General features: G+C 27.8%; 56 protein-coding genes and 3 tRNA genes (1 of these 59 running past the window's edge). 43 read left to right on the top strand and 16 right to left on the bottom strand.

Annotated elements, in window-relative coordinates:
• The 21 genes from VP91_RS06305 to lpxB all read left to right on the top strand — a co-directional run.
• Positions 1–494, top strand: the 3' portion of a protein-coding gene (locus VP91_RS06305; protein WP_169036601.1) for a biotin--[acetyl-CoA-carboxylase] ligase. The gene continues 64 nt to the left of window position 1, outside the view; 494 of the gene's 558 nt are visible here — the last part of the coding sequence; its start codon lies off the left edge, out of view; the stop codon is at positions 492–494.
• A 1-nt stretch (position 495) separates the two neighbouring features.
• Positions 496–1242: a type III pantothenate kinase gene (locus VP91_RS06300; protein WP_169036600.1), complete on the top strand. Its 747-nt coding sequence runs from the start codon at positions 496–498 to the stop codon at positions 1240–1242.
• A gap of 2 nt (positions 1243–1244) precedes the next feature.
• Positions 1245–2900: a ribonuclease J gene (locus VP91_RS06295; protein WP_169036599.1), complete on the top strand. Its 1656-nt coding sequence runs from the start codon at positions 1245–1247 to the stop codon at positions 2898–2900.
• A complete protein-coding gene (locus VP91_RS06290; protein ID WP_169036598.1) occupies positions 2901–3146 on the top strand; it encodes a DUF1467 family protein in 246 nt (81 codons plus the stop codon).
• A 1-nt stretch (position 3147) separates the two neighbouring features.
• Complete coding sequence (gene proS / locus VP91_RS06285; RefSeq protein WP_169036597.1) at positions 3148–4482, top strand: proline--tRNA ligase; 1335 nt, start codon at positions 3148–3150, stop codon at positions 4480–4482.
• Complete coding sequence (locus tag VP91_RS06280) at positions 4479–5711, top strand: FtsX-like permease family protein (protein WP_169036596.1); 1233 nt, start codon at positions 4479–4481, stop codon at positions 5709–5711. The genes proS and VP91_RS06280 overlap by 4 nt, the downstream gene beginning before the upstream one ends.
• Positions 5704–6390, top strand: a complete 687-nt coding sequence (locus tag VP91_RS06275) for an ABC transporter ATP-binding protein (protein WP_169036595.1) — start codon at positions 5704–5706, stop codon at positions 6388–6390. Before VP91_RS06280 ends, VP91_RS06275 begins: the two co-directional genes overlap by 8 nt.
• Positions 6374–9790 carry a DNA polymerase III subunit alpha gene (gene dnaE, locus VP91_RS06270; protein ID WP_169036594.1) on the top strand — a complete coding sequence of 1139 codons (3417 nt, stop codon included), beginning with the start codon at positions 6374–6376 and terminating at the stop codon, positions 9788–9790. Before VP91_RS06275 ends, dnaE begins: the two co-directional genes overlap by 17 nt.
• Positions 9791–9920: 130 nt before the next feature.
• Positions 9921–10739 (top strand): 30S ribosomal protein S2, encoded by an 819-nt coding sequence (gene rpsB / locus VP91_RS06265; RefSeq protein ID WP_169036593.1) that lies wholly within the window; start codon positions 9921–9923, stop codon positions 10737–10739.
• 1 nt (position 10740) lies between these two features.
• Positions 10741–11592 carry a translation elongation factor Ts gene (gene tsf, locus VP91_RS06260; protein WP_169036592.1) on the top strand — a complete coding sequence of 284 codons (852 nt, stop codon included), beginning with the start codon at positions 10741–10743 and terminating at the stop codon, positions 11590–11592.
• Positions 11593–12144: a ribosome recycling factor gene (frr, locus tag VP91_RS06255; RefSeq protein ID WP_169036591.1), complete on the top strand. Its 552-nt coding sequence runs from the start codon at positions 11593–11595 to the stop codon at positions 12142–12144. It begins immediately after the preceding gene.
• A complete protein-coding gene (gene uppS / locus VP91_RS06250) occupies positions 12141–12818 on the top strand; it encodes a polyprenyl diphosphate synthase (RefSeq protein WP_169036590.1) in 678 nt (225 codons plus the stop codon). Before frr ends, uppS begins: the two co-directional genes overlap by 4 nt.
• The gene (locus VP91_RS06245) at positions 12815–13480 is read left to right on the top strand and encodes a phosphatidate cytidylyltransferase (RefSeq protein WP_211181518.1); all 666 of its coding nucleotides are present in this window, start codon (positions 12815–12817) and stop codon (positions 13478–13480) included. Before uppS ends, VP91_RS06245 begins: the two co-directional genes overlap by 4 nt.
• Positions 13481–13484: 4 nt before the next feature.
• The gene (gene dxr, locus VP91_RS06240) at positions 13485–14651 is read left to right on the top strand and encodes a 1-deoxy-D-xylulose-5-phosphate reductoisomerase (protein WP_169036589.1); all 1167 of its coding nucleotides are present in this window, start codon (positions 13485–13487) and stop codon (positions 14649–14651) included.
• A gap of 8 nt (positions 14652–14659) precedes the next feature.
• On the top strand, positions 14660–16891 hold the full coding sequence (gene bamA, locus VP91_RS06235; protein WP_169036588.1) for an outer membrane protein assembly factor BamA: 2232 nt from the start codon (positions 14660–14662) through the stop codon (positions 16889–16891).
• Positions 16891–17418 (top strand): OmpH family outer membrane protein, encoded by a 528-nt coding sequence (locus VP91_RS06230; protein ID WP_169036587.1) that lies wholly within the window; start codon positions 16891–16893, stop codon positions 17416–17418. The genes bamA and VP91_RS06230 overlap by 1 nt, the downstream gene beginning before the upstream one ends.
• A 4-nt stretch (positions 17419–17422) precedes the next feature.
• Complete coding sequence (gene fabZ / locus VP91_RS06225) at positions 17423–17872, top strand: 3-hydroxyacyl-ACP dehydratase FabZ (protein WP_169036586.1); 450 nt, start codon at positions 17423–17425, stop codon at positions 17870–17872.
• Between the two features lie 55 nt (positions 17873–17927).
• Positions 17928–18908, top strand: coding sequence for a UDP-3-O-(3-hydroxymyristoyl)glucosamine N-acyltransferase (gene lpxD / locus VP91_RS06220; protein ID WP_169036585.1), 981 nt, complete (start codon positions 17928–17930; stop codon positions 18906–18908).
• The gene (gene lpxA / locus VP91_RS06215; RefSeq protein WP_169036584.1) at positions 18908–19693 is read left to right on the top strand and encodes an acyl-ACP--UDP-N-acetylglucosamine O-acyltransferase; all 786 of its coding nucleotides are present in this window, start codon (positions 18908–18910) and stop codon (positions 19691–19693) included. Before lpxD ends, lpxA begins: the two co-directional genes overlap by 1 nt.
• Positions 19693–20490: an LpxI family protein gene (locus VP91_RS06210; protein WP_169036583.1), complete on the top strand. Its 798-nt coding sequence runs from the start codon at positions 19693–19695 to the stop codon at positions 20488–20490. Before lpxA ends, VP91_RS06210 begins: the two co-directional genes overlap by 1 nt.
• Entirely contained in the window at positions 20487–21617 is a 1131-nt protein-coding gene (gene lpxB, locus VP91_RS06205) for a lipid-A-disaccharide synthase (RefSeq protein WP_169036582.1), read from the top strand. Before VP91_RS06210 ends, lpxB begins: the two co-directional genes overlap by 4 nt.
• Positions 21618–21620: 3 nt before the next feature.
• On the opposite strand, the gene gltX is transcribed toward lpxB, so the two are convergent.
• From gltX to VP91_RS06170, 7 genes are all read right to left on the bottom strand, one after another.
• Positions 21621–23015: a glutamate--tRNA ligase gene (gene gltX / locus VP91_RS06200; protein WP_169036581.1), complete on the bottom strand. Its 1395-nt coding sequence runs from the start codon at positions 23013–23015 to the stop codon at positions 21621–21623.
• 22 nt (positions 23016–23037) lie between these two features.
• The gene (gene lexA / locus VP91_RS06195; protein WP_169036580.1) at positions 23038–23715 is read right to left on the bottom strand and encodes a transcriptional repressor LexA; all 678 of its coding nucleotides are present in this window, start codon (positions 23713–23715) and stop codon (positions 23038–23040) included.
• Positions 23716–23803: 88 nt separating this feature from the next.
• Positions 23804–24595: an indole-3-glycerol phosphate synthase TrpC gene (locus VP91_RS06190; RefSeq protein WP_169036579.1), complete on the bottom strand. Its 792-nt coding sequence runs from the start codon at positions 24593–24595 to the stop codon at positions 23804–23806.
• Complete coding sequence (gene trpD, locus VP91_RS06185; protein WP_169036578.1) at positions 24588–25580, bottom strand: anthranilate phosphoribosyltransferase; 993 nt, start codon at positions 25578–25580, stop codon at positions 24588–24590. Before trpD ends, VP91_RS06190 begins: the two co-directional genes overlap by 8 nt.
• Entirely contained in the window at positions 25580–26152 is a 573-nt protein-coding gene (locus tag VP91_RS06180) for an anthranilate synthase component II (RefSeq protein WP_169036577.1), read from the bottom strand. The genes trpD and VP91_RS06180 overlap by 1 nt, the downstream gene beginning before the upstream one ends.
• Positions 26152–27606 carry an anthranilate synthase component I gene (trpE, locus tag VP91_RS06175; protein ID WP_169036576.1) on the bottom strand — a complete coding sequence of 485 codons (1455 nt, stop codon included), beginning with the start codon at positions 27604–27606 and terminating at the stop codon, positions 26152–26154. Before trpE ends, VP91_RS06180 begins: the two co-directional genes overlap by 1 nt.
• A complete protein-coding gene (locus tag VP91_RS06170; protein WP_169036575.1) occupies positions 27606–29027 on the bottom strand; it encodes a SurA N-terminal domain-containing protein in 1422 nt (473 codons plus the stop codon). Before VP91_RS06170 ends, trpE begins: the two co-directional genes overlap by 1 nt.
• 56 nt (positions 29028–29083) lie before the next feature.
• On the opposite strand from VP91_RS06170, the gene VP91_RS06165 reads away from it, so the two are divergent.
• The 9 genes from VP91_RS06165 to VP91_RS06125 are packed head-to-tail and all read left to right on the top strand — an operon-like array spanning position 29084 to position 35775.
• Positions 29084–29824, top strand: coding sequence for a triose-phosphate isomerase (locus VP91_RS06165; RefSeq protein ID WP_169036574.1), 741 nt, complete (start codon positions 29084–29086; stop codon positions 29822–29824).
• A gap of 5 nt (positions 29825–29829) precedes the next feature.
• Positions 29830–30126 (top strand): preprotein translocase subunit SecG, encoded by a 297-nt coding sequence (secG, locus tag VP91_RS06160; RefSeq protein ID WP_169036573.1) that lies wholly within the window; start codon positions 29830–29832, stop codon positions 30124–30126.
• 47 nt (positions 30127–30173) lie between these two features.
• Positions 30174–31790, top strand: coding sequence for a CTP synthase (locus VP91_RS06155; protein WP_169036572.1), 1617 nt, complete (start codon positions 30174–30176; stop codon positions 31788–31790).
• The gene (gene kdsA, locus VP91_RS06150) at positions 31787–32614 is read left to right on the top strand and encodes a 3-deoxy-8-phosphooctulonate synthase (RefSeq protein ID WP_169036571.1); all 828 of its coding nucleotides are present in this window, start codon (positions 31787–31789) and stop codon (positions 32612–32614) included. Before VP91_RS06155 ends, kdsA begins: the two co-directional genes overlap by 4 nt.
• Complete coding sequence (gene eno, locus VP91_RS06145) at positions 32611–33867, top strand: phosphopyruvate hydratase (RefSeq protein ID WP_169036570.1); 1257 nt, start codon at positions 32611–32613, stop codon at positions 33865–33867. The genes kdsA and eno overlap by 4 nt, the downstream gene beginning before the upstream one ends.
• Complete coding sequence (locus VP91_RS06140) at positions 33867–34169, top strand: FtsB family cell division protein (RefSeq protein ID WP_169036569.1); 303 nt, start codon at positions 33867–33869, stop codon at positions 34167–34169. The genes eno and VP91_RS06140 overlap by 1 nt, the downstream gene beginning before the upstream one ends.
• The gene (lipA, locus tag VP91_RS06135) at positions 34159–35103 is read left to right on the top strand and encodes a lipoyl synthase (RefSeq protein WP_169036568.1); all 945 of its coding nucleotides are present in this window, start codon (positions 34159–34161) and stop codon (positions 35101–35103) included. Before VP91_RS06140 ends, lipA begins: the two co-directional genes overlap by 11 nt.
• On the top strand, positions 35084–35533 hold the full coding sequence (locus VP91_RS06130; RefSeq protein ID WP_169036567.1) for a type II toxin-antitoxin system RatA family toxin: 450 nt from the start codon (positions 35084–35086) through the stop codon (positions 35531–35533). Before lipA ends, VP91_RS06130 begins: the two co-directional genes overlap by 20 nt.
• 35 nt (positions 35534–35568) lie before the next feature.
• The gene (locus VP91_RS06125) at positions 35569–35775 is read left to right on the top strand and encodes a DUF2061 domain-containing protein (RefSeq protein ID WP_169036566.1); all 207 of its coding nucleotides are present in this window, start codon (positions 35569–35571) and stop codon (positions 35773–35775) included.
• On the opposite strand, the gene VP91_RS06120 is transcribed toward VP91_RS06125, so the two are convergent.
• The 3 genes from VP91_RS06120 to ispF are packed head-to-tail and all read right to left on the bottom strand — an operon-like array spanning position 35772 to position 37853.
• Complete coding sequence (locus tag VP91_RS06120; protein WP_169036565.1) at positions 35772–36242, bottom strand: CinA family protein; 471 nt, start codon at positions 36240–36242, stop codon at positions 35772–35774. The genes VP91_RS06125 and VP91_RS06120 overlap by 4 nt on opposite strands.
• Positions 36242–36745, bottom strand: coding sequence for a phosphatidylglycerophosphatase A family protein (locus VP91_RS06115; RefSeq protein ID WP_169036564.1), 504 nt, complete (start codon positions 36743–36745; stop codon positions 36242–36244). The genes VP91_RS06120 and VP91_RS06115 overlap by 1 nt, the downstream gene beginning before the upstream one ends.
• On the bottom strand, positions 36738–37853 hold the full coding sequence (gene ispF, locus VP91_RS06110; RefSeq protein ID WP_169036563.1) for a 2-C-methyl-D-erythritol 2,4-cyclodiphosphate synthase: 1116 nt from the start codon (positions 37851–37853) through the stop codon (positions 36738–36740). Before ispF ends, VP91_RS06115 begins: the two co-directional genes overlap by 8 nt.
• Before the next feature lie 33 nt (positions 37854–37886).
• On the opposite strand from ispF, the gene VP91_RS06105 reads away from it, so the two are divergent.
• The 10 genes from VP91_RS06105 to VP91_RS06060 all read left to right on the top strand — a co-directional run bounded on the left by VP91_RS06105 (position 37887) and on the right by VP91_RS06060 (position 48919).
• Entirely contained in the window at positions 37887–39668 is a 1782-nt protein-coding gene (locus VP91_RS06105; protein WP_169036562.1) for a sensor histidine kinase, read from the top strand.
• On the top strand, positions 39668–41023 hold the full coding sequence (locus VP91_RS06100; RefSeq protein WP_169036561.1) for a sigma-54-dependent transcriptional regulator: 1356 nt from the start codon (positions 39668–39670) through the stop codon (positions 41021–41023). Before VP91_RS06105 ends, VP91_RS06100 begins: the two co-directional genes overlap by 1 nt.
• On the top strand, positions 41024–42415 hold the full coding sequence (gene trkA / locus VP91_RS06095; protein ID WP_169036560.1) for a Trk system potassium transporter TrkA: 1392 nt from the start codon (positions 41024–41026) through the stop codon (positions 42413–42415).
• A 169-nt stretch (positions 42416–42584) separates the two neighbouring features.
• Positions 42585–43829 carry a potassium transporter TrkG gene (locus VP91_RS06090; RefSeq protein ID WP_248289233.1) on the top strand — a complete coding sequence of 415 codons (1245 nt, stop codon included), beginning with the start codon at positions 42585–42587 and terminating at the stop codon, positions 43827–43829.
• Between the two features lie 34 nt (positions 43830–43863).
• A tRNA-Arg gene (locus VP91_RS06085) sits at positions 43864–43940 on the top strand.
• Between the two features lie 170 nt (positions 43941–44110).
• Positions 44111–45151, top strand: coding sequence for an amino acid ABC transporter substrate-binding protein (locus VP91_RS06080; protein WP_169036558.1), 1041 nt, complete (start codon positions 44111–44113; stop codon positions 45149–45151).
• Positions 45152–45220: 69 nt separating this feature from the next.
• Positions 45221–46366 (top strand): ABC transporter permease subunit, encoded by a 1146-nt coding sequence (locus VP91_RS06075; RefSeq protein ID WP_169036557.1) that lies wholly within the window; start codon positions 45221–45223, stop codon positions 46364–46366.
• Position 46367: 1 nt separating this feature from the next.
• Complete coding sequence (locus VP91_RS06070) at positions 46368–47639, top strand: amino acid ABC transporter permease (protein ID WP_169036556.1); 1272 nt, start codon at positions 46368–46370, stop codon at positions 47637–47639.
• The gene (locus tag VP91_RS06065) at positions 47640–48374 is read left to right on the top strand and encodes an amino acid ABC transporter ATP-binding protein (protein WP_169036555.1); all 735 of its coding nucleotides are present in this window, start codon (positions 47640–47642) and stop codon (positions 48372–48374) included.
• A gap of 173 nt (positions 48375–48547) precedes the next feature.
• On the top strand, positions 48548–48919 hold the full coding sequence (locus VP91_RS06060) for a helix-turn-helix domain-containing protein (protein ID WP_169036554.1): 372 nt from the start codon (positions 48548–48550) through the stop codon (positions 48917–48919).
• Between the two features lie 115 nt (positions 48920–49034).
• Here the strand turns inward: VP91_RS06060 and VP91_RS06055 are convergent.
• Positions 49035–49110 (bottom strand) — tRNA-Asn (locus VP91_RS06055).
• A gap of 50 nt (positions 49111–49160) precedes the next feature.
• A tRNA-Cys gene (locus VP91_RS06050) sits at positions 49161–49234 on the bottom strand.
• Positions 49235–49362: 128 nt separating this feature from the next.
• Here VP91_RS06050 and VP91_RS06045 point away from each other — a divergent pair.
• From VP91_RS06045 to VP91_RS06035, 3 genes are read left to right on the top strand one after another with little or no spacing between them, the layout of a single operon-like run.
• Entirely contained in the window at positions 49363–51990 is a 2628-nt protein-coding gene (locus VP91_RS06045; protein ID WP_169036553.1) for a valine--tRNA ligase, read from the top strand.
• Positions 51990–53708, top strand: a complete 1719-nt coding sequence (gene ilvD / locus VP91_RS06040; RefSeq protein ID WP_169036552.1) for a dihydroxy-acid dehydratase — start codon at positions 51990–51992, stop codon at positions 53706–53708. The genes VP91_RS06045 and ilvD overlap by 1 nt, the downstream gene beginning before the upstream one ends.
• Entirely contained in the window at positions 53708–54913 is a 1206-nt protein-coding gene (locus VP91_RS06035) for a sugar phosphate nucleotidyltransferase (protein WP_169036551.1), read from the top strand. The genes ilvD and VP91_RS06035 overlap by 1 nt, the downstream gene beginning before the upstream one ends.
• 23 nt (positions 54914–54936) lie before the next feature.
• Here VP91_RS06035 and VP91_RS06030 read toward each other — a convergent pair whose 3' ends face one another.
• The 4 genes from VP91_RS06030 to VP91_RS06935 all read right to left on the bottom strand — a co-directional run.
• Positions 54937–55896, bottom strand: a complete 960-nt coding sequence (locus VP91_RS06030) for a hypothetical protein (RefSeq protein WP_248289231.1) — start codon at positions 55894–55896, stop codon at positions 54937–54939.
• A 244-nt stretch (positions 55897–56140) separates the two neighbouring features.
• Positions 56141–56788, bottom strand: a complete 648-nt coding sequence (locus tag VP91_RS06025; protein WP_169036549.1) for an aquaporin — start codon at positions 56786–56788, stop codon at positions 56141–56143.
• A gap of 13 nt (positions 56789–56801) precedes the next feature.
• A complete protein-coding gene (locus tag VP91_RS06020) occupies positions 56802–57023 on the bottom strand; it encodes a DUF6552 family protein (RefSeq protein WP_168606304.1) in 222 nt (73 codons plus the stop codon).
• 83 nt (positions 57024–57106) lie between these two features.
• A partial coding sequence (locus tag VP91_RS06935) for a zinc ABC transporter substrate-binding protein (RefSeq protein ID WP_248289230.1) occupies positions 57107–57671 on the bottom strand: 565 nt, incomplete at its 5' end.

The raw sequence follows: 57671 nt of genomic DNA, 5'->3' as shown, positions 1-57671 counted from the left end.
TTAAAAAAACTAATGATAAGTTTGGCATAGTTATTGCTGAGAAACAAAAAAAAGGTAGAGGACAATATGGAAAGAAATGGACTTCTTTCAAAGGCAACTTATTTGCCAGTATTTTTTTTCCAATTGAGAAAGTTAAATTACCATTAAAAGATCTTACAAAAATAAATTGTTTTTTAATTAAGAAGTTATTATCAAATTTTTATAAAGGTAAAATTACTATCAAAAACCCAAATGATTTATTAATAAATAATATGAAAATTTCAGGAATATTGCAGGAAACTGTATTAAAATCAAAAATGACATTTATTATTGTTGGAATAGGCATTAATTTAGTTAAAAGTCCTATTATAAAAAATTATCCTACTACAAATCTTTTAGATTTAACTGGTATAAAAATTAGTGCTTATAATGTTACTTTAAAATTAGCGAAAATTTATGAAAAATTTATTCCAGAATTAACAAAATTTGATGTAAAAAATATATATAAAACTTAAAATGATTATTGTTGGTGATATTGGAAATACAGAAACTAAAATTTGTATAATAAATTCTAAGAACAAAATAATTAGAAGAATAATTATTGATACAAAAAAAATTAATTCTTCTTTACTTAAAAAATCAACATCTAGTTTAAATATTCAAAACTATTTGATTAAAAAATTTTTGATTTGTAGCGTTGTACCAAAGGCGTACGACAAAATTAAAATTTTTTTTAATAAAATTTATAAAATAAGATGTTATGAGCTAAAAAATCTTAACTTAAAAAAATTGATTAAAATTAAAGTTAATTACAAACAAATTGGTTCTGATAGATTGGCTAATGCAATTAGTGTTAGTAATTATAAGGATAATTTTATTATTTTAGATTTTGGAACTGCTACAACTTTCGATGTTTTAATAAAGAATACTTATCATGGTGGTGTCATTGCTCCCGGTGTCAAACTTTCACTTAATACTTTGATTGACAAAGCAACACAAATACCAAGTATAAATTTAAAAAAAACTAAAAAAGTGATCGGTTTAAACACCATTAGCGCTGTCAGGGCTGGTTTTTTTTGGGGGTATAAGGGATTAATTGACAATATTATTAAATTAATTAAGAAAGAAACTAAATTATCCTTTAAAATTATAATTACTGGAGGATTTTCTAATTTGTTTAAAAATTCAATAAAAACGAAAGTTTTATTAAATAAAGATATTACTATTAACGGCCTAATCAAAGCCACCACTTTAATTAAGTAAATATGAAAGATGAGCTATTATTTTGCCCTTTAGGGGGATCAGGTGAAATAGGTATGAATATGAACTTATTTGCCTATGGGAAACCAGGTGAGCATAAGTGGATTATGGTTGATATTGGTGTAACGTTTGCTGATGACACGTTGCCTGGCATAGATTTAATTTATCCAGATCCAGGCTTTATTGTTGATAAAAAAGAAGATCTTTTAGGAATTATTTTAACTCATGCTCATGAAGATCACATAGGAGCAATTGCACATTTATGGCCACAACTAAAATGTAAAATTTTTGCAACTCCATTTACTGCACTTTTAATAAAAGAAAAATTTAAAGAAAAAAATATTGATGTAACTAACTATTTAAAAATAGTCCAGCTGAATGGTACAATCAATTTAGATCCTTTTAAAATAGAATATATAACTTTAACCCACTCAATTCTCGAACCTAATGGTCTTAGAATTGAAACACCAGCAGGAATAATATTGCATACAGGAGACTGGAAAATTGACCCTGAACCGTTACTAGGTGAAAAAACAAACTCTGAAAGACTTAAAGAGATTGGTAAAGAAGGTGTATTGGCAATGATTTGTGACTCAACAAATGTATTCAGTATGGGTAAAGCTGGCTCTGAATTAGATGTTAGAAAAAGCTTACTAAATATAATGGGCAGTCTAAAAAAAAGAATAGTAATGGCTTCTTTTGCATCAAATGTAGCTCGAATGGAAACGGCTTTTTATTGTGCAGAAAAAACGGGGAGACAAATATCGCTAGTTGGAAGATCAATGCATAGAATTTTTAAAGCAGCAAGACAATGTGGTTATTTAAAAAATGTTATTGAACCAATAGACCCTCGTGAAGCAAAAAAAATTTCCAGAGAAAAAATAGTATATCTTTGCACTGGAAGCCAAGGTGAACCAATGGCTGCGCTAATGAGAATTTCTAGCTACACGCACCCAGATGTTTTTATTGAAAAAGATGATGCAGTTATTTTTTCATCCAAAATTATTCCAGGTAATGAAAAAAAATTATACAAATTACAGAATCAATTAGTTAAAGATGGAATTGAAGTTATTTCTGAGGAAAGTGAATTTGTTCATGTATCTGGTCACCCAAATCGAGATGACCTTAGAGAAATGTATGATTGGGTTAAACCTTCGTGTGTAGTTCCAGTGCATGGAGAACATAGACATATGATTGAACATATGAAGTTTGCTTATGAAATGAAAGTTCCACATCCTGTACAAGTAGAAAATGGAGATATTGTAAAATTATACCCTGGTAAACCACAAGTTTATGACAAAGCCCCAAGTGGCAGACTTTATTTAGATGGGAGTATGAGTGTAGAAGAAGATTCTCAATCTATTAAGGATAGAAAAAATATAGGTGCCAATGGCTATATGGAAGTAACCATATTGATATCAGCAAAAGGAAAGATACATAAAAGACCAGTTATAACATTTAGAGGTTTACCAGTTTATGATGTTGATGAATTTATATATGAATTAGAAGAAATAATAGAAAAAACAACTAGAACTTTTTCTATAAAAAGTAAAAAACAAGAATATAATTTAATTGATGCATTAAAAATCACATGTAGAAAATGCACTAGAGAATTTACTGGAAAAAAACCATTTATAAATATTAACTTAGTAACTATATAGATGAGTGCAACAGGCCTAGCTATAATCTACATAATAATTTGGTGGATAGTTTTTTTTACAATTCTTCCAATTGACGTAAATAGACAAAAATATATCAAAATAGATGGAGAAGACCCTGGCTCCCCTGAAAATCCAAAAATGTTAAAAAAATTTATCTATTGTACTGGTATTACAACTGTTATTTTCATGATAATTTATTTATTGATAAAATATGAATATTTGAATTTAAGATATATAATTACTTAAAATGTACATTTCAAAATCATTTATACCGATATTAAAAAACAATCCTTCAGAAGCAAAGATTAAATCACACCAATTAATGCTAAGGGTGGGTATGATCAAACAATCCTCGGCAGGTATTTATTCATGGCTACCCTTAGGCTTTAAGGTGATGAAAAAAATTGAACAAATTGTAAGAGAAGAGCAAAATAAGATTGGCGCTCAAGAAATACTGATGCCTACTATTCAACCCAGTGATATTTGGAAAGAAAGTGGTCGTTATGATGATTATGGGGATGAAATGCTACGCATTAAAGACAGACAGGGTAGAGAGATGCTTTATGGACCAACGAATGAAGAATTAGTTACTGATATTTTTAGATCAAGCGTTAAATCTTATAAATCATTACCTCAATTAATTTATCATATTCAATGGAAGTTTAGAGATGAGGTAAGACCTAGATTTGGAATTATGCGTGGGAGAGAATTTTATATGAAAGATGCCTATTCTTTTGATGTAAGTGATGATGATGCAATTTATTCATATAACAAATTCTTTCTTTCTTATCTAAGAACATTCAAAAGATTAAAACTTACTGCTATACCAATGGCTGCTGATACAGGACCTATTGGAGGAAATCTTTCTCATGAATTTATTATTTTAGCTGGCACTGGTGAAAGTAAAATTTTTGCAGATGAAAGAATATTTAAAGTTAATAGCGATGATACTAAAATTGAAAAAAACTCTTTAGAAGAATTAAGAAAAAAATTTGAAAAATTTTATGCAGTTACAGATGAAAAATTTAATAAAAAAGAATTTGAGGACAAAGTCACAGAAGAAAATAGGCTGAGCACAAAAGGCATTGAAGTTGGCCATATATTTTATTTTGGTGATAAATATTCTAAATCAATGGGTGCATCTGTAGATTTGCCCGGTGGTAAAAAAGATTTTGTTAAGATGGGCTCTTATGGAATTGGAGTATCAAGACTAGTTGGCGCAATAATAGAGGCTAAATATGATGATCAAAATGAAACTATGAATTGGCCAATATCTGTGGCACCTTATGATATTTCAATAATTCCCATGATCAGTAAAAATGATAAGTCAGCCTTAGAAAAAGCAAATAACATTAATAAAGAACTTATAAAAAATAATATTGAAGCAATTATAGATGATACTGATGAAAATTTTTCTTCTAAGATAAAAAAAATGAATTTGATAGGAGCACCATTTCAAATTATTATTGGTAAACAAACTGGAGATGGCTTAGTAGAATTTAAAAGACCTGGTGATGAATCTTTAGAAATAAAATTAGTTGATGTTATTAAAATAATTAAAGAAGAAAAAGCAAAATATTGATTTCTACATTAGAAAAAGAAATAACGTTTCGATATCTTAAAACTAGAAAAAAAGATGGTTTTTTAAATATAATATCTATCTTTTCATTTATAGGAATAAGTTTAGGTGTTGCTGTATTAATTATAGTTATGTCAGTCATGAATGGTTTTAGGACAGAGCTTATAAATAAAATTGTAGGATTTAATGCTCATGTAACAGTAAAACCGTATGATACTTCAATTAACAAAAAAGAATTGAATCAAAAAAGTTTAGAAAAAATATCAAAAGAATTAATATTTAGTAATTCTGGTGAAGCAATTATTATTAGCAAAGATTATACTAAGGGTTTAGTGTTGAGAGGATATAATAGTTTAGACTTTTCTAAACTAGATGTTGTTAAAAAGGGTAACTTTACTGGACAGTCAAATCAATTAGTTAAAAACTCTATATCAATTGGTAAAGAATTAAGTTTTAACCTGAGTCTTGGTGTAGGTGACACTGTATCAATTATGTCTCCAGTAGGTATTGAAACAATTATTGGTAGTTTACCTAAACAAGAATCATTTGTTATAAATTCAATTTTTGACAGTGGAATTGCTGATTTTGATTCAAACATAGCGTTTATTAATTTAGAAACTTTAGAAAGTTTTTTTTCATTAGACAAAGATAAAAGAAATTTAGAAATATATTTAAAAAATCCATCAAATATCAGTGATGGTAAAAAAAAAATTCAAAGTATATTTAATAATGAATTTGTATACACATGGGCTGATATGAATAGCTCTTTATTTTCAGCTTTAAAAGTTGAACGAAATGTAATGTTTATAATTTTATCTTTAATTATCATAGTAGCTGCTTTTAACATTATTTCTGGACTTACAATTTTAGTAAAAAATAAAACTAGAGATATAGCAATACTTAAATCGATTGGTGTCTTAAATAAATCAATCATTAAAATATTCTTTCTAGTTGGTCTTTTTATTGGAACTTCTGCAACTTTCTTTGGAATTTTTTTAGGTATTTTATTCTCCTTATATATTGAAAATTTAAGAGAATTTTTAAGTAATACATTTGATATTAGTTTATTTCCTGAAGAGATTTATTTTTTAAGCACAATGCCATCTGAGATTAATCCAATATCAATTCTAATTATTTCATTATGTTCAATTTTTATAACTATTATTGTTTCAATTTTTCCTGCAATTAAAGCATCAAAATTAGACCCAGTAAAAGGTTTGAAGTATGAATAATTTAATAACTTTAAAAAAAATTTCAAAATCTTTTTCTAATAATAAAAAGATTAATGTTTTAAGAAAAATTGATTACACATTTTCAAAAGGTAAAATTTATTCTCTCATGGGTCCTTCAGGATCAGGAAAATCAACACTTCTTAATATTTTGTCATTGATTGATAAACCTACAATTGGATCTTTATCAATTAATAATACTTCAATAGATTTTAATGATAACAATGGAAATGATAATCTTAGATCAAGTAAAATTGGTATTATTTATCAACAAAATAATTTACTTTCTGACTTTACAGCTTTAGAAAACGTTTATTTTGCAGGTTTAGCTTTAAGTGGAGAAAAAAATAACTCAATTAAAAAAGCTAAAAAGATTATTAAAAAGATGGGATTATCGTCACGAGAACAGCACTACCCATCAGAATTATCTGGTGGAGAAATACAGAGAATTTCAATAGCTAGAGCGCTCATAAACGAACCTGAAATTATATTGGCAGATGAGCCAACTGGTAGTCTTGATCGTAGAACCGCTAAAGAAGTGTTTAAAGTTTTGTATAATTTAAAAAATAATAATCGATTAATAATTTATGCAACTCATAATAGATTTTTTGCTAATATGGCAGATTGCAAATTAGAAATGATTGATGGTAATATAAAAACTATCAATGCTGGAATCAAATAATCAAAATTTTAATCATTTAAAAGTTCATACTCAATATTCAATTTGTGAAGGTGCAATTAAAATTGACAACTTAAAAGATTTTTGTAAAGAACACAAAGTGCCTTGCCTAGGTCTTTCTGATACGTCAAATTTATGTGGTGCATTAGAATTTGCTGAAAATATTTCTAAAGTAGGAACTCAACCAATTATTGGTACACAAATCTACTTCAAATTTGAAGACACTAGTGGATTACTCCCTTTAATCGCTCTAAATGAAAAAGGATATAAACGAATTATAGAACTTTCTTCCAGATCTTATCTTGAAAACGATGCACTTTCAGACCCTCATTTAGATATTAAAGAACTTTTAACTGACACTGAAGGAGTTTTATTACTCTCTGGAACAATTCAAGGTTTATTTGGAAAGCTATTTGAAAAGGGACGTTTAGAAGAAATAACCAAAATTTATAGAGACTTATCTTCAATATTTAATGATAATTTTTATATAGAAATTCAAAGACATGGAGATCAAAATGAAATTGCATTTGAAAAATTTAATCTAGAGCAATCTTCTAAAAATAAAATACCAATTATTGCAACTAATGAAGTTTATTATCTAACATCAGATATGCATGAAGCTCATGATGCACTAATTTGTATTGGTGCAAAAACTTATATTAATGAAAAAAATAGAGTTAAGTACAGTAATCAACATTATTTTAAGTCTAATGAAGAAATGTCAAAATTATTTTTAGATCTCCCAGAGGCTTTAGAGAATAATTTTAATTTACCATTTAAGTGTAATTTTAGACCTAAATTTTCTAAGCCTATATTACCAAATATTAGTTCAGAAAAAGGAGTCAGTGCTGATGATACACTTAAAAAAGATTCATTAGATGGATTAAAAGAAAAATTTAAAAAAGTTTTTAAAATCGATCAAAATAAACTTGAAGCTGATAATAAATTTTTAAAGTATAAAGATAGACTTGATCATGAGTTAAAAATCATAATTAAAATGAAATACCCAAGTTATTTCTTGATTGTCTCTGATTATATTAAATGGGCTAAGAACAATGATATTCCAGTAGGACCTGGTAGAGGATCTGGAGCTGGTTCTCTTGTTGCCTGGTGTTTGTCCATTACTGATGTTGATCCAATTAAATTTAATTTGATATTTGAAAGATTTTTAAATCCTGATCGTATATCCATGCCTGACTTTGATATAGACTTCTGTGAAGAAAAAAGAGATCTTGTTTTCAAATATCTAACAACAAAATATAAAGATAGTGTTGCTCACATAATAACTTTTGGAAAATTAAAAGCCAGAATGGTTATTAGAGACGTCGGTAGGGTTTTAGGTTTACCATATGGTTTTGTTGATAGTATCTCTAAAATGATACCGTTTGATCCTTCAAGACCACAAAGTTTAACAGAGTGTATTAATAGTGAACCAAGACTTAAAAAATTAATAAATGAAGATCCACGTGTGAAAAAATTAACCGATCTTTCTTTAAAACTAGAAGGCTTAAACAGAAATGTAGCAACACATGCGGCTGGTGTTGTAATTGCAGATAAAAAATTAACAGAAGTTGTGCCTTTATACAAAGATGCGGCAGCAGACTTATTATTGCCATCTACACAATTTGATATGTATTCAGCTGAAAATGCAGGACTGATTAAATTTGATTTTTTAGGGTTAAAAACTCTAACGGTAATTAATAGAACACAAAAACTTATTCAAAAAAAGATTAAAGAGTTTAAAATTGAAAATATTAATTTTGATGATCAGAAGGTTTTTGAGCTATTATCATCAGGTAACACTGTTGGGTTGTTTCAAGTTGAAAGTGCAGGAATGCGTGAAGCATTATTGCAAATGAAACCTAATAATATTGAGGACATTATAGCTTTAGTTGCACTTTATCGTCCTGGACCCATGAACAACATACCAGTTTATAATGACTGTAAACATGGAAGACAAATTCCTGACTATTTACATCCCCTACTAAAGGAAATTCTTAAACCAACCTATGGTGTTATAATTTACCAAGAGCAGGTCATGCAAATTGCTCAAAAACTTTCAGGGTTTACTGCAGGTGAAGCAGATATTCTTAGAAGAGCCATGGGTAAAAAAAAGAGAGCAGAACTAGAAAAACAAAAACAAGGTTTTATTGCTGGTGCACTTAAAAATGGAATTAGCAAAGATGTTGCAGCAAGTATTTTTTTAAAAATTGAACCATTTGCTGAATATGGTTTTAACAAAAGTCACGCAGCAGCTTATGCGATAATTTCTTACCAAACAGCATTTTTAAAAACATACTATCCCAAAGAGTTTTTTGCAGCATCAATGACGATGGATATATCTAATCAAAATAAACTAGGAGAATTCCACGAAGAACTAAAAAGAGTTAACATTAAAGTTGTACGGCCAGATATTAATAAATGTTTTGCGGATTTCCAGTTTGATGAAAATAACTTTTATTATGCACTTGGTGCTATTAAAAGTGTTGGATATGAAGCAATATCAAATGTTGTGAAAGAGAGAAAAATAAATGGTATGTTTAAATCAATAAACGATTTTCTAAATAGAGTTAACCCCAAAGATATTAATAAACTTCAACTTGAAGGTTTAGTTAAAGCAGGTGCATTTGATAATATAGACAATAATAGACAAGCATTATTTAATTCAATACCTAATTTTATTTTGAAAACAAAAAATATTTTTGAAAATAAGGCTGCAAACCAAATTGATCTTTTTGCATCGGATGAATCACAGGATAGTCAAATTGTTTTTAATACAGAAGATTGGAAATTTGAAGATCGTTTATCAAGAGAATTTGAAGCAATAGGCTTTTTTATATCCGATCATCCATTAAATCAATTTAAAGAAATTTTTGATGATTACAAGATAGTTAATTATGCTAAATTTAATTTAGATGACAACCTTAAAGAATCAAATGTTGCAGCAACGCTTCTAAAAATTTCAGAAAGAAAAACAGCCAAAGGTAATTCTTATGGTGTTATTAAATTAACTGATTTAACAAGTGTTTTTGAACTTTTTGTTTTTTCTGATATCTTGAACTTGAATAGAGAAAACTTAATAGAAGGTAATTCTTTAATTATAAGCTTAACAAAGACAATTTCTATAGATGAAAATAAATTAAAAAGAATTAATGTACAAAAAATTGCCTCACTTAAGGATCTATTTAATAAACCTGTTAATGAAATTATATTCAATGTTAAGTCTCTAAATGATATTGATAAAATATCTAATTTAGTTAGTGAAAAAGGGACCACTCAGGTCAAAATAAATATTCAAGATAAAGATAAAGATATTAGCTTTATATTAAAAAATAGACGTCTTATTGACAGAAAAGCCATAAATAGCCTAAGAAATAACAATATTTTTACTATTATTCATTAAAAAAGACTTGTTTGTTTTTCAAATAATTTGTACACAACACCTAAATTAAACTAACACGCACACAGTTTGTGGTTTTATACCTCCGGTCCTTAAATGGAAATTACTGTGGTGGCTTAACCGGGAATAAAAAATGAAAATACCAAATCTAACTATACAACAATTATTAGAAGCAGGCGTTCACTTAGGGCATAAGACTTTAAGATGGAATCCAAAGATGAAAAAATATATTTTTGGAAAAAGAGATTCAATTCACATTATTGATTTAACTCAAACATTAGAACTTACAAATGTAGCTTTAGAAAAAGTCTATAATACTATCGCTAATAATGGAAAAATTCTTTTTGTATCAACAAAAAAACAAGCTTCAGAAGCAATTGCAGAAGCTGCCAAAGAAACAGGTCAGTATTTTGTGAATTACAGATGGTTAGGTGGGATGTTAACTAACTGGGGAACAATTTCAGGCTCAATTAAAAAAATGAAAAAATATGAATCTGATCTTATAGCTGAAAATAGAGGTTTCACTAAAAAAGAATTATTAAAGATGAGTGTTAAAAAAGACAAATTAGAAAGAGCCCTAGGTGGAATTGCTGAAATGAAAAAGGTTCCTGATTTAGTTTTTATTATTGATACTAATTATGAGTCTTTAGCGATTGCTGAAGCATCTAAATTAGGAATTCCAATTTGTGCAATATTAGATAGTAATTCAAACCCAGACGGGATTGATTTTCCAATTCCTGGTAATGATGATGCTAGAAGATCAATTGATCTTTATTGTAATCTAATTAAAGAAACTATTGAAAATGCAAAAAAAGCTACTCCAGCTAAAACTGAAGAAAAACCTGAAATTGAAGATATCACAAAAAAAGAAAAGTCATCTAAGACTGTGCAAGAACTAGATAGGGAAAAATTAGATACTAAGTTTTCAAAAAAAAAAGATAAATCAAATTAATATGAGTGATATAGAAAAAGTAAAACAACTAAGAGAAGCGACTGGTGCAGGGTTTAAAGATTGTAATTTAGCTGTTAAAGAGTCAGGTGGAGACTTAGATAAAGCTATAGAAATTTTAAGAATTAAAGGAATTTCTAAAGCCTCTAAAAAAATGTCTAGAGATGCAAAAGAAGGTGTCATTGCTACTTCTGGAAACGAAGATAGAATTTCAGTTATAGAAGTTAATTGTGAAACTGATTTTGTTGCCAAAAATGATGACTTTGTTTTGTTTGTGAAAGAATTGTGTGAATTAAACAATAAAAATGAATCGAATTTAGATGAACTAGATAAAACAAATATGAAAAATGGCAAAACAGTTAAAGAAAACTTAGTTTCTTTGATAGCAAAAATGGGTGAAAAAATAACTATTGGTAAAGCAAAAACTTTTAATGAACCTGGTACTAAAAATTTTAGTTATTTGCATACTGTGGTTAAGGATAATTTATCGAAATTATCAGTTATAGTTTCTATTGAAACATCAGATAATAGTGAAATGATGAGAATTTTTGGAAAACAACTTTCAATGCATATTGCTGCATCCAATCCTATAGCTTTAAACTCAGATTTAATTAACAAAGATATTCTTCAAAAAGAACAAGATCTTGTCACAGAGGAACTTAAAAATTCTGGAAAAACCGACGATATAGCAAAAAAAATTAGTTTAGGTAAGATGAATAAATTTAAAGAGGATAATGCGCTATTAACTCAAGCTTGGGTTATGGAACCAAAAAAAAAGGTGCAAGATATAATAAAAGATCTTAATATATCAAGTTTAAAGATTAAGGATTTTTACAGATTAAAAATTGGTGAATAAATGTTTAGTGATAAAACGTACAGCCAAAAAATGGACAAAGCCATTGAAGTCTTTTCAAAAGAACTAACATCTCTAAGAACTGGTAGGGCCAATTCATCTATGCTTGACTTGGTAAAAGTAGATGTTTATGGACAGGCAATGCCATTAAATCAAGTTTCCAGTATCACTACGCCAGATGCAAGAACAATTAATATCCAAGTTTGGGATCTTAACAATGTACCTTTAGTTGATTCTGCAATTAAAAAATCTGAGCTTGGTTTAAATCCTCAAATTGATGGTCAATTAATCAGATTACCAGTTCCAGATTTAAATGAAGAGAGAAGAACAGAAATTAAAAAAGTAATTAAGTCGATGGGGGAAAAAAGTAAAATTTCAGTACGAAATATAAGAAGAGAAGCTAATGATGAATTGAAAAATTTAATAAAAAATAAAGAAATTAGTGAAGATGAAGAAAAGAAATTTGAAAAAATTATTCAAACTTTTACAGATGAGCATATTAAAAAGATAGATCAAAAAGTTGAAATTAAAGAAAAAGAAATAATGACAATATGAACCCTGTCAAACATCTTGCCATAATTATGGATGGAAATGGTAGATGGGGTCTTAAGCATAAAAAAACAAGAAATGCTGGACATAAAGCTGGTCTTAATGCAGTTGAAGATATTATAAGAGAAACATTAAAACAAAAAATTAATTACTTAACACTTTATACATTTTCAACAGATAATTGGAAAAGACCAAAAAAAGAAATTTCTTTTTTATTCAATTTATTAGAAAATTTTTTGTTAAAGAAAATAGAAAGTTTAATTAAAAATCAAATTAAACTAATTATTATTGGTGATAAAAAAAAATTTTCAATGAAAATGCAGAAATTATTAATGGAATCTGAAAAAAAAACTGCATTCAAGAAAAAATTACAAATAAATCTTGCTCTAAATTATGGTTCAAAAGAGGAGATTTTAAATGCATTAAAAGTTATTAAAAAAGATAAACTCAAATTAACAGAAAAAAATTTAAAAAAAAACCTTTATACAAAAAATATACCAGATCCAGATATATTAATTAGAACTGGTGGAACAAAAAGATTAAGCAATTTTCTTTTATGGCAGTTGGCTTATACTGAAATTTTTTTTGAAAAAAAACTATGGCCGGATTTCAATTCTAAAGACTTAAAAATAATACTAAATAAATTTAAAATTCTAAAAAGAAATTTTGGTAGCATATGATTAAAAAAGAATTAAATAAAAGAATTTTAACATCCTTATTTTTATTGTTACTTCTTGTATCAATGTATTTCTATTTTTATATTTTAATTATATCTCTTATTATAATTTCTATTTTAGCTTGGATAGAGTTCTATGGACTAATTTCAAAAATTTTCAAAAAAAAAAAAAATATAGATACAATATTCAGATTTATTTATAAGAGCATTTCGTTAATATACTTAACCTGCTTATCTTTGGGAATTTTAATTATTTTTTACAAAAATGACTATTTTCAAGTGTATATAGTTTATTCGTTACTTGTTTCAATTACATCTGATCTAGGTGGTATGTTATTTGGGAAAATATTTAAAGGAAAGAAACTAACTAAAATTAGTCCTAATAAAACTATATCTGGTTCCTTGGGCTCTTTCATTTGTTCACTTACTTTAATACCATTTTTTTTAGACTTTTTTTTAAATCATAATATTTTAATTTTATTAATTATAACTTTGTTAATTTCTTTAACATCACAATTGGGAGATTTGTTTATTTCATTACTCAAACGCAAAGCCAATGTGAAAAATACAAGTGATTTACTACCTGGCCATGGTGGTGTGCTTGACAGAATTGATGGTATGTTATTTGCTATACCAGTTGGTTTTATAATATTTGGAATTTTTTGATTTAATGAAAAGAAAAATTGTCATTCTCGGTTCTACTGGTTCAATCGGAAAAAGCCTAATTAGTGTATTAAAAAAGGATGCAAATTCTTTTGAGATAGTTTTATTAACAGCGAATAAAAATATTAAAGATTTATTAAAACAGATTACTTTTTTTAAGGTAAAAAATATAATTGTTACTGATTATAAAAAATATTTGATTATCAAAAAATATTTCAAAAATAAAAAAATTAATATCTATAATAATTTTAAATCTTTAGAAAAAATATTAAAGAATCATAAAATTGATTATACTATGAGTGCAATATCAGGACTTGTAGGTTTAAAACCTACTATAAAGGTAATTAGATATTCTAAAAAAATAGCAATTGCAAACAAAGAAGCCATTATATGTGGCTGGTCATTAATTAAAAATGAATTAAAAAAATATAAGACTGATTTTATTCCTGTCGACTCTGAACATTTTTCTATTTGGTCATTAATTAATAATGCAAAAGATCAAAATATTGAAAAATTATTCATAACAGCTTCTGGTGGACCTTTTATAAATTATCCACTAAAAAATTTTCAATTTATAACAACTAAACAAGCTTTAAAACATCCAAATTGGTCTATGGGAAAAAAAATCAGCATAGATTCCGCTACAATGATGAATAAAGTTTTTGAAATAATTGAAGCTAAAAAGATTTTTGACTTAAGTTACGAAAAATTAAAAATTTTGGTTCATCCCAAATCCTATGTTCATGCGGTTGTTAAGTTTGATAATGGATTAACTAAACTATTGATACATGATACTAACATGGTGATACCGATTTTTAACTCATTATATCCAAATCACTCAAAAAAAATAAATTCAAAAAAATTAGATTTTAATATAATTAACAATCTTAATTTTAAAGTTATAGACATAAAAAGATTTCCAGTTGTTAAGATGCTTAAAAGTTTACCAAGTAAAGACTCATTATATGAAACTGTAATTGTTACTATTAACGACAAATTAGTTAATAAATTCTTAAGAAATGAAATTTCTTTTATTGAGATATCTAAAATTCTTTTAAAAGTTATAAATTTCAAAGAATTTAAAAAATACAAGTTAATAAAGCCCAGAAATGTTGCCCAAATTGAGCAATTACAAGATTATGTAAGTTTAAAAATAGACTCTTTAAGTGTATAAATTCATCGATGTATAAATTTTTATTATCTCTTATTTTTATTCTAATATTCACTTTTAAAGTTTCTTCTGAAACTATAAAGGAAATAATAGTCGAAAATAATGATAGAGTTTCAAAAGCAACCATTATTAATTTTTCTAAAATAAAAATAGGTGATGAAATAGATGATCAAGTCTTAAATAATATTATTAAAGATCTTTATGAAACTAAATTTTTTGCCGATGTAAAAGTTGAATTTGTTGATCAAAAATTAATTATAGATGTTTTTGAAAATAAGATTATTCAGTCAGTAGTTCTTAATGGCATCAAAGCAAAAAAATTTAAAGAAGCTATATTTGAAAGTATAAAATTATTAGAAAAAAGCCCTTATGACGAATACATGGCTTCTCAAGATTTGTTATTAATTAAACAAGCCCTTATCTCTCAGGGTTTTTTCTTTTCTAATGTAACCTCTTCATTTATAGACAACTCAAATGGTACAATTGATTTAATATATGATATTGAAATGGGTGAGAGAGCTCTAGTTAAAAACATTGAATTCACAGGTAACAAGGTCTTTAAATCTAATAAATTAAGAAACATTATCACCAGTGAAGAAAATAAATTTTGGAAGTTTATTTCCAGTAAAAAGTTTTTAAACAAAGAACAACTAAAACTTGACGAACGTTTATTAAAAAGATTTTATTTAAATCGTGGATATTACAATGTTAAGATTTCAAGTGTTTTTGCTAAGTTACTTGATGATGGTGACTTCAAAGTAGTATTTAATATTAATGCAGGTAACATTTATAGGATTAATAAAGCAGAATTAATTTTGCCAATAGATTATGATGTAGATAATTTTATTGAAATTAATAAGTTATTAGAAAAACTTGAAGATTCAAAATATTCTTTTACTAAATTAAACAAAATTGTTGATGAAATAGATGTTATAAGTCTCAATAAAGAGTTCGAATTTATTAATGCCTCTATAGAAGAGTCTGTTTTAGACAATAATTTCCTTGATCTTATAATAACTATATCTGAAACAAAAAAAAAATATGTTGAACGTATTAATATTAAGGGCAATAATATTACACAAGAAAATGTAATCAGATCACAACTACAAATTGATGAGGGTGATGCTTATAATGAATTACTCCAGTCTAAATCTATAAATAATTTAAAATCTATGGGCATTTTTAAAGAAGTATCTTCTACAACAAGAAATGGTTCGACAGATCAACAAAAAATTCTTGATATAACTGTAACTGAAAAACCGACAGGTGAAATTTCTCTTGGTGCAGGAATTGGTTCAGATGGTGGTACGGTTGGTTTTTCTGTCAGCGAAAATAATTATATGGGTAAAGGTATCAGGCTTAAATCTTCACTTAGAATGAGCGCTGATACTGTTAGAGGACAGTTCTCTGTTGTTAACCCAAATTATAAATATTCAGATAGAACGATTTTTACAAATATTCAAAGTACGCAAATAGATAAACTTGCTAATAATGGTTATAAAACAACTAAAACTGGTTTTTCTCTTGGTACTGGATTTGAACAATATGAAGATCTGTATTTCAACCCTTCTATAGGTGTATTTTATGAAAATTTAACCACAAGCACAACTGCTTCAGATTCTTTAAAAAAACAAGAGGGTTCGTTTTTTGACACAAGCTTTAGGTACTCGCTTGACTATGACAAAAGAAATCAAAAATATATGACTAGTGATGGATTCAAAAGTACTTTTTCTCAAAAAATTCCATTATTATCAGATGTTTATACCTTAGGTAATACTTACGAACTTAAAAAGTTTTATAAATTACCGAACGAAATGATCACCAGTTTTACTTTTTTTGCAAATAGTGTTAATTCAATTTCCAACAAAGATGTAAGAATTTCGGAAAGAGTAAAATTAAGCTCAAAAAGACTTAAAGGTTTTGAGCATGTTGGGCCAGTAGATAACGGTGACTATATTGGGGGTAATTATGCTTCTGCAATAAATTTTACCACATCATTGCCAATGATATTACAAAGTTTAGACAATACTGAAGTGTCTTATTTTGTTGATATGGGAAGTGTATGGGGAGTTGATTATTCTAGTTCAATCGATGACTCAAGTGAAATCCGTAGCTCAACTGGAATTGCTGTTAATTGGTTCACACCTATTGGACCATTAAATTTCTCTTTGTCACAACCAATAAATACAGTTTCAACAGACAAGACTCAAACATTCCAGTTTAGCTTAGGAACGACGTTTTAATGAATAACGCAAAAAAGTTATTATTATTCATATTTCTATTATTATTTTTTTTCAATAAGTCATATTCAGAAGCAAAGGTTGTCTTTTATAATGTTGATCGTGTTTTACTAGAGAGTAAAGCTGGTAAATCTGTAAAAGCACAACTAGAAAAAATTAATAAAACAAAGTTGGCGAGTTTTAAAAAAATAGAAAAAAAATTGATTGCTGATGAAAAAACACTTTTAGGCAAAAAAAATATTTTAGCCAAAAATGATTTCGAAATAGAATTTAAGAAACTAAGCAATGAAGCAGCCACATATAGAGAAAAAAAACAAAAAGATATAAATGATGCAAACTTAAAAAGAATAAACGCAACAGCAAAACTATTAAGTCTTATTAACCCCATATTAGCAAAATATTCTGAAGAAAAAAATATCTCAATAATTTTATCAAAAAAAAATATAATTATGGGTAAAAATGAACTTGATATTACTGACGATATAATGGTCTTAGTAGATAAACAAATTAAAGAATTTAAGATCAAATAATTTTATGAAAAATAGTTTAAACAGAGAGGAAATTATCAAGTTACTCCCTCATAGAGATCCAATGCTTTTAATAGATGAAATTCTTAATATTAAAAGATTATTCTCAGCAAAAGCCGTTGTTAATGTTAAAAAAACAAGTTTCTTTGTCCAAGGTCACTTTCCTGGGAATCCTGTTATGCCAGGTGTTTTAATAGTTGAAGCCTTTGGTCAAGCAGCCGCAGCGCTAACTGCACATGGCCTAGATAAATCAACCTATGACAATAAATTAGTTTTTTTAATGGGAATAGAAAAAGCTCGTTTTAGAAACCCAGTAATACCAGATTGTAGACTGGAACTAGATATCGAAGCGACAAGATCTCATGGAAGAGTTTGGAAGTATAAAGGTGAAGCATTTGTAGATGGAAAAAAAATGGCTGATGCTCAATGGTCTGCAACTATCGTTGATAGAAAATAATTAGTAACAATTCTTGATAAGTAATTGATATAATTTTTGATAAAAGTTTTTATCAATGAAAAATCCTTTTTTAAAAAATAATGGTCCTTTTGAAATTAATAAACTTTTATTGCTATCCAAAATAAAAAATGAATGTAATTTTAAAAAATTAAAAGTTACTGACATAAAAGATTTAGCATCAGCCAATAATACTGAAATTACATTTTTCCATTCTAAAAAATATGAGTACACAGCTTCAAAAACCAAAGCTTTATTCTGTATTACAACAAGCAACCTTTCTGAAATATTACCTAGTAGTTGTAACGCTATTATTGTTGAAAATGTTTTAATCAATACAGCTATAATTACTAAAATATTTTATCCTAACTCTATTACGGATGATTTTGACTTTGACGTTAAAGAAATAGAAAAAACTTTGTTCAAAAAAAAAGTAAGATTTGGTAAAAATGTTTTAATAGGAAAAAACGTAAAGATTGGCAAAAATTGTTTGCTAGGCCATAATACAATTATAGAAAGCAATGTTGAAATTGGTAATAGTTGTTCAATTGGTTCAAATGTTATTATTAGAAATACAATTATAAAAAATGATGTACATGTTTTAGATGGCTGTGTAATTGGAAAAAAAGGATTTGGTTTTTTTCCAAAAAAAGACAAAAATATTAGATACCCACACATTGGAATGGTAATTATCAATGATAATGTAGAAATTGGTTGTAATGCCACAATCGATAGAGGATCAATGTCTAATACAGTGATCGGAACAAATACTTATTTAGATAATCAAATTCATATTGCACATAATAATGTAATAGGAAATAATTGTATTATTGCAGGTCAAGTTGGTTTTGCTGGTAGCTCCATTTTAGGAGACAATGTTATGATAGGTGGTCAAGCTGGAATTTCTGGTCATTTAAAAATAGGAAATAATGTTCAAATAGCTGGTGGTAGTGGTGTAATAAAAAGTATTCCAGATAACTCAAGAGTGATGGGATATCCAGCCAAAGATTTAAAAAATTTTATTAAAATGAATAAATAATGATTCATAAAACTGCAATCATAGATTCGAAAGCAAAAATTTCATCAAATGTTAAAGTTGGTCCTTACTCTGTAATAGGACCAGATGTTGAAATCGATGAGGAAGTTATAATACAATCACATGTTACAATCACTGGGCTAACTAAAATAGGTAAAAAAAATATATTTTATCCCATGTCTTCAATAGGTAGTGATCCGCAAGATTTAAAATATAATGGTGAAAAAACAAGTCTAATAATAGGCAGTGGTAACACTATAAGAGAACATGTCACTATTAACACTGGTACAATACAGGGTGGAGGAATAACAAAAGTTGGCAATAATAATTTAATTATGATTGGTGCCCATATAGCTCATGACTGTATAGTTGGTAACAATATTGTTATGGCCAATGACTCTGCGATAGCTGGACATGCTATTATAGATGATTTTGTAATAATCGGCGCAAAATGTGGGATTCAACAATTCGTTAGAATTGGCAAACTAGCGATGATAGGCGGTATGACAGGTGTTTCTCGAGATGTGATACCTTACGGTGTGTCCACAGGAAATCGAAATTTTTTGAATGGTATAAATATTGTTGGCTTAAGAAGAAGTAAAACTCAAAATAAAGACATAATTATACTAACAGAAGCTTATAAAGAAATTTTTAAAACAGAAAGTTTAAATAATAATTTAAATAATTTAAAGAATGAATATAAAGATAATTATTTAGTTGAAGATGTAATAAAATTTATTAATAAAGATAAAAAAAGACCAATTTGTACACCATATAGTGAACAATAATGATAGGCTTACTCTTTGGAGATACTGACTTTCCAAAACAAATATTAAAAAAAATTAAGAAGAATAAAATACAATATTTAATCATTGATTTTTCTAAAAATAATTTTTTTAAAAAAGATCCATATTCAATATCAATTGGTATTGGTCAATTAGGTAAAATTTTTGAGACATTAAAAAAAAATAAATGTAAACAAGTTCTGTTTGCTGGAAAAATTAACAAACCCAAGTTCTCATCATTAAAGATGGATCTAAAAGGTATTTATTATTTGCCTAGAATCATTAAAGCAGCCAAACTTGGAGATGCCGCCATTTTAAAAAGTATAATTAGCATTTTAAGTAAAGAAAAAATTAAAGTTATGAGTTCAATTTTTTATAATCCTGAGTTAGCATTATCAAGAGGAACTTACACAAAAGTTAAACCAAATAAAGAGGATCTTATATCGGTAAGTAAAGGCATTAAATCACTTGATAAGTTAAATCCCCATGATCATATCCAAGCGATAGTTGTAAAAGGAAGTAGTATTATTTCTAAAGAAACATCTAAAGGAACAAAAAAAATGCTCGAGTTAATAGACAAAAATAAAAATATAAAAACTAAAACTATATTAATTAAATTCCCCAAAAAAAATCAAGACTTAAGACTTGATTTACCAACTATAGGTTTTGATACACTTAAAGACTGTAAAAAAGCTGGTATAAAAGGAATTGTTTTAAAATCGAAAAAAAATATTTTTATGGATAAAAATAAAAGCATAAGTTTTGCTAATAAGAACAAAATATTTATCAAAGTTTTATGAAAAAGATTTTTATACTTACTGGAGAACCATCTGGAGACAAGTTAGCATCAACTGTTATATCGAAACTAAAACAAACGAACCCTGAAGTTAAATATTTATGTGTTGGAGGACATAATTTAGAATCTCTTGGAATTAAGTCTATTTATGATCTTAACCAAATTACATATATTGGTTTTACTAGTGTTTTACTTAACATTTTTAAAATTAGAAAAAGGATCAATAAAACTGTTGAAGAAGTTATAAAATTTAATCCAGATGTATTATTTAGTGTTGATAGCCCTGATTTTACTCTTAGAGTTGCTGAAAGAGTAAAAAAGATTAATAAAAATATTAAAACCATCCATTATGTAGCACCTCAGGTTTGGATATGGCGTGAGGGAAGAGTTAAAAAGTTTAAAAAATTTATAGACCATATGCTGCTCCTATTTTATTTTGAAAAAAAATATTTTGATAAAGAAAATATTCTAAATACTTTTGTCGGTCATCCATTGCTTGAACTTAATAAAAGGTCTAAAATAAACTTATCTACTTTAATTGATAAAAATAAAAAAATTATATCTATATTCCCTGGAAGTAGAGACTCTGAAATTAATGTCCTCTTACCAATTCTAAGTGATTTTATTGAATTAATGAATGAAAAATTTAACAATTATATTTTTATTTTTCACGCTACGGAGAAAAATAAAGAAAAAATAGTTAGTTTTTTAAAAAATAGTTCTTTAAATAATTTTCAAGTAATTTCTGATGATAATATTAAATCTCAAATTTTATCAAACTCTATATTTGCTGTTGCTAAATCAGGTACAGTTACGCTTGAAATCTGTAATGCTAATGTTCCATCAATTATCATTTATAAAATTAATATAATTAATTTTTTTATTATGAAATTTTTAATTAAGATCCGTTACGCTAATATTATTAATATTATTAATAATAGAGAGATAATACCTGAACTTTTACAAGGTGAATGTAACGCTAAAGAAATATTCAATTCTGTAGTATATTTTTTAAATAATCCTGAACTAATTAGATCTCAATTAGATATTGTTAGTAAAACTCTTGATAATATCAAATCTAAAACTTCTTCATCAGAGAAATCTGCAATAATCTTATCGCAGTATCTTTAATTTTTAAACTATCTTATTCAATCTTTTCTGTGTCTCATCTTTTCCCAATGATATAATTATATCATAAATACCAGGTCCAAATTTTGAGCCAGTCAATGCTATCCTTAAAGGTTGACCAACACCTTTAAAGTTAGTCTTGTATGATTCTATTAGATTGTTAATAACTGGTTCTAATGTAACCCTATTTAAATCCTTAATTGCAGAAATTTCTTTAGAAAAATCAGATATAATTTTTTTTGCATTACTATCAATAAGTTTAAAGTCTTCTTGATTTTGATCAATTTCATCAAAAATAATATACTTAGAGTTATTATGAATATCTTCTAGCGTCTTAGCTTTATTCTTTAAAAATGTTAAAGAAGATTTTATTTTTTCTCTTTTAGTATTCTCAATTTTATGTTTAAAAAGTTCACAGTATTTTAGCAATTGTTGATAAAGATCATTTTCATCAATTGTTTTAATATAGTGTTCATTCATTGAGAGAATACGACTCATATCTAATTTAGAAGGTGACTTTCCAATTCCTTTTAGATTAAAGTATTTGATACTTTCTTCTAATGTAAATATTTCTTTATCCTCATATGACCAACCAAGTCTAAGTAAATAATTTCTTAGGGCATCAGGCATAATTCCAATTTTGGAATAATCATCTAATGTTGATGCGTTATCTCTTTTTGATAATTTTTTACCCTCAATAGTATGAATAAGAGGTATATGTGCAAATTGTGGTAAATCCCATTTCATAGCAATGTATATTTGGATTTGTTTGAAAGTATTTATTTTGTGATCGTCTCCCCTAATGATATGAGTCATACTCATTTGATGATCATCAACTGTTGCAGATAGATTATATGTCGGTGTACCGTCGTTTCTTAAAATTATAAAATCTTCAATTGTGCTATTCTCTATTTCAACATCTCCCTGAACCAAATCTTTTAAAATAGAAGTCCCATCAATTTTACTTTTAAATCTAATTACAGGTTTTATATTTTTTGGAGCAACTGCTTCTGTAAGGTCTCTCCATTTTCTGTTATATATATAAGGGAGTTTTTTTTGTCTGGCTCTTTTTTTCTGTTCTTCAATTTCTTCACTTGAGCAATAGCACTTATAAGCATGATTATTTTTAAGCAATTCATTTACAATATTTACATGGTCATTTATTTTTTTTGATTGAATATATTCATCACCATCATGCTCTATACCAATCCACTTTAAAGATTTAATAATTTGAAATTTATATTCATCTTTAGATCTTTCTATATCTGTGTCTTCAATTCTTAAGTGAAAAGTTCCTTTTTGGTTCTTAGAATATAGCCAATTAAATAAAGCTGTTCTAACACCTCCTATATGTAAAGCCCCAGTTGGTGAGGGAGCAAATCTTGTTGCTACTTTAGACATTCGAAATGTTTAGACTATTTTCTTAGAAGTTTCTATATAAAGATACTAAAACACCCTGAACTTTAACTCTGTCAGGACCAAATATTTTAGTCTCATAATTTCTATTTGCACTCTCAAGCGCAACTGTTTTGCCTTTTCTTCTAATTCTTTTTAGCATTGCCTCATGTTCATCAATTAGGGCTACTACAATTTTACCATTATCAGCAGTGTCAGATCTTTTGATTATGACAGTATCTCCTTCATTAATTCCAGCCTCAATCATTGAGTCGCCTTGGACTTTAAGACCGAAGTATTGGCCATTTTTTTCAAGATTACTTGGAAGAGGTATTCTAGCAACTTCGTTTTGAATAGCTTCTACAGGCGTTCCTGCTGCAATTTTACCCAGCACCGGTATTTCCATTTCATCTATTTTAGTCTCTTCAGTATCCAATCCACCTTTAATGACACTTGGTGAAAAGCTGTTATAAATATCGTTTGCCGAAGCTGTTTCTGGAAGTTTAATAACCTCTAAAGCTCTTGCTTTGTGAGCTAACCTTCTAATAAAGCCTCTTTCTTCTAAAGCACTAATTAGTCTGTGAATTCCAGATTTAGATTTTAAATTAAGTGAATCTTTCATTTCCTCATAAGAAGGAGAAACCCCAGAAGCTCTTAACTTTTTGTTAATAAATAAAAGTAGGTTTTTTTGTTTTTTAGTTAGCATAAGAACAAATATCGTACAAAGTATGTTCTACAAAAGTTCTCTTGAATAAACAATAGCTAAAAAGTGTTTAAAATAGGGGCTTAATTGACTATAGAACTGAAAAAATTGAATTATTATCCAAGTTTTTTAAAAGTGATTCACCAATTAAAAAAGTTTTAATTTTAGTTTTATCTTTTAAGGATAGAAGTTCATCTTTTGTTTTAATTCCACTTTCTGAAATTAAAGGACCACCATGACTAATTAAAACATTATGGATATCATAAGTTGTATTTATATCTGTCTTAAGAGTTTTAAGGTTTCTGTTATTTATTCCAATTAAGGACTCTTTAAAGTTAAGTGCTTTCTTGGCTTCATTAACAGTGTGTACTTCAACAATTACAGACATATTAAGTTTTAGTGCTTCTTCGTATAATTCATTTGCAAGTTTGTCAGTAACCCCAGCTATTATTATTAATATAGCATCAGCACCATAACTTTTCGCAAGATTAACTTGAAATTTATCTATAAAAAAATCTTTACAAAGAACAGGAAGTTTTATTTTTTCTTTTATTTTACTTACGTGAATTAGATTACCTAAAAAAAAATCTTCTTCAGTAAGTATAGACAAACAAGTTGCTTTATTGTCATTGTAAATTTTAGCTATATTTAAAGGGTCATAATTTTCTATTATTATACCAGCAGAAGGACTAGCTTTTTTAATTTCAGCAATTAAAGAAATTTTATTATTATCAATATTTTTTTGTATTTTTTCTTTAAAATCGATAAATGATTTATTTTCATTTATTTTTGAATCTAAAGATTCTAATGAAACTGATTTTTTTAATAAATCGACACGTTCGATTTTCTTTTTAATTATTTTTTCTAAAATATTTTCAGACATTCTGTATATTCTTTATATTTTCAAATGTCTTACCAGATAATATGTGTGATCTTGCTGAGTCATAGGCATCTTTAAATTTTGAATTTTTTTCTGTAACAATAAGTCCTGCTGCAGCATTTAAACAGACAGCCTTTGAGAAATCGTTATCTTCACCTTTAAATATATCAATCATTTTACTTGCATTAAATTTAGCATCATCACCTAATAAATCATCAAAATTATTTGCACCAATATTTAATTCTTTAGGATCTATTATTATTTCTGAAATTTCACCATTTTTTAATTGTACTACGTTTGTTTTTGCATAAGGAGATATTTCATCCATACCATCTTCACTATTTACAATCCAGGCATATTTAATATTCAAATTTCTAAGAGCATCAGCAAAAATTTTTAATAAATTCTTATCAAAAACACCAACAACTTGTCTATCAACAAGGGCAGGGCTACTTAAAGGCCCAATCATGTTGAATATTGTTCTTTTACCTATTTTTTTTCTCGTCGGTCCTACAAATCGCATTGCGCTGTGATAGTTTGGTGCAAACATAAAACCAAAATTATTTTTATTAATTTGTTCTTCAATATCATTCGGTTCTAAATCAATTCTTATATTTAAAGCTTCTAAAACATCCCCAGATCCACATTTAGATGAAACTGCTTTATTACCGTGTTTTGCTACATTGATGCCCATACTAGATAATAATAATGCTGAAGCTGTGGAAATATTTAGTGTGTTCATTCCATCTCCACCCGTGCCACATGTGTCAACGCAATCCTTAACGTTAACTCTTTTAGATTTATTTCTTAATACATAAACACCTCCAGCGATCTCATCAGAAACCTCACCTTTTGCAGATAATAAAGTTAAAAAATCAAATATTTCAATATCTGAAGCTTTACCATCCATTAGTATTTCAAATGCTGCCTTACTCTCATTAAAAGATAAATTTTCTTTATTTCTTAGTTTCTCAAGATATTTTTGCATTAATTTTTATAATTTATAAAATTTTTTAATATTTTCATGCCAATAGTAGTTTTTATACTCTCGGGATGAAATTGAACACCATGAATGTTATATCTTTTATGTTTTACACCCATAATAGTTCCATCTTTTGTTTCAGCACTAATTTCAAGTTCACTGGAAAGTGTTTTTTTATCAATAATTAGACTGTGGTATCTTGTAGCTTCAAATTTAGAAGGAAGATTTTTTAATATACCAATTTTTTTAGATATAATTACACTCGTTTTTCCATGCATTAGTTTTTTGGCTTGAATAATCTTTGAACCAAATACTTGTCCAATAATTTGATGACCTAAACAAACACCTAATATTGGAATTTTTTTGTATAAAGATTTTACTATCTTGATGCAATTTCCTGATTGATTTGGATTACCCGGGCCTGGTGAAATAACAATTCTATCATATTTCTTTTTTATTATTTGCTTATCAGTAATTTCATCATTTCTAATTACATCTACGTTAATTCCCAACGAAGATATGTAGTGATATAGGTTAAATGTAAAACTATCGTAGTTATCTATTAATATAATTTTCATTATTTTAGAGCATTCATTAAGGCCTTTGCTTTATTGACTGTTTCTTCGTATTCTTTAATTGGTTTACTATCTGCTACAATGCCTGCGCCTGCTTGGACATAAAATTTTTTATTTTTGGCAACAGCTGTTCTTAATGCAATACATGTATCAAACTCACCGTTTGCTGAAAAATAACCAATACCACCAGCATAAACTTTTCTTCTTGTTGTTTCTAGCTCATCTATTATTTCCATAGCTCGAATTTTGGGCGCACCCGAAACAGTTCCAGCTGGAAAGCCAGCAAGTAATGATTTAAATTTTGAAAATTTTTTATTATAAATCCCAATAACATTGGAAACTATATGCATAACATGTGAGTATTTCTCGATCATAAAACTCTCAGTCACTTTAATACTACCTACTTTAGAAACTTTACCCGCATCATTTCTACCCAAATCAAGTAGCATTAGATGTTCTGAGAGCTCTTTTTTATCTTGCAATAAATCCTTTGCAAAAAAATTATCTTCTTTAGCGTTTTTACCTCTAGGTCTGGTTCCTGCTATTGGTCTAACTGTAATTTTATTATCTCTTAATCTAACTAAGATTTCTGGACTAGCTCCTATTATTTGAAAATCATCAAAATTAAAAAAATACATAAATGGTGAAGGATTAGTAACTCTTAATTTTTTATAAATCTCTAGTGGTTTCTTAGATAATTTAGCTTCAAATCGTTGGCTCAAAACAACTTGAAAAATATCTCCAATCTTAATGTATTTTTTGGCTTTATCGACCATTTTCAAAAATTTGTTTTTTGATGTGTTAGATTTAATTTTAATACTAGTTTTTGTACTATTGTAAAAATTATTTTTTATTAATGAAGCTTGGATTAGTAGATCATTAATTTCACTGCCAATTTCTAAATATCTTCTTTTATAATTTGAAATTTTTTCATCTTTAAAGATATTTATAATATAAAATATTTTTTTTTTAAAATTATCATGAATAATTAGTGTTCTTGGTCTCAAGAGTCTCACATCCGGAAGTTTCAAATCATCCTTACATTTATTAGGTATTTTTTCGATGTATCTAATAGAATCATAAGAAAAATAACCTGATATCAACGAACATATTGGAGGTAAATCTTTTGGTGTCTTAAACTTGAAACTTTCTATAATTTTTTCAATAATTTTATCAGGTGTACCTCTAATTTTTTTTCTAGCGTTGTTTGTAATCAGATAAGAGTTTTTATTATTAAACTCCCATATTTTGTCTGGGTTTTTACCAAAAATTGTGTATCTCCCTTTTATTTTTCCTTTTTCTACTGACTCAAAGATAAAACTATTCTTTTCATTAAGAAAATTATCAATCAAATTTAAAACTTCTTGATCACCTTGTACTTTTTGGGATGTGTAAATGATTTGATTTTTGTTTCTTGAGTGTTGAAACTTAAAATCTTTAAAGTTTCGATTTAACATTATCTAAAATAATTTTTCACTCTATCAAGAGTTTTTTCATTAACAATAACTTTGTATTTACTGTTTAACAGAAAATCATAAGATTTTAATATACTATTTCTATTTTCAGCACTAGCTTCATTAGAAATAGCATTAAATTTTTTTGAATTTTGGTCAATACTTATATCTTCATACCTTATTACTTTAGCTACAAATATGTTGTCTTCATTATCAGCAATCATGGTAAATGTATTAATTGGTAGAGAGTATAAAATTTCTACAGAATTATTTTTAAACTTGTTGACATCTTTAATTGAATTTAATTGTATTTTTTCAATTTTACCATTTGCGAGTTTATTAAAGTACTCATCATTGAATTTTTTTTTATCTATTTGATCTAGTATTGATTTGTTAAATTCAAATTTTTTTTCTTGAAATATAAGTTTTTTTATTTGTTTTGCAAATTGATCATCCTTTAAATCTGGCAATTTAGATTTAATATCATCGATATGATAAAAAATAAAAGCTCCATTATCTTCAAGTATTTCAATTTTATCTTTTCTAGAATTATAAATCGTATTCTCTATAGTTTTTTTATTTTCTAAATTAATATAATTTCTTTTTATAATCGGCTTTATAGCAAGTTCATTAATAATAGTTTTAAAATTAATATCTTTAGATATTTTGTTTTCGATTTCATCAATTGAATCAAAAAAGGCCTGATTAAATTCATCAAGACCTATTAAATTTTTTGGTGTTAGTATTACGTAAGAAAAATCTATATAATCTTGTTTTAGTTTTTCTGAATTTTTCTTCATAAAGAGATTCATATCTTGATCAGTAAATTCATTAACTTTTTTATAAAATTTATTTAAATTAATAAAGCTGATATCTAATTTTCTATTATTTTCTTTAAAAAAGCTGTGTACCAAAAAATTAGGTGATTTTGCTCCACCACTTATGTATGTAAATAGTTCTTTTTGCAGAGCATTACTTTTTAATTTCATTTCGTACATTGCTGCACTCATATTATTTGTTAATAGAAATTTTTCATAAAGTGTTCTTTGAAATTTACCATCTTCATCTTGAAAATTTTTATTTTTTTTCAGTCTTTCTGCTAGCATTTCTTTTGATAAAACTAAATTTAAATCCTTAATTTCAAGGTCTAACAAGGTCATTGAAATTAAAGATGACAAAAGTTCTTCAATTACGTTTTTATTAATATTCTCTTTTATTAATTGCTGACTCAAGCCAGATTTATTTAGGTAATCCATAAAGTCTTGAGTAGAGATATTGATATTATTTATTTTAGCTATATTATTTTGATTACCTGTACTAAAACCCCCACCAAATCCACCAAACCCAAAAGCTACTATAATAACAAAAATTAGCAGCAAGCCACCAATCTTTTTTTTTGTAAAATCTTGAAAAGGATTTATCATTGCTTTATTAATTTATTGATCTTTAAAATATCAAGCTATAGATTAAAATTTTCATTATGACAAATAAATATATGTATTTTGTAGCTAATTGGAAAATGTATGGGAATTTATCTTCACTAAATGCATTGGATAAAGTTATTAAATTTTCAAAATCTAAAGAAATAAGAGGAGGTAGATTAATTTATTGTCCTCCAAATACTTTAATAGGTTCTTTTTCAAAAAAATTTAAAGACTGTCAAATTGGTATTGGTGGCCAAAATTGTCATGAAAGTCAAGAGTATGGTGCACACACAGGTTATGTTAATCCACGTATGCTAAAAAATATTGGTGCTCATTTTGTAATTATTGGTCATTCAGAAAATAGAAAAAAAGGTGAAAATGATAGATTAATTAATTTAAAAATAAAAAGTGCTATTGAAGCTAAATTAAAAGTTATTTTTTGTATTGGGGAAACTTTAAGTGAAAAACGAAAAAAAAAAACTTACCTAGTTTTATCTAGACAAATTAAAATTGGTTTAAAAAATATTAAAAATAAATCAAATATTTTTATAGCCTATGAACCTGTTTGGGCTATAGGAAGTGGTCTTATTCCAAAATCACAGGATCTTTTTAGAATAGTAGAATTTATCAAAAGTAAATTTAAAGCCAAATCACCAAAAGTTTTATATGGGGGCTCTGTAAACCCCCAAAACATTATAAACTTAAGAGAAATTAATAATATTAATGGTTTTTTAATTGGCGGAGCATCTCAAAATGCTAAAAAATTTATTGATATAGTCAAAAAAACATATAGTTAGCTCTCATGGAAAATATTTTATTAGTAGTGAACTTGGTACTAGCTACAATACTTGTGCTTTTGGTGCTTGTTCAAAAATCTGAAGGGGGAGCACTTGGTATTGGTGTTTCTCAAGATAATTTTATGCTTTCTAGATCTGCTGGCAATTTTATGAGTAAGGCTACAGCTGTAGTTGCCACTTTATTTATAATTTGTAGCTTAGCTTTAACAATAATATCCAGAGGAGAGTTAACACCCACATCCTCAGTATTAGATGTCATTGAGGAAAAATCTAGTGATACACCCTCAATTCCTGAAAATTAATAATTAATTCTTTCCATTTTTATAAATAATCGCTATAAGATAATTCCATGGCGCGATTTATATTTGTCACCGGCGGCGTGGTATCTTCTTTAGGGAAAGGTCTTTCTTCTGCTTCTTTAGCTTATTTACTTCAATCAAGAGGTTTTAAAGTTCGTTTAAGAAAGTTGGATCCTTATTTAAATGTTGATCCTGGAACAATGAGTCCATTTCAACATGGAGAAGTTTTTGTAACTGATGATGGAGCTGAAACAGATTTAGATTTGGGTCATTACGAAAGATTTTCAGGAATATCTGCAAAAAACTCTGACAACATCACAACAGGAAAAATCTATAGTGACGTCTTAAAAAAAGAACGTAAGGGAGGGTATCTTGGAAAAACAGTTCAGGTTATACCACACATAACAAATCGTATTAAAGAGTTTATAAAAAATGATACATCCAAAGAAGATTTTATAATTTGTGAAATAGGTGGAATAGTAGGTGATATTGAAAGCCTTCCTTTTGTAGAAGCTATAAGACAATTTGCAAATGATGTCGGTAAAAAAAATGCTTTATTTATTCATTTAACTTTAGTTCCATACCTTAGAGCATCAGATGAAATTAAAACAAAACCTACTCAACATTCTGTAAAAGAATTAAGAAGTCTTGGCATACAGCCGGATATAATAATTTGTAGATCTGAAAGATCCATTCCATTAGAGCATAGAAAAAAGATATCCTTGTTTTGTAACGTTAATATTGAAAATGTAATTCAAACAGTAGATGTTAAAACTATCTATGAAGCTCCAATTAGTTTTAATAGAGAAAATTTAGATAAGCAAGTACTTGAATATTTTAAAATTAAATCCAGAAAAAAGGTTAACTTAAACCCTTGGAAAAAAATTATAAAAATTGTTCTTCAAACTAAAAAATCAATCAATATTGCAATAATTGGCAAATATGTTGATCTTAAAGATGCTTATAAATCATTAGATGAAGCACTAGCACATGGTGGAATTCATAATAATTTAAAAGTAAATTTAGTGAGAATAGACTCTGAGAATTTGAAAGTTTCTGAAATTAAAAATAAATTAAAAGGAATTTCCGGAATTTTGATACCTGGTGGTTTTGGTAAAAGAGGAACCGAAGGTAAAATTGCTGCAATTAGATATGCTAGATTAAAAAAAATTCCTTTTTTTGGAATTTGTTTTGGAATGCAAATGGCAATTATAGAATTTGCTAGAAATAAACTAAATATAAAAACTGCCACATCAAGTGAATTTGGAGCAGTGGGAACTCCAATTATTGGTTTAATCACTGAATGGAATAGAGATGGTAAAAAAATAATAGGAACTGACAAAAATCTAGGAGGCACTATGAGACTTGGTCTTTATGAAGCAAAATTAAAAGATAACTCACTAATTAAAAAAATTTATAAATCAAAATTAATTCAAGAAAGACATAGACACAGATATGAAGTAAATATTAATTACATGGATCAATTTGAAAAAAATGACTTAATCTTTTCAGGATTATCACCAGATAACAAATTACCAGAGATTATTGAGTTAAAAAACCACCCTTGGTTTGTTGGAGTTCAATTTCACCCTGAATTTAAATCTAGACCTTTGTCACCACATCCTTTATTCTCATCTTTTATCAAAGCAGCTAAAAATCATAAATGAAAAATATAAAAGTTAATTGTGGAAATATAGAAATTTCAAACAATAATAAGATTTGTATTATTGCTGGTCCATGTCAACTTGAGACCGAGCAACATGCTATGGATATGGCAGGTAAAATTAAAGAAATTACTTCTAAGTTTGATATGGGTTTTATTTATAAAACATCTTTTGATAAAGCTAACAGAACCAGTTTAAAAGGAAAAAGAGGTGCAGGTCTTGAACAATCTTTACCTATTTTTGATAAGATTAAAAAACAATTAAGTGTTCCAATATTAACTGATATACACAATGCTGAACAATGTTCGATAGTAGCTCCTCATGCAGATGTTTTACAAATTCCAGCATTTTTATGCAGACAAACAGATTTATTAATCGCTGCTGCCAAAACAGGAAAAATTATAAACGTCAAAAAAGGTCAATTTCTTGCACCATGGGATATGGTTAATGTTACTAAAAAAATTGCTGACTCTGGTAATAATAATATTTTAGTCACAGAAAGAGGTGCAAGTTTTGGATATAATACATTAGTCTCTGATATGAGATCACTACCTATAATGGCAAAAAATGGGTACCCAGTGATTTTTGATGCTACTCATTCTGTACAACAGCCAGGTGGCTTGGGTGAGACTAGTGGTGGTCAAAGAGAGTTTGTAGAATATCTAGCAAGAGCTGCTGTTGCAGTTGGTGTTGCAGGTGTTTTTATTGAAACACATCAAGACCCAGACAATGCACCATCTGATGGCCCTAATATGGTTCCGTTAGACAAGTTAGAAAAATTATTATCTCAATTATTTGAAATAGATAATTTAATTAAAAATAAATGAGCAAAATATTAAAGGTAAGAGCTCGCCAAGTTTTTGATAGTAGAGGAAACCCAACAGTGGAAGCTGAAGTTTATTCAAAAAATTTAAGCGCATCTGCAATTTGTCCATCGGGAGCTTCAACAGGCACCCATGAAGCATTTGAAAAACGAGACATTAAAAACAAAAAATATTTAGGTAAAAGTGTTTTGAGTGCAGTGAATTTAGTTAATGCTAAAATCTCTAAAAAACTGATAGGTAAAAATATTCATGATCAAACACGCATAGACACTATTTTAATCAATCTCGATGGTACTAGACAAAAAACAAGCTTAGGTGCCAATGCTATTTTAGCTGTATCAATGGCCGCTAAGAAGCTTTCTTCAAAAATTAAGAAAGTGCCTTTATATAAAACTTTCTTATTAAAAAAAAATTATAAATTACCCTATCCATTAATGAACATTATTAATGGTGGAGCACATGCAAATAATGGATTAAGAATTCAAGAATTTATGATTAGACCAGATAAAGCTAAAAGTTTTTCAGAAGCCATGAGAATATGCTTCTTGGTAATAAATAATTTAAGAAATTTGATTATAAAAAGAGGTCTATCAACATCTGTAGGAGATGAAGGTGGCTTCGCTCCAATGATTAGTAGTAATGAGAAAGCTTTAGATTTAATTGTGGCAGCAATCAAAAAATCAGGTTTTAAAAATGGTAAAGAAGTATCAATTTGTTTGGATGTTGCAGCAAATGAATTAATTAAAAAAAATAAATACTCAATTCATTCAAAAAAATTTATTTCAGTAGATAAATCAATTAAAGAATATAAAAAGATAATAAATAAATATAAAATTAAATCAATCGAAGATCCATTTGGAGAAAATGATTGGAAGGCTTGGAATAAGTTAACAAAACATACAAAGAATATACAAATAGTTGGTGACGATCTTTACGTGACTAATTTAGAGAGACTTAAAAAAGGTTTTTTAAATAATTCTTCAAATTCAATATTAATTAAACTTAACCAAATTGGCACAGTATCAGAAACACTTGAGGTTATTAAGTTTGCACAAATTATAGGCTTCAAAACAATAATTTCTCATAGATCTGGAGATAGTGAGGATACCTTTATAGCAGATCTTGCGGTAGGTACTAATTCGAATCAAATAAAAACAGGATCATTAGCCAGATCTGAGCGTGTTGCAAAATACAATCAATTATTACGCATAGAAGAAGAGCTTGGAAAAAAATCTATAATGAATAAGATTCATTAATGCTTGGAAAATTAAGAAAAAATTACTTTTTATTAATCTCAACTTTTTTAATACTTTATTTTTTTTTTAATCTTTTAGATGGTGAAAGAGGCCTTTTTTCTTATTTTAAAAAAAAAGAAATTTTAATAAACTTAGAAGCTGAAGAAGCTAATTTATCCAACAAAATTAAAGATCTTGAATTTAAAAATTCTTTATTAAGCAATAAATTAGACCTAGATTATATTGAGACTTTAATCAGAGGAAAATTTATGTTTGGCAAAGAAGGAGAGACCCTCTATATAATTAATAAAAATGACAATTAAACCAAGACACCCAGAAAAAGTTAACAAACCAATTAATCCTATCAAAAAAAAACCTGATTGGATAAGATCTAAATTATCAAATAGTAAAGAATTCTTCTTAACTAAAACCATTGTTAATCAAAACAATTTAGTAACAGTTTGTCAGGAAGCTAATTGCCCAAATATTACAGAATGTTGGAGTAAACGCCATGCTACTTTTATGATTATGGGCGATACTTGCACAAGAGCCTGTGCCTTCTGTGATGTAAAGACAGGCAAGCCTGAAAATTTAGATCCATTTGAGGCTTATAAAATTTCAAATGCTGTTCACAAACTTAATCTTAACCATGTTGTAATAACTTCTGTTGATAGAGATGATTTAGAAGACGGAGGCTCAAATCATTTTTTTGATGTAATTACAGCTGTAAGAAAAAAAAACCCAGAAACATCAATTGAAGTTTTAACCCCAGATTTTTTAAGAAAGGGTGAATCTTATAAAAAGATTTTAGAAGCTGATTTAGATGTTTTCAATCACAATATTGAAACAGTTCCAAGGCTTTATTTAAAAGTTAGACCAGGTGCAAGATATTTTGGTTCATTAGAACTTTTAAAGAATGTAAAAAAAAATAATAAAAAAGTTTTTACTAAATCAGGGCTAATGGTTGGTTTAGGAGAAAGCAAAGATGAATTAATTCAGGTGATGGATGACTTAAGGTCTGCTGATGTAGATTTTCTAACAATTGGACAATATTTACAACCCTCAGCAAAACACTACCCTCTGGAAAGATATTACCATCCAGATGAATTTAAGGATCTAGAAAATATTGCAAAATCTAAAGGTTTTTTATTAGTTTCATCTTCACCACTAACAAGATCTTCCTATCATGCAGATGAAGACTTTGCTCAATTACAAAAAAATAGATTAAAAAGGTATAATGCCCAAAGCTTCAGTTAAGAGATTAATTGAATGCAATAAAGAACAATTAGTTGATCTTGTTCTGGATATTGAAAGTTACCCCAAATTTATACCTTATTGTTTAGATGCAAAAATTTATGAAAAAAAGGAAGAAAAGAATCTAATCTTAATAATCGCAGATCTTACAATAGGCAAGGGTCCGTTCAAGGCAACCTATAAAAGTGATGTCAGATTCAATAAAGATACAGACACTATTCTAGTAACCAATATTAAGGGACCTCTCAAACATTTGGATAATAAATGGGTTTTTCTTGAAAAAGATAGTTCTACTGAGATATCTTTTGATATTGATTTTGAGATTGAAAATAGATTTTTAAATATTGTAATGGATAAATCTTTTCAGTATGGTTTAGATAAAATAGCTGACTCTTTTCAGAAAAGAGCTAATGATTTATTTAAGGGTAGATAAATCACTAAACAACAATATGTGCAGAAAGGTAAATTATGTCTGCAGACTTAAAAAAAAGAACAATTGCAAAAACATTAACATGGCGTGTTACTGCTAGTTTAACAACTTTTATTATTGCTTGGATATTAACAGGTGACTTGTTAATAGGAGTTTCGATAAGCAGTATCGAAGCTATAGCTAAAATTTTTTTATATTATTTTCATGAAAGAATTTGGAACAATATAAGTTGGGCTAAAAGTTAGACAATATTATCGATCATATTAAGTGCAGTTCTAACTGTAATTTTTTGTATTGATATTCTACCTTTATTCTTAAATAGATTTTTTTTAGTTATTATTTTATTTCCTTTTTTAACACCAATATAAACTAAACCGACTGGTTTTGATTTTGTACCACCATTAGGTCCAGCAATACCTGTAATTGATATACAGATTTTTGATTTAGTGATTTTACTTAAATTTTTAACCATTGATAAACAACATTCTTCGCTGACTGCACCATATTTCTTTATTATTTTATCAGAGACTTTAAGAATATTAACTTTTGTTTTATTGGAGTAAGTGATCAGACCTAAATTAAACACTTTAGATGAACCACTTATCGATGTTATTGAACTTGATAAAAGTCCACCAGTACAAGACTCTGCAAATGAAATTTTAAATTTTTTTTTAATTAATTTTTTGATAACTTTATTAACTAAATTTTTCATTATAAAGCATAACTTTTAATGATCATAAAACAAAGTAGAGTTAGAACTACATAGAATCCAGCACAAATATCATCCATAATTACACCAAAGCTATTTTTAAAGTTTTTATCAAAAAAATTTACAGGAAAAGGTTTCATAATGTCAAAATATCTAAAAAGAATAAAAAATAGAAAATAATAAATAATAGTCTCATTTCCACTTTTTATTGTTCCATGAGATATTTCATAAAGGTATATTGGTATAGATTGACCTAAAAATTCATCAATAATAATTTCACCAGGATCTTTGTTTTCACTATTTTTTATATGGGTTGAAACTGCATAAAATGAGTAAACAAATATCACAATTAAACCTATTAAAATTATATCTGGTGAAATATTAAAAATATGAAAAAAAATAAATAGAATAATGCAAGTCGCCATAGAGCCAAATGTTCCTGGTGCAAATTTAACTTTACCCAAACCAAACATTGTTACAAATAATGAGTTGAAAGATTTAGTCATATCTTATAATTGAAGCAATCACTTCACATGCTATAGCCTTTTCTTTACCAATTACACCTAATTTTTCAGTAGTTTTACCTTTTATATTAATTTGTGAAGAAGAAATATTACAAATTTTTCCAATACTATTAGTTATTTGTTTTTTATATTTTTGAATTTTTGGTTTTTGAGTAATGATATTTATATCAAGATTATTAATTGAGTAGCCATTATTTTTTGCTTGTTTAACTATTTCATTTAAAAGAATGGTAGATCTAATATTCTTAAATTTCTTATTTTTATCAGAAAATTTTTCACCAATATCACCCATAGAGCAAGCTCCAAGTATTGCATCAGTTATAGCATGTAAAACAGGATCTCCATCTGAGTGGCCTAATGTTCCTAGAGTATAGGGTATTTTAATTCCACCTAAATAAAGTTTTTTTTTAGGTACCAATCTATGAACATCAAAACCTAATCCATATTTAATTGAATTGTTGTATTTAATATCTGAGTTTAGTGTAATTTTTTTATTATTTATCTCGCCTTTAATAATGGTTATTTTTTTTCCAGCCCTTACAAATAAATTTGCATCATCAGATATTTCAGGTCCCTTATTAATTTGTAACGCATATAATTTTTTATAATTAAAAGCTTGAGGAGTTTGAATTAAATAAATATTTTTTCTATTCAAGTTTTTAACTATGTTTAAATCCTTTTGCTTTATAGAGTCTAGACTTTTGATTGCTGGTATTACACAATCACTTGTTCTTAGTTTTTCATTTAATTTATTTAAAAGCTTTATTGTAAAGTTTGGTCTTGCAGCATCATGAATCAATACATTTTTAATTCTATTATTTTTAATACTTTTTAAAGCTTTATATGCCGACTCAGCTCTGGTATTTCCACCAGTAACAATCTTTATATTCTTAATTTTTAATTTTTTAACGTGTGCTTTGTGTTTTTGATTAATTACAAGCACAATTTTACTAAATTTTCCATATTTTTTAGCTTTATCTATTGAATGTAATAATAAAGGTTTACCTTTATAAAGATGATATGGTTTAGGTGTACTTGATTTAAATCTTTTACTTTCTCCAGCAGCAAGTATTATAAAACAAGTATTCATGATAAAAATTTTTAATTATCTATTTATCTCATAATGATCGATTTTATCAAAAAAAATGTGTTTATTGGATCAATATTTTTGATAACATTATCCCTAGGTTTTATAACTTTTTTAACCTTTATAGATAAAAGCTTTCTTGACCTAACAGATTATAACTTACAACTGCTTCTGTCTGGAAATATAGTTTTATTATTAGTGTTGTTTTACATGATTTTTAAAGAGGTAAGTACTTCATTAAAAGTCGATGTAGAAGTAAGCGGCTCAAAAGCTAATAGAAAGTATATAACTTTTTTCGCATTATTTACTTTGATCCCATCAATACTAATTTCTTTATTTTCTCTATTTCTCTTGTCATTTGCACTGGACAAATATTTAGATAAAAAAATAACTACGGCTGTTAATAACTCTTATGAAATTGCAAAAAGCTATACAGAAGAAGTTAGAACCAAAACCCAATCTCAGGTTATTCTAATTGCGCATGATTTAAATAAAAGTATTAACTTCTTAAACACTAATATTAATCAATTTAAAAGTTTTCTTAATACTCAGAAATTAATAAGAAATTTAGATGAAATTCATATAATTGAAACAGACGGAAGTCTTTATTTGACAACTTTAAAAGATCTTTCATCTTATAGACCACCATTAAAAGAAGCACTTGAAATGGTTTTAAATGATAAAAGACCACTAAAGATTATTAATGCTTATAAAAATCAATCCGCATCAATTATAAAATTAGAAAATTTTGAAGGTAAATATTTATATATTGCTAAATACTTAGATAAAAAAATTTCTAAATATTTACTAGAGTCACAAGAGGCACTAAATTTTTATTATACAGTTTTGAATAAACAAACTGGAATCAAAATTTCTTTTGTATTTATCTATCTTGTTATTGTTTCTCTTCTTTTGTTTTTATCAATTTCAATAGCTATAAGATTTTCATCAAGGTTTTTTAGATCAATTAATAATTTGATTATAGCTTCATCGAGTATAGGTAAGGGTGATCTAAGTATTAAAGTTCCAGAAATTAAAGCTGACAAGGATATGGAAATTTTAAATAAAAATTTTAATTTAATGATAGATCAATTAAAATTTCAACAAGAAAGGTTAATTGTAAATGAACGACATGAAGCATGGGAGAGTCTTGCAAGAAAATTGGCTCACGAAATTAAAAATCCACTTACACCTATTCAATTAACTATTGATAAATTAAAAAATAAATATTCAAGTAAAGTAGGAGAAAACGAAAAGAACGATTTTGAAAAAAACTTAAAGATTATTATTAAACAAATTAAATTAATAGAAAATTTAGTTAATGAATTTTCTGATTTTGCTAGAATGCCTAAACCAATATTAAAAAATAATGATCTAATTGTTTTGGTTAGTGATAATATAAATTTAATAAAGGAACTGGATGCAAATACTGAAATTAGTTTTAACTCAAACAAATCTCAAATAATTTTAAATTCAGATAGTGAGCAGTTAAGCCGGGTTTTTTTTAATTTAATTAAAAATTCTATTGAAAGTATCCATGATAAAAAATTAAATAATGTTAATTTTAAAGGTAAAATTGACATAATTCTGGATGAAAATGACTTTGAAATAGTATTTACAATTATAGATAATGGTTTAGGCTTTGATGTGTTTGCTAAGGATGTAAAAAAGATATTAAACCCTTATTTTACAACAAAAAAAAAAGGAACTGGATTAGGTTTAGCAATTGTTAATAAAATAATAAATGATCATAACGGTACAATCGATTTTATTACAATTAATGAAGGAGCAAAAATACAAATCATGTTTATAAAATAATGAGTACAGAAATTTTAATTATTGATGATAATGCCGATATTCGCAATATCATTAACGATTTAATTCTTGAGGCAGGTTATAAAACAAGATTAGCTGCAAATTACAATCAAGCCTTAAATGAAATTGATAAAAAACTTCCTGATGTTGCTATTATCGATGTAAAGTTAGACAAAGGTGATAATGATGGTTTAGAATTATTATCTCATATTAAAACTAAAGATAAAAATATTCCTGTTATCATTATTACGGGACACGCAAATGTTGAAATGGCAATTAAAGCTCTCAAAACAGGTGCTTTTGAATTTATTGAAAAACCTTTTAATCAAGAAAGATTATTGAATTTTATTAATCGTGCTGTAGAAAATATTAATTTAAAAAATGAAAATAAAGAATTTGAAAATAAACTTTTTTATTCATATGAACTAGTTGGAAATAGTGAGAATATTAAAAAAATTCAAGAACAAATAAAAAAAATTTCAATTTCAGAAAGTAGAATTTTTATAAATGGTCCAACTGGCTCTGGTAAAGAATTAATAGCAAGGAAAATACACAAAGAGTCAAAAAGACAAAAAAATCCTTTTATTATATTAAATGGTGCATTGTTAGAAAAAGAGAAATATGAACTTGAATTATTTGGAGAAGAAAAAAACAATGGATCAATTTCATATGGTGCATTAGAAAAATCTTCAGGGGGTATTCTTCTAATTGACGAAATTTCAGAAATCCCACTAGATACTCAATCTAAAATTTTGCGTGTTTTAACTGATCAAAAGTTCAAAAGAATTAATGGTAATCATGACATTAATGTTGATGTCAGAATTATATGTTCTACAAGTAAGGATATTAAAGAAGAAATAAAAAATGGTAATTTCAGAGAAGACTTGTACCATAGATTAAACGTCTTTGAAATTAATATAGAGCCGCTTAAAAATAGAATTTCAGATATTCCATTATTAGTAGAATATTTTGCAGATAAAATTTCGAAAAATCATAACTTAAAAAAAATGAATATAGATATTAACAATAATTATTTACTTAATTATAATTGGCCAGGAAACATCAGAGAATTAAGAAATTTAATAGAAAGAATAGCGATACTCTCTCCCAACACTTCAGAAAAAATTTCAAACATCATAAAAGAATCTCTTAAAACACCCGATCTCAAAATTATATCACCTGAAAGTTCTTTATCTTCAACACTTAAAGATGCTAGAGAAAATTTTGAAAAGGAGTATTTAACTAACCAATTGAAGAAATTTAATGGCAATATAGCTAAAACGGCTAATTTTGTTGGAATGGAGAGATCTGCTCTTCACAGAAAACTTAAAGGATTAGGGATTAAGGAATTGAATTAGATGAATATAATTATTTGTGGTGCAGGAAAAGTTGGTTTTACCATAGCTAAAATTTTAAGTGAACAAGGTCATTCAATAACAATAATTGATCAGTCAAGTGATGATATTCAAAAAATTGATGAGACACTAGATGTAAAATCTATTGTTGGTAAAGCTACATACCCTTCGATTTTAGAAAAGGCCAATGCTTCTGAAGCGGATATGATTATTGCGGTAACGCGTAATGATGAAATAAATATGCTTATTTGTCAAATTGCCTTCTCAATATTTAATGTTCAAAAAAAAATAGCTAGAATTAGATCTCAAGATTATTTAAATCCAAAATTTACTAAAGTTTATAACAAAGAAAATTTACCAATAGATGTTATAATTTCTCCAGAAATCGAAATAGCCAAATCAATACAAAGAAAACTTGAAGCTCCAGGAGCCTTAGATAACGTCCCTTTTGCTAATAATAATATTAGATTACTTGAAATTTTGATTAATGAAAAATGTCCTTTAAAAGATATTAAGATTAATGAGATCACAAAAAAATTTCCTAATTTGAATGCTAATATTATTGGTGTAATTAGAAATGATAAGTTCGTCATAATTAAAAAAGCAAGTATCATGAAAGAAAATGATAAAGCTTATGTTATAATTAATGCATCTCAAATGAAGGAGACATTAATAGCTTTTGGGCATAATGAAAAAATATCCAACAAAATCTTAATAGTTGGAGGTGGCAATATTGGATTTAATTTAGCTAAAAATCTTGAAGAAAGTTTTGATTCTGCAAGAGTTAAAATTATTGAAAAAGATAAAGAAAGAGCTGAATATATAGCAAGTGAATTAAGTGATACAATTGTTATTAACGGTGATGCTTTGGATGAAGAAGTTTTAATAGAAGCAAATATAGATGAAGCTCAAACCGTATTGGCCCTTACAAATGATGATGAAGATAATTTGATGGTTAGTGTATTGGTAGAAAAGTTTGTTAAAGATGAAAGTGATTTAAATGAAAAAAGAACAATGTCATTAATCAACAAACCTAACTATGGTCTTCTACAATCTTCATTAAAAATTGATGACTTCATTGATCCAAGAATGAATACTGTATCAAGTATACTAAAACATATTCATAAAGGAACTATTGAAAATGCTTATAGTATTTTAAATGGAGAATACGAAATTATTGAAGCAGAAATTATTGAAAGCTCTGAATTGATTAATAAAGAGTTAAAGAATTCAAATCTACCAGATGAAATACGAATAGGAGCAGTTTTAAGAGGTGCTGACGTTGTTATACCTAGATCAAACTTTGTATTTAAAAAAGAGGATATTGTTGTTTTATTGGCAAAAAAAAATTTTTTCAATGTAGTTGAAAATATGTTTCGTATAAGCTCTATTTGATTAAATGAATTATATTAAACTCATTTATTTGAGTGTTTTTTGTGGAGTAATATCAATCCTTTCTTTTTTTAATATTGTATATTCATATTACCTGAATCTTTATCTTAATTTAAATACTTACCTTTATACTTTTATTTTATCATTTTTTTTAACAATAATATTTTATGTTTTGAAAAAAGATAATGTAAAAAAATCAACTATTTACCAAAAAATTCTTACTATATTTTTGGGATATTTTTTTTTACCTTTATTAATTTCAATACCATTTTATTTTAGTATATATAATTTAACTTTTGTTAATTCATATTTTGAAGCAATCTCTGGATTCACATCAACTGGGTTTACAGTATTTGATAATATTAATCACATAGATCAAAGTTTAATTTTGTGGAGATGTTCTTCTCAGTGGGTTGGTGGTCTTTACTTTTTATTTTCTATTATAGTATTAATAGATATTTTTGATCATAGCTTTAAAAAGTCTTTAACTAATTTTATATCTTTTAATAATGCAGAGATTTTTAAACAATCATTAAAAATTTTTTTATTATATTCAATTATTACACTTGGAATCTTCATTGTTCTTAATATATCTGGTATTCGATTATTTAATTCTTTGAATTTAGCGATGACCATTATCTCATCTGGGGGATTTTTACCCTCTAATAACCTTTCTAATATTTTGATAAATAATTATCAAATTATTGTAACTTCTGTTCTTATGTTGACATCTTTTTTTAGTATTTTTTTAATTTACAACCTATTTTTTGCCAAAAACTATAATGTTAATTTCTTTAATGAGGATATACATTTATTTTTTTATTATTTAACTTTGATAATTATTTTTTTTACATTTTTTAATTTTGATAATAATTTTATACAATTATTTTTATCCCTATCTAGTAGTGTATCAAATATAGGTTTTTCTTTAAGTGATAATTCAACAAGTTTATCTTTTGTTTTTTTATTATTGGTTATGATTGGTGGCTCTTTTTTTTCTACAAGCTCGGGAATTAGATTTTTAAAAATCTATTCATTATTTAAATATTCAATTAATGAAATTTTATCTTATAGCAGACCTAAAAATGTTTATATTAATAAACATTTGTTTTCTAAAGAATTTTTTAAGCCAGATGAAATTTTTAAATATTTTTTATCAGTAATAATATTAATTTTAACTTTATTATTTCTAATTTTTTTATTAACTTTAAGTGATATAAATTTTGAAAATTCGTTTAAAATATCAATCCTTACTTTAATGAATACTGTTAATTCTTCTATGTATGGACTTGCTGATTTTAGCTTCTACGATTTACATTCATTTGCAAAATATTGTCTTATTTTCTTTATGATTGTTGGTCGTCTTGAGCTTCTAACTTTGTTAATTATCTGTAAAAAATTCCTTTTTAAAAATTAAATTCATACTATAAATATACTAATTATTTTTATTTGCGCTCTTAGCTCAGCTGGATAGAGCATCGGTTTTCTAAACCGAGGGTCGGTGGTTCGAGTCCACCAGAGCGCACCATTAACTACATATATTAGCTTTACAAATAAGAATACTACATATAGATATTTCTGTTCTATTTTTTCAATTTTACTTTGATCAAATAGATAAAATGATAAACAATCTATTTAATTCAAATCAATTTGAATTATTTGTTAACAAATAAATAAATAAAAACAGAGGAATAAAATATGTTTAAATACGTAAAACAATTAACTTCTCTAGTCGCTATGGTTGCTGTTCTGTTTGCTTTTACAACAGAAACAATGGCTGCTAAGAAGTCAAAAACTCTTAAAAACACTCAGAAAAAAGGTTTTGTAAGATGTGGTGTATCTCAAGGTCTACCTGGATTTTCAAATGCTGATGCTGCTGGAAATTGGACTGGTGTAGACGTTGATGTATGTAGAGCGGTTGCTGCTGCAGTATTAGGTGATGCGAACAAAGTTAAGTTCACTCCACTAAGTGCTAAAGAAAGATTTACAGCTCTTACTTCTGGTGAGATTGATATCTTATCAAGAAATACAACTTGGACACTTTCTAGAGATGCTGACATTGGTCTTACTTTCGTTGGAGTAAACTTCTACGATGGTCAAGGTTTCATGGTTAGAAAAGACTCTGGAATTACTTCTACAAGCCAATTCAAAAATGGTATTTCTGCATGTACAAACATCGGAACTACTACTGAGTTAAACATGAGAGACTTCTTTAATTCAAAAGGAATTTCTTACACACCGGTAGCTTTTGAAAAAGCTGACGAAGTTGTTGCTGCTTATGATGCAGGTAGATGTGATACTTACACTACTGATAAATCAGGTTTAGCGGCTCAAAGAACTAAAATGTCTAATCCAGATGATCACATTGTGTTACCTGAGACGATTTCAAAAGAGCCATTAGGCCCGGTTGTTCGTCAAGGTGATGCTGTATGGGAAGATATTGTTAGATGGTCTCTAAACACAATGATCGAAGCTGAGGAGTATGGAATTACTGCTGCTAATGCTGACTCAATGAAAACTTCAGAAAACCCACAAATTAAGAGATTAGTTGGTGCTGAAGGTGAAATGGGTGCTGCATTCGGTTTAGATAATGAGTGGAACTTGAGAATTATCAAACAAGTTGGAAATTATGGTGAAAGTTATAAGAGAAATATAGCTGACACTGGTATTTTACCAGACAGAGGTCCAAACCAATTGTGGACTAAAGGTGGTATTTTATACGTTCCACCATCAAGATAATTTAAAGTTATAAATTAATAAAAAGGGCTAGATTTACTAGCCCTTTTTTTATAAATATTCTTCTATATTATGAAGCTTAAAAAAATTCTTCCTCAATTTTTTACACTACTTTTTATACTCCTAATTTTTGGCTTTTTTACAATGAATGCCCAAGAAAACATGGATACAAGAGGTATTGAGTTTGGTTTTGGTTTTTTAAAACAAGAAGCATCATTTGATATTCAATTTTCATTAATCGATTACGATGGTTCAATGTCATATGCTCGTGCCTACCTGGTAGGATTATTAAACACACTTTTAGTCTCATTTATTGGGATTATACTTTGTACACTTTTAGGTGCTGTTATAGGCGTTGCCAGACTTTCACCAAATTATTTAATTAGAAAAACGGCTAGTTTTTATATTGAATTTTTTAGAAATATTCCTTTATTACTACAGATCTTTTTTTGGTATTTTGCTGCACTAAGAGCGTTACCAATGCCAGAGGACGCCCCATTATTATTTGGATCTTCTTTTATGACTATTAAGGGTTTTTATACACCCGCACCCATTTGGAATAATTTTGATGTATTTATGATTTCTTTGGTTCTTGCAATGATTGTTATTTATTTTTTCAATAAATTTGCTCAAAAAAAGCAAGAAGAAGAGGGTAAACAGTATCCAAAATTTTTAATATCACTGGGCATTTTTGTTTTATTGCCAGCATTAACATTTATTGTCGGTGGAGTAGATTTAACATGGAGTTTTCCTGTATTAAAGCAACTTGCTTTAACGTCATTCACATATGAAGGTGGATTAGGTATACCTCCTGAATTAATAGCTTTAACACTAGCATTAACGCTTTATACAGCAACATTCATTGCTGAGAATGTTAGAGCTGGTATTCAAGGTATTGGTAAAGGTCAAAAAGAAGCTGCGGCATCTATTGGATTAACACCAAGCCAAGTTTTGAAATTAGTAATAATGCCTCAGGCATTGAGAATTATTATTCCACCAACAACAAACCAATATTTAAATTTAACAAAAAATTCATCATTAGCAGCAGCGATAGCTTATCCAGATTTAGTATTAGTTTTTGCAGGTACAGCCATGATGCAAACTGGTAGAGCTATTGAAATCGTTGGAATTACAATGGCCACTTATTTGACAATTAGCTTAACTATTTCATTGTTTATGAACTGGTATAACAAACGAATTGCTATACAGGAAAAATAAGATGACAAATATAAATTTATTAAAACCCAATAAAGAAAACCTTAATTTATTTGTAATATTAGGAGCATTATTTTTTTGTTTAGGTATTTTTGATTTTTGTTTAAATAATTTTTATGGAAAAAATATTACTTCATTTTTACCTGGTTTTATCAGCTTTTTTACACCTGTGATTTTTGGAATGTTTGGACTTTATTTAATTAGAATTGAATTTTCAGGTATTAAACTATTAGATAATCTAAATAAAAATATTAATACTAACAATTTTAATGCTGCTTTGAGTATTGGTATAATTATTCTAATAATTTTTAGTGTAGCACCCCTACTTAATTGGTTCATTCTTGATGCAACATTTATTGGGGATAGTAAGGAAGCTTGCACAGGTGAAGGGGCTTGTTGGGTTTATATTAAAACTTGGTTTAATAGATTTATGTATGGAATGTATCCTAACGCTGAACAATGGAGAGTTAATACAACATTTATTTTAGTTCTAGTATTAATGGGAGCAGGTTATTTTTTTCCCTTAAGATACAAAAAATATTTAACTTTTTATTATGTTATTATTCTACCAATAATCTCATTTTTATTAATTTATTATCTTATTTCTGGTGGAGAATTTGGTTTAGAGTGGGTTGAAACTGGTGCTTGGGGTGGTTTATCATTAACCTTTATAGTGTCTTTTTTTTCATTAATTTTCTGTTTTCCAATAGGAATGATGTTAGCCCTTGGAAGAAGATCTGATTTATCTGTAGTTAAATACTCTTCACTGTCATTTATTGAGTTTTGGAGAGGAGTACCTTTAATTACTGTGCTATTTATGTCAGCAGTAATGTTTCCAATGTTTTTGCCTGATGGTACATATGTTGATAAATTAATTAGAGTTATTGTTGCAATTACTTTATTTGAAGCTGCGTACACTGCTGAAGTTATCAGGGGTGGACTGCAAGCTCTCCCAAGAGGACAATATGATGCTGCTAAATCCTTAGGAATGGGTTATTGGAAACTGCATCTTTTAGTAATATTACCTCAAGCTTTAAAGCTTGTGATACCTGGTATTGCAAATACGTTCCTTGCTTTAGTTAAAGATACACCATTAATATTTGTTGTTGGTTTGCTTGAATTAGTGGGAATGTTAAATTTAGCTAAAACAAATCCAAAATGGTTAGGTTTTTCAATGGAAGGCTATGTATTCGCTGGAATAATATTCTGGATTATTTGTTATTCTATGAGTAAATATAGTCAAAGTTTAGAATTAAAATATAAAACAGATAGATAAATGTCAGATTCAATAATACAAATTCAAAATGTAAATAAATGGTTTGGTGATTTTCAAGTTCTAAAAGAAATTAATTTGGAAGTTAAACCTAAGGAAAAAATTGTTGTTTGTGGACCTTCAGGATCTGGTAAATCAACATTAATCAGATGTATAAATAGACTAGAAGAGCATCAAGAAGGAAATATAATAGTTGATGGTACAGAAATTTCTGAGGATACTAAAAATATAGAACAAGTTAGAGCTGAAGTTGGAATGGTGTTCCAACAATTTAATTTATTCCCACATTTATCCATTGTGGATAATCTTACTTTAGCACCAATCTGGGTAAAAAAAATGCCAAAAAAAGAAGCAGAAGAATTAGCTCTTAAACATTTGGAAAGAGTTCAGATACTTGATCAAGCACAAAAATTTCCAGGACAACTTTCAGGTGGACAACAACAACGTGTTGCTATTGCTAGGGCACTTTGTATGGAGCCTAAAATAATGTTATTTGACGAGCCGACATCAGCACTAGACCCAGAAATGATCAAAGAAGTTCTTGATGTAATGGTTAATTTAGCAAAAGAAGGCATGACAATGATTGTTGTTACCCATGAAATGGGATTTGCCAAAGAAGTTGCGGACCAAATGATTTTTATGGATGAAGGAATGATAGTAGAAAAAGCCTCAACAAAGGACTTTTTTGCTAATCCCAAAAGTGATCGAACTAAGCTTTTCTTAAGCCAAATTTTATAGGCATTTTTGCTATACTGATCAACAAGTTTTTTTTCTTTGGCTAGCTATAATAGCTTGACACAATATGCAATTTTGTACCTTATTCATTAAAATAAATAAATTTTTCTATTGCGATACCACTTAAAAGTTAGTTCAATAGGTTTTTTTTAAACAAACTTTTAAGAGGGGTCTTAATGGAGGATAATTTTAACAAACATCTAGGTAACAAATTAAAGTTAAGAAGATTAGCTTTAGGTCTTACACAGACAAAAGTAGCAAAGGCAATTAACGTTACATTTCAACAGATTCAAAAATATGAAAAAGGAACTAATGGAGTTAGCTCAATAAGACTTCTTCAATTAGCAAATTATTTAAAAGTTCCAGTAAATTATTTTTTTGAAGATTTTTCTGAATATTTAATAAATCTTGAAAGATCTCAAGAAGGTCACATGAATGTAAATTATAATTTTTTAGTTAAATTATATTCTGAGCTTAATAATGATCAAAAAATAAAGTTTAGCAAATCCTTACAAGTTTCAAACATTGGAATTACAAAAGTAGGATAATACAAAACTTAGTTTAAGACCCTAAAAATGTTAAAAATTTTTTTAACAATTAATCTGACAATTTAAAAACTTTTCTTTTAATAAAATTTGTAAAAACTGAGAGGATAATTTTTTTTGGCTCCTCGGGCAGGACTCGAACCTGCGACCAATTGATTAACAGTCAACTGCTCTACCAACTGAGCTACCGAGGAATATCAAAAACACAACTTACTTTTTTTTAAGAGTAACACAAGATTTTTTTTGGAGGCAACGCCCAGAATCGAACTGGGATACAAGGATTTGCAATCCTCTGCGTAACCATTCCGCCACGTTGCCCTCTTATCTCAATTTAAAACAAATAGAGTGCCTTTTATATATTAAATATATAAAATTAGTCTACCAAATAAGCCTGCAAAATGATTATTGTTAATTAATATTATTAAATTATAAACTTATAATCATCTATGAGTAACGATAAATACATACATACAGACGTTGAAGATAAGATCTATTCTTATTGGGAAAAAAATAATTTATTCAAACCAACAAAAAATAAGAAAAAATTTTCAGTAGTTATACCTCCACCCAATGTAACAGGTAGTCTTCACATGGGGCACGCTTTGAATAATTCAATTCAAGATCTTTTAGTTAGATATCACCGTATGAATAATTATGAAACATTATGGCAACCAGGAACAGACCATGCTGGTATCGCTACACAGGCTTTAGTTGAGAAAAAATTGTCTGCTGAACGTATTGATAAAAATGAAATTGGTAGGGAAAAATTTATAGAAAAAGTTTGGGAATGGAAGGAAGAACATGGTGATATCATCTTAAATCAACTTAAAAAATTGGGTTGCTCTTGCGATTGGTCGAGAAATGCATTTACGATGGATGAAAATCTTTCAAAATCAGTTTTAAAAGTTTTTGTAGAGCTTCATAAAAAAGGTTTAATTTATAAAGATAAAAAACTAGTTAATTGGGATACTGTTTTAAAAACTGCAATATCTGATTTAGAAGTAGATCAAAGAGAAGTTAATTCTAAAATTTATTATATTCAATATCCCATTGAAGATTCTGATGATTTTATAACAATAGCAACTACTAGACCTGAGACTATGTTGGGTGATACTGCAATTGCTGTAAACCCAAAAGATGATCGTTTTAAAAATTTAGTTGGTAAATTTGTAACAGTTCCAATTGTTGGAAGAAAAATTAAGATAATTGAAGATGATTATGCCGATCCAGAATTGGGAACTGGTGCTTTAAAGATAACACCTGCCCATGATTTCAATGACTATGAAGTTGGACAAAGAAACAGTTTAGAAATTATAAATATTTTTACCGAAGGTGGTAAAGTAAATGATAATGCTCCCAAAGAATATATTGGTCTTGATAGATTTGAAGCTAGAAAAAGAATTTTAAAAGAACTTAAAGAAAAAGAATTTTTTGTTAAGGAAGAAAATATAAAGAATAAAGTACCTTATGGAGATAGATCTAATTCGATAATTGAGCCTTTTTTAACAGAACAATGGTTTGTTGATGCAAAAAAATTGTCCGTTAAAGCAAAGGATATAGTTAACTCTAAAAAAACTAATTTTTTCCCTGCTAATTGGTCAAAAACTTATTTTCAGTGGATGAATAATATTGAGCCATGGTGTATCTCAAGGCAACTTTGGTGGGGACACCAAATACCTGCTTGGTATGGCCCAGATAAAAAAATTTTTGTTGCAATAAATGAAAATGAAGCAAAAGCTGAAGCTAAAAAATTCTATAATAAAGAGGTAAATTTAATTCGTGACCCTGATGTATTAGATACTTGGTTTTCATCAGGCTTATGGCCTTTTGCCACATTAGGGTGGCCTGACAATAAAGAATATCTTGATAAATTTTACCCAACATCAGTACTTGTTACTGGATTTGACATTATATTTTTTTGGGTAGCACGTATGATTATGTTTGGAATGGAGTTTTTAAACAAAGAACCTTTTAAAGATATTTATGTTCACGCACTTGTTAAAGATGAGAAGGGACAAAAAATGTCAAAATCTAAGGGAAACGTAATTAACCCTTTAGACTTAATTGAAAAATATAGTGCAGATGCTTTAAGATTTACTTTACTTTCAATGGCATCACCTGGAACTGATGTAAAACTTTCTGAAGATAGAGTTAAAGGTTATAGAAATTTTTTAAATAAATTATGGAATGCAAACAATTTTTTAATTACCAATAATTGTGACTTTTCTAAAATTGAGGAAAAACCAAATTTAATAATTAATATTAACAAATGGATTTATTTAGAACTAATAGAAACCAAGAATAAAATTGAAAAAAATTTAAAAGATTACAGATTTGATGAAGCTGCAAAAAATGCTTATCAATTTACTTGGCACTCTTATTGTGATTGGTATTTAGAGCTATCAAAAACAATACTATTTTCAGAAGATGAAAAAGCAAAAGATGAAGTTAGACAGGTATCAGCTTATGTATTTAAGCAAATATTGATAATATTACACCCATTTATTCCATTCGTTACAGAAGAAATTTGGTTAAATAACAAATTTGATAAATCAGGTAAAGATTTCTTAATGTTAGCTAATTGGCCTTCAGGGGAACCTAAAAAGGATATATCCACTAATCAGGTTGAAAAAATCATTAGCATAGTTTCTGAATTAAGATCATTTAAAAATGAATTGAGTGTAGGCCCTGGCTCATTTATAGATATTTCAGTAGAGAGTGTTAGTAAAAAAGAACAATCTTTTTTTAATGAAAATGAAGTTATTCTAAAAAAACTTGGTCGTATCAAAAACTTACATAATAAAGATTTAGATAAACCATCTGCTACTTTGGTTGTTTCTGGAGATCTATTTAAAGTATATTTTGATGAAGATGTTGATTTAGAATTAATTAAAAAAAACCTAACTAAAAGAAAAAATAAATACCAAGTGGAAATGGATAAAATATCAGAAAGATTAGCTAATAAAAGCTTTGTGGATAGGGCACCAAAAGATATTGTTGACCAGGAAAAAAATAATTATAATAATTTAAAAAATGATGTTGAGAGAATAACAATAACTATAAAGGGTATATAATGGCAAAATTTAACAAAAAAAAATTACCAAGCAGACATACATCATTAGGTGCTGATAGAGCTCCACATAGATCTTTTTATTACGCGATGGGTGAAACGGAAAAAGATGTAGCAAAACCATTTGTTGGTGTTGTGTCGACTTGGAATGAAGCTGCACCTTGTAATATTGCTTTAATGAGACAAGCTCAATCGGTTAAAAAAGGTGTGAGAGCTTCTGGCGGAACGCCTAGAGAATTTTGCACAATTACTGTAACTGATGGTATTGCGATGGGTCACGAGGGTATGAAGTCATCTTTAATTTCTCGTGAAGTAATCGCTGACTCAACCGAACTTACTGTACGTGGTCATTGTTATGATGCACTAGTTGGTATTGCTGGATGTGATAAATCTTTACCCGCTTTAATGATGGCAATGGTTAGGTTAAATGTACCAAGTGTATTTATTTATGGTGGCTCAATACTTCCAGGTCAATACAAAGGAAAAGATGTAACAGTTGTTGATGTTTTTGAAGCGGTTGGAAAACACTCAGCAGGACAAATGTCTTCAAAAGAATTAAGAAAATTAGAACTAGTTGCATGTCCTAGTGCTGGTGCATGTGGTGGGCAATTTACTGCAAATACTATGGCATGTGTCTCTGAAGCTATCGGTCTAGCCTTACCTTATTCAGCTGGAACACCCGCTCCTTATGAAGAACGTGATAAGTATGCATTATTGAGTGGAAAGACTGTAATGAACTTATTAGAAAAAAATATTCGTCCAAGAGATATTGTTACAAAAAAATCTTTAGAAAATGCTGCAACAATTGTAGCTGCAACTGGTGGATCAACAAATGCTGCTTTGCACTTACCAGCTATTGCCAATGAAATTGGAATTAAGTTTGATTTAATGGATGTTGCTAAAATTTTTAAAAAAACTCCATACCTTGCTGACTTAAAACCAGGTGGAAAATATGTTGCAAAAGATATGTGGTTAGCTGGTGGAGTTCCTATGTTATTAAAAACTCTTTTTGATGGTGGCTTTATTCATGGTGATTGTATGACTGTTACTGGCAAAACAATGAAACAAAATTTAAAAAATATTAAATTTAATGCTAAACAAAAAGTTTTAAGAGCTTATGATAATCCTTTATCACCAGATGGTGGTGTTGTTGGTCTTAAGGGTAACTTAGCTCCTGACGGTGGAATTGTTAAAATTGCTGGTTTAAAAAAATTACAGTTTACTGGTAAAGCTAGATGTTTTGATAATGAAGAAGCAGCAATGGCTTGTGTACAAAATAAGAAATATAAAGCAGGTGATGTAATCATCATCCGTTATGAAGGACCAGTTGGTGGACCTGGTATGAGAGAAATGCTTTCAACCACAGGTGCTATTTATGGTCAAGGTATGGGTGAGAAGGTTGCCCTAATTACTGATGGAAGGTTTTCAGGTGCAACAAGAGGCTTTTGTGTAGGCCATGTTGGCCCTGAGGCGGCCTTAGGCGGCCCTTTAGCTCTTTTACGTAATGGTGATGTAATTGATATAGATGCTAAAAAAGGGACTATTAACGTTAGATTAACTAAATCACAATTAGCTAAAAGACATAAATATTGGAAAGCAAAAAAATCAAGCTTTGGATCTGGTACTATTTGGAAGTACGCTCAAACCGTAGGTCCTGCATATTTAGGTGCACCAACACATCCTGGTAAAAGAAAAGAAGTAAAAGTTTACGCTGATATTTAATGAAAATTAGACCCGTTATATTATGTGGTGGCGCAGGAACTAGACTTTGGCCTAATTCTAAAAATCATCAAGCAAAACAATTTATTGATTTTGGTAATTGGACTTTATTAGGAAAAACTCTTGATAGAGTTAAATCTTCAACTTTTGATTCACCTATTATAAGTACAAATCTTAAATATTTAAAAGAAGTAAAAAAACATCTTAAGAAACATAAGATAAGTAAATATAAAATTGTTTTAGAGCCTGCAAAAAAAAATACAGCACCAGCAATTCTAGCTTCAGCGCTAATTAAAGAAATTCCGAATAAACAACCCTTAATGATTTTTGCAGCAGACCACTTAATAGAAAAAGCAAGCATTTTTAATAAAGCTATTAATAAGAATAAAACCAATTTAACAGACCAAAATATATTTATCTTTGGGATTAAACCAACATCACCATCAAGTGAATATGGTTATTTTTTAACAAAAAAAGTTAAAGGAAGTATTAATAAAGTAACCAAATTTATTGAAAAACCAAAAGAAGCTAAGGCTAAACAAGTGATTAAAAAAAAAGGGTATTGGAACTCTGGAATGTTTTTTTTAAGAAAAGACTCAATAGTTAATAACTTTAAAAAATACCAACCAACAATATACAAAAATTGTGTTAATGCTGCTTCAAAAGCGAGACTTAAAGATAACACGTACTATCTAAACAAAACTTTTTTTGAGAAAGCTACTGCTAAATCTTTTGATTATGCAATTTTAGAAAAAATGAAACAAATTAATTCAATTAAATTAGATATTCCTTGGTCAGATCTTGGTAGTTGGAAAGAGATTTTAAAAATGTACGATAAAAATAAGAATAAATATTATAAGAAAAAAAATGTTTATTACCGACCATGGGGCAGATACGTTAATTTATTTGAAGGAAAAGGTTTTTTAATTAAAGAATTATTTGTAAAACCCAAAGGTATTTTAAGTCTACAAAAACATCATCACAGATCAGAACACTGGTTGGTAACCCAAGGAACTCCTAAAATTACACTTAATAAAGATAGTTTTTATAAAAAACAAAATGACCATATATTTATACCTCTAGAAGCTGTTCATAGAATTCAAAACCCTGGAAAAAAACCTATTAAGATTATTGAAGCTCAAGTTGGATCAATATTAAAAGAGAGTGATATTGTAAGGTTTCAAGATGTATATGGCCGTATTAAATAATAATACGACCACATAATTAATAATTAAAACCAATTATTTGGAATAATGATGTAGTGAATGGCAAGTACAATTGCAACCGACACCGTCAATCCTATAGTCATTTTAAGGAAGTCTTTACCAATTAAAGGAAAGACATATTTAAACTTATAGTCCTTATTCATTGAAGATATTGCAAGCTCTCTACCACACAACAAACCAACAAATACCCATGTTGTTGACATTGGTAAATCATTAAGTTCTTTAAAGTAGTAAAGAACAGCAGCATAAATCACATTAATTATTGTTGCTGATCTTGCATATCTAGTTCCAGTTTTATCTAAAACAACTTTTTGAATTGTTCCTCCGTTTATGTAGAAGATATAAAAAAGAAGAGCTGTGAAGTATGCAAGAACAATTAATAATAAATTTACATCTATTTGTCTTGGAAGATATACGGCTATATTAGCTACGTCGTGAGATAACCAAACCCACCATAACCAAGCAGAAGTTACCCATACAGAGTTTCTCCAAAAACCTATCCATTTATCTTCAACTTCATCAAATTTCTCATTGATAAATTTAGATACTACTATCCAACAAATGTATGCTGCAACAGCTGCTAAGCCATACCCTACAACACTCTTCATAAGCATTTTTTCAAGAACTACAGTTGATGCAAATGCTGACAGTACTAAAAAGGTAGTTGAAACAGGTATACCTATTCTTGTTAATACTAAAAGTATTCCAGGAGCCACAGCATGATACCACTGTATTTCTTGGAAAGGAATTCTAGTTAATCTTCCATAAGATATATCACCAGCATTACTGTACCAGCCCCATGTGATTGCAAGTATCATCACAAATGAGGCAGCGCTTGCTAGTGTATACCATTTAAACCATTTTTGTTTTGACGCTATAAATGTTCCAAGCGTTTGAATTGAATCATTTGCTATAACGCTATATCCCGCTAAAGCAAAACCGATGATCGTATATATTGTTGTCATTTCCATCTTATTTTTCCTTTTTTTTATTTATCTTTATTGTTTTCCATTTCGAACGATTCTTATTCTTGAACTCGATTTAATAGAGAAGAGAAATTTAATCTATAGGTAAATTTATTAATATTTTTTTGTGAGGGTTGATTCATTGACTATTATATAATTCAAAGTGGAAGTCTATACAGAGAATTCAACATAATAATTTTAAGGAGGGTTGATTCCCTCTGAATATATTATTGAAAAATTATGTCTACTTTAAAAGTAATTTTTTTATTAATAATACGGCAATCAATGCACCAATTAATTCAGCAATTATATAGGTTGGTGTATTAAGATAATTAATACCAGTAAACGATTCTGTAAAAGTCCTTGCTATTGCTACAGCTGGATTTGCAAAAGATGTTGAAGAAGTAAACCAATAACCAGCAGTAATATAAGTTGCAACACACGCTGCAATTGTTGTTTTGCCATCTTTTAAAGTTGCAAAAATAATAAATATCAGACCGAATGTAGCTACAATTTCTGCTAGAAATATATGAAAGCCATCTCTACTTTTTGTTGATAATTCAATTATATTATGTTCAAAAAATACATTAGCCAACATTACACCTAATAAGCATCCCAATATTTGAGCTGGAATGTATGTGATTAAAAGTTTTCCTTTAATTTTTTTGGTCAAATACATTGCTAAACTTACAAAAGGATTAAAGTGAGCACCTGAAATTTCTGCAAAAGCCGTTATTAAGACAAATAACCCAGCTCCAGTTGCAAGTGTATTTGCGGTAAGTCTTAAAGCATTATCATTTGTAAGATTTTCAGCCATTATTCCAGAGCCAACAATAATCATTACTAAAAAACAACTACCTATAAATTCACCGATGAAAATTCTATTTTTCACAATCTAATAATAATTAAATTATAATTTTATAAATGCCAATTAAGAATAATGGTATTTGCAAACCAAAATTAGTTAATATTGCCTTATCTTTTGATATAAATCCAGCTATTGTCCAACCAATAACTCCAAGACCATGGAAGTAGATGTTAATAGGGTAGATATTTAAATTAGTTAATAATATTCCAGTTAATACTAAAGCAGTACTGATCCATTTAAGGTATTTTTTAATAAACATAGTGTCCTCTATATGTAAGTTTTATTACTAATTTATTACAATTATAGAGGAAACTAAAATCTTAATTTATAAAATCCCTTAAATTAACATCCTTTAAATGAAGCAGACATATTTCTAATTAGATCAAAATATAAATCTTTTCCTGGGTTTAAAGTAGCTCCAAGTGGGTCAACTACACCAGTTTTAATATTCATATCTTTAGCAACAGCTTTTATGATATCAGGATTAAATTGAGGTTCTGAGAAAATACATTTTACTTTATCATGTTCAATTATTTCTCTAATTTCTGATAATTGTTCTGCGCCAGGCATTACGTCAGTATTAACTGTAAAAGCACCCAATATTTTTACATTAAATCTTTTTTCAAAATATTGATATGCATCATGGAAAACAATAGATGATGTGCTTTCATTTAATTCAGTCATCACATCAATAGTAAGTTTATCTATATCATTAAGTGCTTTATCTAAGTTACTTTTGTAAGTAGATGCATTCTTTGAATCATTTTCAATTAAATGCTCAGTCATTTCTTTTAGAATTACTTTTGCATTAATAGGATCTAACCAAACGTGGGGATCATATTCACCATGTCCATGTCCTTCATGGTCATCATGCCCATCTTCCTTTTTAGCGTGATCGTCATGGTCA

The sequence above is a fragment of the Candidatus Pelagibacter communis genome (assembly GCF_012932795.1).
GTDB classification, from domain to species: Bacteria; Pseudomonadota; Alphaproteobacteria; order Pelagibacterales; family Pelagibacteraceae; genus Pelagibacter; species Pelagibacter ubique_S.
The sequence above is the reverse complement of the archived record's forward strand: the minus strand, read 5'-3'. Positions and strand labels throughout refer to the sequence as shown.

Excerpts from the sequence above, each read along its gene's own strand:
- VP91_RS06300 (WP_169036600.1), top strand. The coding sequence starts at position 496 with ATGATTATTGTTGGTGATATTGGAAATACAGAAACTAAAATTTGTATA.
- VP91_RS06295 (WP_169036599.1), top strand. The coding sequence starts at position 1,245 with ATGAAAGATGAGCTATTATTTTGCCCTTTAGGGGGATCAGGTGAAATA.
- VP91_RS06290 (WP_169036598.1), top strand. The coding sequence starts at position 2,901 with ATGAGTGCAACAGGCCTAGCTATAATCTACATAATAATTTGGTGGATA.
- proS (WP_169036597.1), top strand. The coding sequence starts at position 3,148 with ATGTACATTTCAAAATCATTTATACCGATATTAAAAAACAATCCTTCA.
- VP91_RS06275 (WP_169036595.1), top strand. The coding sequence starts at position 5,704 with ATGAATAATTTAATAACTTTAAAAAAAATTTCAAAATCTTTTTCTAAT.
- dnaE (WP_169036594.1), top strand. The coding sequence starts at position 6,374 with ATGCTGGAATCAAATAATCAAAATTTTAATCATTTAAAAGTTCATACT.
- rpsB (WP_169036593.1), top strand. The coding sequence starts at position 9,921 with ATGAAAATACCAAATCTAACTATACAACAATTATTAGAAGCAGGCGTT.
- tsf (WP_169036592.1), top strand. The coding sequence starts at position 10,741 with ATGAGTGATATAGAAAAAGTAAAACAACTAAGAGAAGCGACTGGTGCA.
- frr (WP_169036591.1), top strand. The coding sequence starts at position 11,593 with ATGTTTAGTGATAAAACGTACAGCCAAAAAATGGACAAAGCCATTGAA.
- uppS (WP_169036590.1), top strand. The coding sequence starts at position 12,141 with ATGAACCCTGTCAAACATCTTGCCATAATTATGGATGGAAATGGTAGA.
- VP91_RS06245 (WP_211181518.1), top strand. The coding sequence starts at position 12,815 with ATGATTAAAAAAGAATTAAATAAAAGAATTTTAACATCCTTATTTTTA.
- dxr (WP_169036589.1), top strand. The coding sequence starts at position 13,485 with ATGAAAAGAAAAATTGTCATTCTCGGTTCTACTGGTTCAATCGGAAAA.
- bamA (WP_169036588.1), top strand. The coding sequence starts at position 14,660 with ATGTATAAATTTTTATTATCTCTTATTTTTATTCTAATATTCACTTTT.
- VP91_RS06230 (WP_169036587.1), top strand. The coding sequence starts at position 16,891 with ATGAATAACGCAAAAAAGTTATTATTATTCATATTTCTATTATTATTT.
- fabZ (WP_169036586.1), top strand. The coding sequence starts at position 17,423 with ATGAAAAATAGTTTAAACAGAGAGGAAATTATCAAGTTACTCCCTCAT.
- lpxD (WP_169036585.1), top strand. The coding sequence starts at position 17,928 with ATGAAAAATCCTTTTTTAAAAAATAATGGTCCTTTTGAAATTAATAAA.
- lpxA (WP_169036584.1), top strand. The coding sequence starts at position 18,908 with ATGATTCATAAAACTGCAATCATAGATTCGAAAGCAAAAATTTCATCA.
- VP91_RS06210 (WP_169036583.1), top strand. The coding sequence starts at position 19,693 with ATGATAGGCTTACTCTTTGGAGATACTGACTTTCCAAAACAAATATTA.
- lpxB (WP_169036582.1), top strand. The coding sequence starts at position 20,487 with ATGAAAAAGATTTTTATACTTACTGGAGAACCATCTGGAGACAAGTTA.
- gltX (WP_169036581.1), bottom strand. The coding sequence starts at position 23,015 with ATGTCTAAAGTAGCAACAAGATTTGCTCCCTCACCAACTGGGGCTTTA.
- lexA (WP_169036580.1), bottom strand. The coding sequence starts at position 23,715 with ATGCTAACTAAAAAACAAAAAAACCTACTTTTATTTATTAACAAAAAG.
- VP91_RS06190 (WP_169036579.1), bottom strand. The coding sequence starts at position 24,595 with ATGTCTGAAAATATTTTAGAAAAAATAATTAAAAAGAAAATCGAACGT.
- trpD (WP_169036578.1), bottom strand. The coding sequence starts at position 25,580 with ATGCAAAAATATCTTGAGAAACTAAGAAATAAAGAAAATTTATCTTTT.
- VP91_RS06180 (WP_169036577.1), bottom strand. The coding sequence starts at position 26,152 with ATGAAAATTATATTAATAGATAACTACGATAGTTTTACATTTAACCTA.
- trpE (WP_169036576.1), bottom strand. The coding sequence starts at position 27,606 with ATGTTAAATCGAAACTTTAAAGATTTTAAGTTTCAACACTCAAGAAAC.
- VP91_RS06170 (WP_169036575.1), bottom strand. The coding sequence starts at position 29,027 with ATGATAAATCCTTTTCAAGATTTTACAAAAAAAAAGATTGGTGGCTTG.
- VP91_RS06165 (WP_169036574.1), top strand. The coding sequence starts at position 29,084 with ATGACAAATAAATATATGTATTTTGTAGCTAATTGGAAAATGTATGGG.
- secG (WP_169036573.1), top strand. The coding sequence starts at position 29,830 with ATGGAAAATATTTTATTAGTAGTGAACTTGGTACTAGCTACAATACTT.
- VP91_RS06155 (WP_169036572.1), top strand. The coding sequence starts at position 30,174 with ATGGCGCGATTTATATTTGTCACCGGCGGCGTGGTATCTTCTTTAGGG.
- kdsA (WP_169036571.1), top strand. The coding sequence starts at position 31,787 with ATGAAAAATATAAAAGTTAATTGTGGAAATATAGAAATTTCAAACAAT.
- eno (WP_169036570.1), top strand. The coding sequence starts at position 32,611 with ATGAGCAAAATATTAAAGGTAAGAGCTCGCCAAGTTTTTGATAGTAGA.
- VP91_RS06140 (WP_169036569.1), top strand. The coding sequence starts at position 33,867 with ATGCTTGGAAAATTAAGAAAAAATTACTTTTTATTAATCTCAACTTTT.
- lipA (WP_169036568.1), top strand. The coding sequence starts at position 34,159 with ATGACAATTAAACCAAGACACCCAGAAAAAGTTAACAAACCAATTAAT.
- VP91_RS06130 (WP_169036567.1), top strand. The coding sequence starts at position 35,084 with ATGCCCAAAGCTTCAGTTAAGAGATTAATTGAATGCAATAAAGAACAA.
- VP91_RS06125 (WP_169036566.1), top strand. The coding sequence starts at position 35,569 with ATGTCTGCAGACTTAAAAAAAAGAACAATTGCAAAAACATTAACATGG.
- VP91_RS06120 (WP_169036565.1), bottom strand. The coding sequence starts at position 36,242 with ATGAAAAATTTAGTTAATAAAGTTATCAAAAAATTAATTAAAAAAAAA.
- VP91_RS06115 (WP_169036564.1), bottom strand. The coding sequence starts at position 36,745 with ATGACTAAATCTTTCAACTCATTATTTGTAACAATGTTTGGTTTGGGT.
- ispF (WP_169036563.1), bottom strand. The coding sequence starts at position 37,853 with ATGAATACTTGTTTTATAATACTTGCTGCTGGAGAAAGTAAAAGATTT.
- VP91_RS06105 (WP_169036562.1), top strand. The coding sequence starts at position 37,887 with ATGATCGATTTTATCAAAAAAAATGTGTTTATTGGATCAATATTTTTG.
- VP91_RS06100 (WP_169036561.1), top strand. The coding sequence starts at position 39,668 with ATGAGTACAGAAATTTTAATTATTGATGATAATGCCGATATTCGCAAT.
- trkA (WP_169036560.1), top strand. The coding sequence starts at position 41,024 with ATGAATATAATTATTTGTGGTGCAGGAAAAGTTGGTTTTACCATAGCT.
- VP91_RS06080 (WP_169036558.1), top strand. The coding sequence starts at position 44,111 with ATGTTTAAATACGTAAAACAATTAACTTCTCTAGTCGCTATGGTTGCT.
- VP91_RS06075 (WP_169036557.1), top strand. The coding sequence starts at position 45,221 with ATGAAGCTTAAAAAAATTCTTCCTCAATTTTTTACACTACTTTTTATA.
- VP91_RS06070 (WP_169036556.1), top strand. The coding sequence starts at position 46,368 with ATGACAAATATAAATTTATTAAAACCCAATAAAGAAAACCTTAATTTA.
- VP91_RS06065 (WP_169036555.1), top strand. The coding sequence starts at position 47,640 with ATGTCAGATTCAATAATACAAATTCAAAATGTAAATAAATGGTTTGGT.
- VP91_RS06060 (WP_169036554.1), top strand. The coding sequence starts at position 48,548 with ATGGAGGATAATTTTAACAAACATCTAGGTAACAAATTAAAGTTAAGA.
- VP91_RS06045 (WP_169036553.1), top strand. The coding sequence starts at position 49,363 with ATGAGTAACGATAAATACATACATACAGACGTTGAAGATAAGATCTAT.
- ilvD (WP_169036552.1), top strand. The coding sequence starts at position 51,990 with ATGGCAAAATTTAACAAAAAAAAATTACCAAGCAGACATACATCATTA.
- VP91_RS06035 (WP_169036551.1), top strand. The coding sequence starts at position 53,708 with ATGAAAATTAGACCCGTTATATTATGTGGTGGCGCAGGAACTAGACTT.
- VP91_RS06030 (WP_248289231.1), bottom strand. The coding sequence starts at position 55,896 with ATGACAACAATATATACGATCATCGGTTTTGCTTTAGCGGGATATAGC.
- VP91_RS06020 (WP_168606304.1), bottom strand. The coding sequence starts at position 57,023 with ATGTTTATTAAAAAATACCTTAAATGGATCAGTACTGCTTTAGTATTA.